At 62.6% G+C, this 57,307-nt stretch carries 48 protein-coding genes and 1 pseudogene (1 of these 49 cut by a window edge); 32 read left to right on the top strand and 17 right to left on the bottom strand.

All coding sequences use genetic code 11. From position 1 onward, the window contains the following. Window positions 1-175: 175 nt before the first annotated feature. From ACOZ9V_RS10780 to ACOZ9V_RS10765, 4 genes are all read left to right on the top strand, one after another. Window positions 176-1,171 (top strand): LacI family DNA-binding transcriptional regulator, encoded by a 996-nt coding sequence (locus ACOZ9V_RS10780; protein WP_181271691.1) that lies wholly within the window; start codon window positions 176-178, stop codon window positions 1,169-1,171. Window positions 1,172-1,794: 623 nt separating this feature from the next. Further along, the gene (locus ACOZ9V_RS10775; RefSeq protein WP_434589861.1) at window positions 1,795-3,372 is read left to right on the top strand and encodes an IS1634 family transposase; all 1,578 of its coding nucleotides are present in this window, start codon (window positions 1,795-1,797) and stop codon (window positions 3,370-3,372) included. A gap of 611 nt (window positions 3,373-3,983) precedes the next feature. Further along, window positions 3,984-5,270, top strand: a complete 1,287-nt coding sequence (locus tag ACOZ9V_RS10770; protein ID WP_181270620.1) for a hypothetical protein — start codon at window positions 3,984-3,986, stop codon at window positions 5,268-5,270. 98 nt (window positions 5,271-5,368) lie between these two features. Then, window positions 5,369-5,824: a hypothetical protein gene (locus ACOZ9V_RS10765; RefSeq protein WP_434589858.1), complete on the top strand. Its 456-nt coding sequence runs from the start codon at window positions 5,369-5,371 to the stop codon at window positions 5,822-5,824. Between the two features lie 258 nt (window positions 5,825-6,082). Here the strand turns inward: ACOZ9V_RS10765 and ACOZ9V_RS10760 are convergent, their stop codons facing one another. After that, on the bottom strand, window positions 6,083-6,736 hold the full coding sequence (locus tag ACOZ9V_RS10760; protein ID WP_434589855.1) for a haloacid dehalogenase-like hydrolase: 654 nt from the start codon (window positions 6,734-6,736) through the stop codon (window positions 6,083-6,085). Window positions 6,737-6,818: 82 nt separating this feature from the next. Between ACOZ9V_RS10760 and ACOZ9V_RS10755 the strand changes: the two genes are divergently transcribed. Next, the gene (locus tag ACOZ9V_RS10755) at window positions 6,819-7,445 is read left to right on the top strand and encodes a recombinase family protein (RefSeq protein ID WP_181270618.1); all 627 of its coding nucleotides are present in this window, start codon (window positions 6,819-6,821) and stop codon (window positions 7,443-7,445) included. Window positions 7,446-7,531: 86 nt separating this feature from the next. Here ACOZ9V_RS10755 and ACOZ9V_RS10750 read toward each other — a convergent pair whose 3' ends face one another. Continuing rightward, window positions 7,532-8,182 (bottom strand): hypothetical protein, encoded by a 651-nt coding sequence (locus ACOZ9V_RS10750; protein WP_181270617.1) that lies wholly within the window; start codon window positions 8,180-8,182, stop codon window positions 7,532-7,534. 642 nt (window positions 8,183-8,824) lie between these two features. Then, window positions 8,825-10,081, bottom strand: coding sequence for an IS30 family transposase (locus tag ACOZ9V_RS10745; RefSeq protein ID WP_434589852.1), 1,257 nt, complete (start codon window positions 10,079-10,081; stop codon window positions 8,825-8,827). A gap of 248 nt (window positions 10,082-10,329) precedes the next feature. Between ACOZ9V_RS10745 and ACOZ9V_RS10740 the strand changes: the two genes are divergently transcribed. The 4 genes from ACOZ9V_RS10740 (at window position 10,330) to ACOZ9V_RS10725 (ending at window position 13,780) form a co-directional block, all read left to right on the top strand. Beyond that, entirely contained in the window at window positions 10,330-10,677 is a 348-nt protein-coding gene (locus ACOZ9V_RS10740) for a lactococcin 972 family bacteriocin (RefSeq protein WP_181270616.1), read from the top strand. Window positions 10,678-10,771: 94 nt separating this feature from the next. Then, the gene (locus tag ACOZ9V_RS10735; protein ID WP_181270615.1) at window positions 10,772-12,067 is read left to right on the top strand and encodes a hypothetical protein; all 1,296 of its coding nucleotides are present in this window, start codon (window positions 10,772-10,774) and stop codon (window positions 12,065-12,067) included. A 1-nt stretch (window position 12,068) separates the two neighbouring features. Beyond that, on the top strand, window positions 12,069-12,782 hold the full coding sequence (locus tag ACOZ9V_RS10730; RefSeq protein ID WP_229663944.1) for an ABC transporter ATP-binding protein: 714 nt from the start codon (window positions 12,069-12,071) through the stop codon (window positions 12,780-12,782). After that, the gene (locus ACOZ9V_RS10725; RefSeq protein ID WP_181270614.1) at window positions 12,779-13,780 is read left to right on the top strand and encodes a hypothetical protein; all 1,002 of its coding nucleotides are present in this window, start codon (window positions 12,779-12,781) and stop codon (window positions 13,778-13,780) included. The genes ACOZ9V_RS10730 and ACOZ9V_RS10725 overlap by 4 nt, the downstream gene beginning before the upstream one ends. A 52-nt stretch (window positions 13,781-13,832) precedes the next feature. On the opposite strand, the gene ACOZ9V_RS10720 is transcribed toward ACOZ9V_RS10725, so the two are convergent. Continuing rightward, window positions 13,833-14,444: a recombinase family protein gene (locus ACOZ9V_RS10720; protein WP_181270613.1), complete on the bottom strand. Its 612-nt coding sequence runs from the start codon at window positions 14,442-14,444 to the stop codon at window positions 13,833-13,835. Between the two features lie 201 nt (window positions 14,445-14,645). On the opposite strand from ACOZ9V_RS10720, the gene ACOZ9V_RS10715 reads away from it, so the two are divergent. Beyond that, entirely contained in the window at window positions 14,646-14,990 is a 345-nt protein-coding gene (locus ACOZ9V_RS10715; RefSeq protein WP_181270655.1) for a transcriptional regulator, read from the top strand. A gap of 31 nt (window positions 14,991-15,021) precedes the next feature. Beyond that, on the top strand, window positions 15,022-15,651 hold the full coding sequence (locus ACOZ9V_RS10710; protein WP_181270612.1) for a hypothetical protein: 630 nt from the start codon (window positions 15,022-15,024) through the stop codon (window positions 15,649-15,651). Window positions 15,652-15,663: 12 nt separating this feature from the next. Here the strand turns inward: ACOZ9V_RS10710 and ACOZ9V_RS10705 are convergent, their stop codons facing one another. Continuing rightward, a complete protein-coding gene (locus ACOZ9V_RS10705) occupies window positions 15,664-16,500 on the bottom strand; it encodes a hypothetical protein (RefSeq protein ID WP_181270611.1) in 837 nt (278 codons plus the stop codon). A 441-nt stretch (window positions 16,501-16,941) separates the two neighbouring features. Between ACOZ9V_RS10705 and ACOZ9V_RS10700 the strand changes: the two genes are divergently transcribed. Then, complete coding sequence (locus tag ACOZ9V_RS10700) at window positions 16,942-18,252, top strand: ISL3 family transposase (protein WP_181270610.1); 1,311 nt, start codon at window positions 16,942-16,944, stop codon at window positions 18,250-18,252. 114 nt (window positions 18,253-18,366) lie between these two features. Here ACOZ9V_RS10700 and ACOZ9V_RS10695 read toward each other — a convergent pair whose 3' ends face one another. Continuing rightward, window positions 18,367-19,209: a helix-turn-helix transcriptional regulator gene (locus ACOZ9V_RS10695; protein WP_181270609.1), complete on the bottom strand. Its 843-nt coding sequence runs from the start codon at window positions 19,207-19,209 to the stop codon at window positions 18,367-18,369. Window positions 19,210-19,401: 192 nt separating this feature from the next. On the opposite strand from ACOZ9V_RS10695, the gene ACOZ9V_RS10690 reads away from it, so the two are divergent. From ACOZ9V_RS10690 to ACOZ9V_RS10675, 4 genes and pseudogenes are all read left to right on the top strand, one after another. Then, window positions 19,402-20,343, top strand: coding sequence for an SDR family oxidoreductase (locus ACOZ9V_RS10690; protein WP_181270608.1), 942 nt, complete (start codon window positions 19,402-19,404; stop codon window positions 20,341-20,343). Between the two features lie 71 nt (window positions 20,344-20,414). Next, window positions 20,415-21,167 (top strand): SDR family oxidoreductase, encoded by a 753-nt coding sequence (locus ACOZ9V_RS10685; RefSeq protein WP_434589843.1) that lies wholly within the window; start codon window positions 20,415-20,417, stop codon window positions 21,165-21,167. Further along, window positions 21,164-22,330 carry an oxygenase MpaB family protein gene (locus tag ACOZ9V_RS10680; protein ID WP_181270606.1) on the top strand — a complete coding sequence of 389 codons (1,167 nt, stop codon included), beginning with the start codon at window positions 21,164-21,166 and terminating at the stop codon, window positions 22,328-22,330. Before ACOZ9V_RS10685 ends, ACOZ9V_RS10680 begins: the two co-directional genes overlap by 4 nt. Before the next feature lie 80 nt (window positions 22,331-22,410). Continuing rightward, window positions 22,411-22,928 (top strand): annotated as a pseudogene (locus ACOZ9V_RS10675) (transposase); the annotation flags it as partial. Between the two features lie 32 nt (window positions 22,929-22,960). Here the strand turns inward: ACOZ9V_RS10675 and ACOZ9V_RS10670 are convergent. Further along, a protein-coding gene (locus ACOZ9V_RS10670; protein ID WP_434589840.1) for an IS3 family transposase occupies window positions 22,961-24,123 on the bottom strand; the annotation gives its coding sequence in 2 pieces (ribosomal slippage) (window positions 22,961-23,836 and window positions 23,839-24,123; 1,161 coding nt in all). 305 nt (window positions 24,124-24,428) lie between these two features. On the opposite strand from ACOZ9V_RS10670, the gene ACOZ9V_RS10665 reads away from it, so the two are divergent. The 3 genes from ACOZ9V_RS10665 (at window position 24,429) to dxs (ending at window position 30,915) form a co-directional block, all read left to right on the top strand. Beyond that, on the top strand, window positions 24,429-25,736 hold the full coding sequence (locus ACOZ9V_RS10665; RefSeq protein ID WP_434589837.1) for an ISL3 family transposase: 1,308 nt from the start codon (window positions 24,429-24,431) through the stop codon (window positions 25,734-25,736). 349 nt (window positions 25,737-26,085) lie between these two features. Next, complete coding sequence (locus ACOZ9V_RS10660; protein WP_181270602.1) at window positions 26,086-26,622, top strand: hypothetical protein; 537 nt, start codon at window positions 26,086-26,088, stop codon at window positions 26,620-26,622. A gap of 2,352 nt (window positions 26,623-28,974) precedes the next feature. Next, window positions 28,975-30,915 carry a 1-deoxy-D-xylulose-5-phosphate synthase gene (gene dxs / locus ACOZ9V_RS10655; RefSeq protein ID WP_434589833.1) on the top strand — a complete coding sequence of 647 codons (1,941 nt, stop codon included), beginning with the start codon at window positions 28,975-28,977 and terminating at the stop codon, window positions 30,913-30,915. 60 nt (window positions 30,916-30,975) lie between these two features. On the opposite strand, the gene ACOZ9V_RS10650 is transcribed toward dxs, so the two are convergent. Both ACOZ9V_RS10650 and ACOZ9V_RS10645 read right to left on the bottom strand, forming a co-directional pair. Further along, window positions 30,976-32,127 carry an HRDC domain-containing protein gene (locus ACOZ9V_RS10650; protein WP_434589830.1) on the bottom strand — a complete coding sequence of 384 codons (1,152 nt, stop codon included), beginning with the start codon at window positions 32,125-32,127 and terminating at the stop codon, window positions 30,976-30,978. Window positions 32,128-32,144: 17 nt separating this feature from the next. Then, entirely contained in the window at window positions 32,145-32,759 is a 615-nt protein-coding gene (locus ACOZ9V_RS10645) for a DUF3000 domain-containing protein (RefSeq protein WP_172169860.1), read from the bottom strand. Between the two features lie 168 nt (window positions 32,760-32,927). Between ACOZ9V_RS10645 and hemE the strand changes: the two genes are divergently transcribed. From hemE to hemQ, 3 genes are read left to right on the top strand one after another with little or no spacing between them, the layout of a single operon-like run. Next, window positions 32,928-33,974 carry a uroporphyrinogen decarboxylase gene (hemE, locus tag ACOZ9V_RS10640; protein WP_434589826.1) on the top strand — a complete coding sequence of 349 codons (1,047 nt, stop codon included), beginning with the start codon at window positions 32,928-32,930 and terminating at the stop codon, window positions 33,972-33,974. Window positions 33,975-33,978: 4 nt separating this feature from the next. Continuing rightward, window positions 33,979-35,394: a protoporphyrinogen oxidase gene (hemG, locus tag ACOZ9V_RS10635; protein WP_434589823.1), complete on the top strand. Its 1,416-nt coding sequence runs from the start codon at window positions 33,979-33,981 to the stop codon at window positions 35,392-35,394. A gap of 22 nt (window positions 35,395-35,416) precedes the next feature. Then, on the top strand, window positions 35,417-36,127 hold the full coding sequence (hemQ, locus tag ACOZ9V_RS10630) for a hydrogen peroxide-dependent heme synthase (RefSeq protein WP_139908180.1): 711 nt from the start codon (window positions 35,417-35,419) through the stop codon (window positions 36,125-36,127). Between the two features lie 130 nt (window positions 36,128-36,257). Here the strand turns inward: hemQ and ACOZ9V_RS10625 are convergent, their stop codons facing one another. Then, the gene (locus tag ACOZ9V_RS10625; RefSeq protein WP_376905918.1) at window positions 36,258-36,545 is read right to left on the bottom strand and encodes a hypothetical protein; all 288 of its coding nucleotides are present in this window, start codon (window positions 36,543-36,545) and stop codon (window positions 36,258-36,260) included. 143 nt (window positions 36,546-36,688) lie between these two features. Between ACOZ9V_RS10625 and ACOZ9V_RS10620 the strand changes: the two genes are divergently transcribed. Further along, window positions 36,689-37,165 carry a MarR family winged helix-turn-helix transcriptional regulator gene (locus ACOZ9V_RS10620; RefSeq protein ID WP_434589819.1) on the top strand — a complete coding sequence of 159 codons (477 nt, stop codon included), beginning with the start codon at window positions 36,689-36,691 and terminating at the stop codon, window positions 37,163-37,165. 4 nt (window positions 37,166-37,169) lie between these two features. Here ACOZ9V_RS10620 and ACOZ9V_RS10615 read toward each other — a convergent pair whose 3' ends face one another. Together ACOZ9V_RS10615 and msrB are read right to left on the bottom strand one after the other, a co-directional pair. Beyond that, window positions 37,170-37,703 (bottom strand): GNAT family N-acetyltransferase, encoded by a 534-nt coding sequence (locus ACOZ9V_RS10615; RefSeq protein WP_434589816.1) that lies wholly within the window; start codon window positions 37,701-37,703, stop codon window positions 37,170-37,172. Window position 37,704: 1 nt separating this feature from the next. Next, window positions 37,705-38,154 (bottom strand): peptide-methionine (R)-S-oxide reductase MsrB, encoded by a 450-nt coding sequence (gene msrB, locus ACOZ9V_RS10610; RefSeq protein WP_139908177.1) that lies wholly within the window; start codon window positions 38,152-38,154, stop codon window positions 37,705-37,707. 156 nt (window positions 38,155-38,310) lie between these two features. Here msrB and ACOZ9V_RS10605 point away from each other — a divergent pair, with 156 nt between their 5' ends. After that, window positions 38,311-39,510, top strand: a complete 1,200-nt coding sequence (locus ACOZ9V_RS10605; RefSeq protein ID WP_139469807.1) for an alpha/beta hydrolase family protein — start codon at window positions 38,311-38,313, stop codon at window positions 39,508-39,510. Between the two features lie 10 nt (window positions 39,511-39,520). Here ACOZ9V_RS10605 and ACOZ9V_RS10600 read toward each other — a convergent pair whose 3' ends face one another. After that, window positions 39,521-42,226: a penicillin acylase family protein gene (locus ACOZ9V_RS10600; protein WP_434589811.1), complete on the bottom strand. Its 2,706-nt coding sequence runs from the start codon at window positions 42,224-42,226 to the stop codon at window positions 39,521-39,523. A gap of 34 nt (window positions 42,227-42,260) precedes the next feature. Continuing rightward, complete coding sequence (locus ACOZ9V_RS10595; protein ID WP_181270594.1) at window positions 42,261-43,139, bottom strand: DUF817 domain-containing protein; 879 nt, start codon at window positions 43,137-43,139, stop codon at window positions 42,261-42,263. A 291-nt stretch (window positions 43,140-43,430) separates the two neighbouring features. Here ACOZ9V_RS10595 and ACOZ9V_RS10590 point away from each other — a divergent pair, with 291 nt between their 5' ends. Next, entirely contained in the window at window positions 43,431-45,215 is a 1,785-nt protein-coding gene (locus ACOZ9V_RS10590; protein ID WP_434589808.1) for an N-acetylmuramoyl-L-alanine amidase, read from the top strand. A gap of 28 nt (window positions 45,216-45,243) precedes the next feature. Further along, window positions 45,244-45,918 carry an NAD(P)-dependent oxidoreductase gene (locus ACOZ9V_RS10585; RefSeq protein WP_434589805.1) on the top strand — a complete coding sequence of 225 codons (675 nt, stop codon included), beginning with the start codon at window positions 45,244-45,246 and terminating at the stop codon, window positions 45,916-45,918. A 10-nt stretch (window positions 45,919-45,928) separates the two neighbouring features. Here the strand turns inward: ACOZ9V_RS10585 and ACOZ9V_RS10580 are convergent, their stop codons facing one another. Next, the gene (locus ACOZ9V_RS10580) at window positions 45,929-46,504 is read right to left on the bottom strand and encodes a hypothetical protein (RefSeq protein WP_434589802.1); all 576 of its coding nucleotides are present in this window, start codon (window positions 46,502-46,504) and stop codon (window positions 45,929-45,931) included. Between the two features lie 31 nt (window positions 46,505-46,535). Beyond that, window positions 46,536-47,378, bottom strand: a complete 843-nt coding sequence (locus ACOZ9V_RS10575) for a L,D-transpeptidase family protein (RefSeq protein ID WP_434589800.1) — start codon at window positions 47,376-47,378, stop codon at window positions 46,536-46,538. Between the two features lie 60 nt (window positions 47,379-47,438). Between ACOZ9V_RS10575 and ACOZ9V_RS10570 the strand changes: the two genes are divergently transcribed. The 4 genes from ACOZ9V_RS10570 to ACOZ9V_RS10555 all read left to right on the top strand — a co-directional run bounded on the left by ACOZ9V_RS10570 (window position 47,439) and on the right by ACOZ9V_RS10555 (window position 52,261). After that, window positions 47,439-48,725 (top strand): DUF6636 domain-containing protein, encoded by a 1,287-nt coding sequence (locus ACOZ9V_RS10570; protein WP_434589797.1) that lies wholly within the window; start codon window positions 47,439-47,441, stop codon window positions 48,723-48,725. A 192-nt stretch (window positions 48,726-48,917) separates the two neighbouring features. After that, a complete protein-coding gene (gene leuA, locus ACOZ9V_RS10565) occupies window positions 48,918-50,681 on the top strand; it encodes a 2-isopropylmalate synthase (RefSeq protein ID WP_434589794.1) in 1,764 nt (587 codons plus the stop codon). 78 nt (window positions 50,682-50,759) lie between these two features. Next, the gene (recO, locus tag ACOZ9V_RS10560) at window positions 50,760-51,488 is read left to right on the top strand and encodes a DNA repair protein RecO (protein ID WP_139469816.1); all 729 of its coding nucleotides are present in this window, start codon (window positions 50,760-50,762) and stop codon (window positions 51,486-51,488) included. Next, a complete protein-coding gene (locus ACOZ9V_RS10555) occupies window positions 51,485-52,261 on the top strand; it encodes an isoprenyl transferase (RefSeq protein WP_139469817.1) in 777 nt (258 codons plus the stop codon). Before recO ends, ACOZ9V_RS10555 begins: the two co-directional genes overlap by 4 nt. A gap of 185 nt (window positions 52,262-52,446) precedes the next feature. Here ACOZ9V_RS10555 and ACOZ9V_RS10550 read toward each other — a convergent pair whose 3' ends face one another. Continuing rightward, the gene (locus ACOZ9V_RS10550; RefSeq protein ID WP_434589789.1) at window positions 52,447-54,252 is read right to left on the bottom strand and encodes a DEAD/DEAH box helicase; all 1,806 of its coding nucleotides are present in this window, start codon (window positions 54,250-54,252) and stop codon (window positions 52,447-52,449) included. Between the two features lie 383 nt (window positions 54,253-54,635). On the opposite strand from ACOZ9V_RS10550, the gene ACOZ9V_RS10545 reads away from it, so the two are divergent. Continuing rightward, window positions 54,636-56,018 (top strand): glycine--tRNA ligase, encoded by a 1,383-nt coding sequence (locus ACOZ9V_RS10545; RefSeq protein ID WP_139469819.1) that lies wholly within the window; start codon window positions 54,636-54,638, stop codon window positions 56,016-56,018. A gap of 164 nt (window positions 56,019-56,182) precedes the next feature. Continuing rightward, window positions 56,183-57,307: the 5' portion of a YibE/F family protein gene (locus tag ACOZ9V_RS10540; RefSeq protein ID WP_434589786.1), read on the top strand. It continues 189 nt past the right edge of the window; the window shows 1,125 of its 1,314 coding nt (coding positions 1-1,125); the start codon lies at window positions 56,183-56,185; its stop codon lies off the right edge, out of view.

Raw genomic sequence — 57,307 nt, 5'->3', positions numbered from 1 at the left:
GACATGTGCATCAACCTTCGAAACGTTTGAATGCCATATGCCGGAACGTTCCGGCATTGATGTAGTGTAGTCATGCTCGTTAGCTCCGTGTCAAGAGCTCGGCCGCCAACGGCTGTCTGACTGACCGAAAGGCAAGCAGTCCGACGCTCGTCATCGGTGCTGATACTGTTCCCATATGACGCGCCCCTCGCCCACGCTGCATGATCTCGCCGCTCACGTCGGATTGTCCGTGACAACGGTGTCTGATGCGCTGCGTGGGCAAGGTCGAGTTGCCGAGGCCACGCGGTCCAAGATTCTCAAGGGCGCGGCCGAGTTGGGATACTCGCCAAATCGACCCGCGCAGTCTCTTCGTAGCGGGTCGAGCCTCAACGTCGGGATCTACATTCCCCGGCGGGTGCTCGGGATGGAGTTTTACATGGCGTTTGCGATGTCGGTCGCAGACGAGCTGGGACAGTATGGGTACGACCTGACGATCATTTCCGATGCGAAGGAACCGCGGCGGTGGACACAGTTCGCTGCGGTGGTGGTCGTAGACGCGTGCTTGGGCGACGGTCCTTTGCACGAGAATCTCGATAATGGGTCAACCGTATTTACCGCCGGTCGAATTGAGGGGTTGCCGGACAGTCGGTTAGCAGGTCTGATCGAGATTGACTATTGGAAGATGCTAACCGAGGCACTCGACGGGCTCGAACAGAAACGTGAAGTGACTTCGCCCTTCCTCATCGCGTTCGAGCCGTTGGACAAGTATTCGTGGTCTCAGATGCTCATCGACTCGTTCGAATATTGGTGCACCGTGCGGGGGTTGGAACCTGATGTGTTCACGGTCTCTCCAGACCCGAATTCGTGGTTGTTTTCTGACGATTTCTCACGACGAATCAGCGACGGGAAATCGTATGATCTGGTTGTTCACGGAGGGACGCTTCTGTCGATGGCCGCACGTTCCCAGAAGCTGTACACCGAGCTTATTGAACCGGAGTCAATACGCACGGCAGTTCTGACGACGAGTGAAATTGAAACCCGACTCATCGATTGCGACGTCGCTCTTAACATCCGCGCAAAGGAATTCGGAGCGGCAATGGCCCGTCTATGCCTGAAGCGGTTGCTCAATGGGACGGGAACCTTTACTCACGAATGGTTCGAGCACGAGGTAGTCATGACCGAAGCCTCCTAAGGAGGCGCTCCTTACCCTCTCGCCTCAGATCCGCCGGTCCAAGTCGATTTGCATAGTTCGGTGTTGCGAACACCACTTAAGTGAAACTTGGTGCATTCCCATGACACTGCGGGGCGAACAGACTGAGAAATCTGACTTCGCTCGATCCCTAGTGAGACCGATCCTCTTGGTTTGAATGCGGAGTGCATCCTGCATTTGATCAGTTCGGAGACACGACGTTGACATAGAGGCCATGGTTGTGACTTATGCACAATGGCGCAGGTCAAATGCTGTGAAAGTATTGTGGCATCTAGCGACCAGGCGGTGCATATTATGAGGAACATGCCAACGACTTTCAGTGCAACGCCGCCCGAATCTCTCCCACGCAACCACGTTTCAAAGCGGACGCAGGCAGTTTATTTACTCGTACAAAACGTTGCGGTCTCCGGGTTACCTCACTTGAACGATGAAACGCCACTAGTGGGCCTGATCGATCTCGACCTTGTCGACGTCCTCTTCAACGATCTTAAGGCACCTGACTTGCTTCACCTAGTCCGATTTTGGGGATAGGTTGGGCATTGTTACTGGTGAGACGGCTGCTTAGTGTAGAAACGGGACACTAAACGGGTCCGTAGAATGAGTGTATGAGCCTGCGACTGAGGAAAGTCCCGACCGCGTCCGGGGCAACCGCGGTCCAGATCGTGACGAAACGCCACGGCAAACTCACCGTTATTGAACACCTCGGTTCCGCACACACCCCGGCACAGTTGGCGGCTCTCGAAGAAGCCGGCCGCGAGAAGATCAACGAGTCCACCGGACAGTTGCCCCTGGACCTCGACACCGGAAGCAAGGTCTCTACAGCTTCGCGTCGACGTGTGAGGGGATCGGCATCGCGTCTGCTTATCGATACGATCCGCACCGCCTACGACAGGCTCGGCTTCCACGTCGTCGACGACGAAGCCTTCTTCCAGCTCGTCCTCGCTCGCATCGTCGAGCCCACATCGAAGTCCGACAGCATTCGAGTCCTTGACGAACTCGGTGCCGATACCAAACATCGCAGCACGTTCACCCGGTGCCTGCAGCGAGTCAATGCTGATGCGTACCGAGAAACCATCGCGGAGAAGTGCTTCGACTATTCGGTCGCGACGACAGGGATCTCTTTGATTCTCTACGACGTGACGACTCTCTATTTTGAGGCAGAGAAAGAAGACGAACTGCGCAAGGTCGGCTATTCCAAAGAACGTCGGGTCGACCCGCAGATCGGTGTCGGCCTCCTCGTCGATCGGACTGGGTTTCCGTTAGAGATCGGCTGTTTCGAAGGCAACAAGGCAGAGACGTTCACGATGATCCCGATCGTCAAGGGATTCCAGGACCGTCACGGGGTTACCGATATGGTCATCGTCGCTGATGCTGGAATGCTCTCAGCTGCGAACCTGAAGGCCATCGACGACGCAGGGCTGAGATTCATCGTGGGCTCACGGCAGACGAAGGCACCGAATGATCTGGCGACGTTCTTCACCTGGAATGGCACGAACACCGATGACGGGCAGTTCGTCGATACCCTGACCCCAAGGGCCACCGTCGCGTTGAATAAGAACCGGACGCTGACTCGTGCCGAACCCGTGTGGTCACCTGAAGACCATCCGCACGCTTGGCGGGCAGTGTGGCAATACCGGCGGAAACGAGCCGTGAGGGACCGGGAGACGCTGAATCTGCAACGCAACCGCGCGATGCGCATCATCGATGGGGAATCGAAACCGAAAGCAGCACGGTTCGTCAAGGCGAAGGGGTCGACAAAGGTCTTCGATGAGGCTGGTTATGACAAGGCTGTCGGGTTGGCAGGTTGGAAAGGCTACGTCACGAATATCGCAGCGAACGTGATGTCGGCCAACGACGTCGTTGGTTCCTATCATGACCTGTGGCATGTCGAGCAGTCTTTTAGGATGTCGAAGACCGACCTTCGAGCCCGCCCGATTTTCCATCGCACTCGTGACGCGATCGAGGCGCACCTGACGGTTGTGTTCACGGCGCTGGCTGTATCGAGGTTCATGCAGGAAGCGACGGGGATGTCCTTGAAGAAGATCGTGACCACGCTGCGGCCTCTTCGTGAGTTCGTGGGCGAGATCGATGGGCACGAGCTTGTGTTCCCTCCCGAACTTCCGCCATCGGCCGCGAAGTTGATCGAAAACGTGGAGAATTTCGGGCCCGTGCTGGGACACTAAAGTGAATCAACTCAGGTCGCAAAATCTCGCAGCTGCAGCGGCGTCTTTGGGCCTCGCAGACAGCTACGAGGACCTCGAAACCAAAGCGAAACGATGCGTCGCTCAACGGGTGACTGAAGTTGACAGTGCGGTGCTCAAGGAGAGTGCAAAGGAAAACATTGATGCTCTTCGCCTGCTGATCTGGCCCGGCAGCAAGGACCCTACTGTCTAACACTGCTGTACTTACCTCCCGCGGTCGACTTCTGTTAGACAATGTCATTCTGCTCCTCGCAAACGCAGTTCGCGATCGCACGGAGGTTGTCTAGACCGCGGTTGGCCGAGGCCGTCGTGGTTAGTGACAGCTCCCGGTTAGCCTCACTCCATAGCAAGTTCCGATACCAAGGCGTCTCATAACTTTCGTGTCTTGAAACCCATGCCTTCGAGTACAGTCCAGGTTGAGCTGAAGCGTCAACACTCAGCTCATACGAAGTGGCTCGACGCCGCGATGTTTCGCAGATTCCACCTTGCCCAGGCAAACAGATGCAACTTAACCCAGGAAACTACTAGGTGATTATGATGCTATGCTCAAATTCCAGGTCTGTTCCTGGATCCCCTCAAAAAACGGAGAATCTATGCGTAAGCGCATATCATTGCCTGCAATTGTTGCCTTGGCACTTGCATCGTCGATCGTTGCGATGCCCGCTTCAGCGACATCAAGCGAACCAAATATTGATTACAGCGATCACCTGGAGGTGACTGCCGGGTCCAGCAAACTGGAAGTCGCCAAGGAGGACGAAGGCACGACCTTCTACTCGCTTCCGGCAAAGAAGCTATCGGCGCGAAGCGCCTCAGCAGCCCCGCTGTCGGAAGTAGAAGCATACGAAGTGCGGAGTCCGTTTCAACTTGATAGTGAGATGGGTCCGGACGAAGTGACTGACTGGACCAAACCTGAGCAGTGGGACTCGTCCGAAGGTACTTCGGAGACCAAGGAGGTCACCGCGAAGCCACTGCCAACGATGAAGGCCACCGTGCCCCAGGTTTCCCGGATTGATACCAGCGATGGTTCAACAATTAAATGGCCTGAATCGGCAACTGGTGAAAAGACAGTGATTGTCAACGGAAACATTGTCGGGACAAGTGAGGGTAGCGAGATCGAGGTCGATTCTGAACTCCTCGACGAAGAGTCGACTGTGCAGGCGGCAAGCATCGACGAAAGCGGCCAGCCGGTCACGTACACGCTGCCGTCAGTCGAGGCAGCGAAGGCGAGTTCTAAGAAGGCCACTGTTTCCGCGGTTTCGCACAAGACTTTCATTCCGTACAAGTGGGTGCATCTCAAAGGTTTCAAGGGCCTGGGCTGCAGCGTCAACTCCGGTAAGCTCCCCAAAACTGACATCTACCATGCTGGTAATAACCGCAGTTACAAGTTACCGACAAGCTTGAGTACCGTGACGGCTGAGAAGAACTATAAAACCGCTATGCTGGCCCGGGTGGCCTGGGAAGGTCCAAACGGTGGAAAGAATATCCTCACCATGAAGGGCGTAGGGGCAACCAAGATGTATGACTTCAAGAAAAAGCATCTGGCCACTCGCACCGCCTCTTCGAAACACATGTATTTCAAAGACGCGACCAAAGGGTCAAGCCTCGCTCGCATCACCTTTGAAGTCGAGGTGGGGAATCCGTTCTGTGTGACTGGGGCGATCAAGCACCGGTCGAACTTCATCCTCCACCGATCGGGTGTCATTCAGGCCAGCGGCCAGGGCCGAGACGTACCAAATCACGAACTCGCAGGATTTGCTGCTTCGGGAAACAAATTCAAGTGGGGCTGGCTGAGCAAGTCGAAACTGAATAGTTTCGATTGCCTCATCTCTAACCGCAGTTGCAAACCGCAGAACTGGAACGGTAAGGTCACGCTCCCCTAACTCTAAGCGCTCTACGTTCCATTCAGGCACCGTCTCGCGCTGACGCAGTAAGTTTTATCGCAGCGCGGGGCGGCGCCACTAATACCGAAAGGACAGTTGTGCACAAGGAAAAGCACGCTCCGCTTCTTTACGTAGTAGCGACCTCAGCAATCGCGGCAATAATTCTATTCGCGACATCTTTCGCTTTTTTTAGCGAAGCGCCTGATTTTACTTCATCTCTGATATTCCTGATTTTGTTCGGACCGGTCGCGATTGTTTTTCTGATCGCGGAAGTGCTGATTTTCTCTCTCCCGGGCTTCAGCTTTGCTTGGCGGGTGAAGAAGAATGACTCGTTGATGACGTTTATTTGGTGTATTGGGGTTCCTGCGGTCGTCGCCTATGTACTGGGAACTGCCGGTGCTGGTCTGATGGATAGACGACGTGAGTACTTTTCGTATTTTGAGCTCTTTCAGTATTACAGCGCAATTCTTGCGTTGCCGACAATTGCTTTGTTCGTATCTGGAATAGTCTCGGTTCCTGTTCTTAGGCGTTCGAGGGCGCGCAAAGAGAAGTGACTCCCTTTCGTTGCTGAGGCGGGGGCGCCGGTGTGAAGCCGTATTCTGAGAGTTGTGCAAACGTCTTCTGAGATTGACATGCGGGGACGATCAGCGGCCCGAAAACGATCGTTTTCGCGACGTCCCATCTTCATCAGTGCATTCCTCAGCCTTTAGGCGGCTTCAATGTCGCACAAACGTGTACCAGAACCGGAAACGACCCTCGGACGGGAATTGACACAGCGTCTGTGAAATTGATTGCCCAACAGTGTTCTTGGTTCAAGACTCTTCGGTAATAGATATGCCCATTTCCCGGTAGCGTTCTCGAGTGCGTGCTGAAGCTCCGATAAGCACCACGCTTGAAGAGGCTTCTGCAGTGGGAAAGTCCGTCAAAGAATCGGTGATGAACTGTGCCTTTTCAATCGAAACACCAAGTTCGAGTAACGCAGCCAGTTTCCGTTCGCCCACACGATGGTCACGGACTGTCAGACCGTTCGCCCGCGAACTAAGGAGTGAAGCCGACAGCAAGTCGTAGGGGACTCTAGCGCCTTCGAGTAGTGCTTCAGCAAGACGTCTTTCAGAAGCCGTGGCGATGACAATCCGAGCGCCCTGGGCGTGTTGACGACGAATGCGGTGAACAGCTTCAGCGCGTATCCATTTCGGGTCACTGGCGAACTTTTGCCCCAGCTGCTCAGCCAGGGCGGTGTATTCCCCGTCTGTTATGCCATCCAGTGCGGTCTCAGCGATCCTGCGGGACAACGACGCCTTGCTCTCACCCGGCATTGTCAAGGCCGTCCAAACTGATCGAACTAGGCACAATGGGGAGCGGAAAAGTCGGTATGCGACAAGCGCGGTAAATGTGTCATTGCGAGTAATCACACCGTCGAGGTCATACACCACCAACTCAGGCCCATCAGATCGCGCGCTACTCATAGCCACCAACGCTATCAAGCTCGGTGATGACGATGGATCGATGCTATGACAAGTCGCTGTCGGCGTGTGGTAATTGTGGGGTATGAGTTCGTCTCGCACCAGTTCCCGCAGGCTTGGTTATGGTCGGGTCCCTACCGTCGGTCAGAATCTCGAACAGCAGCTCGACTCCCTCAAACAAGCCGGATGTTCACGGGTGTTTTCCTACACTGGATCGGGAGCAAGCTCGGACCGGCCCGGAATCAAAGCTCTGCGCGACCACGTGCGCCCCTGTGACACAGTGTTAGTCACATCTCTCGACCGCTTGGGGCGCTCGATGTCGGGCATCCTCGGTCTCATCCACGAATTCGCCGAAGAAGACGTCTCCGTTGAGACGCTGGACGGCTTATCCACCGACCCTCGCAAGCCAGGGGGCAAGATCCTTCTCGCCGTCACAGCAGCAATGGCAGAGGTGGAGCGAGACCTCATCCTCGAACGCACCAACGCTGGTTTGAAGTCCGCACGCGCCAGAGGACGAACCGGTGGCCGTAAGCCCAGACTGGCGCCGTCACAGGAACAGGCGTTACTTTCCATCGTCGACGCCGGGCAGCAAAGCCTGACAGCCATAGCCGATGACTTCAACATCTCTTGGTCAACGCTCTACAGGGTCCTCGAGCGGCATCGGGACAAGTCAGGCGCCGGTCCTACCGTAAGCAGGCCAGGGCCTGACTGAAACGAAGAGTCCCGTCGACCACAATGCGGTGGAGGGTGGCACTGGTTAGCACCACCCTCTACCGCGTGCAACTACTCGGTCTCAGATTACTGTCTCTTCAGACCGGTGACTGTCACCTTCTTCGTCAACTGCACCGCTCGGTTCTTCGGCGACCAGGTCTGCCACTTGCCGTTGTACTTCACAGTTCCTTGTTTGTTGCCGGTGTGATACCACCTGATGCTCTTCCACTTTCCCGTTTTAGTTCCGGTTCCTTTGAAACCGTAGTAGTTGGCGCCACGCATACAAAAGAATCCCGATGCGGCGCTACAGCCTGGGCCTACGATTGAGATCTTGTGCGCTGAGATACCTGATTCACCTTTAGCAGCGACGACTTTCCCGTCGTCAGGATCTACCACGACTGTGGCCGGGACCCCTGATTCATCAATCTTCTTAACTTGATCGGGATCGGTGGTGGCTCCAGGTACGAGCTCGAGGGGATCGACTTCTTCGCCGCTTTCCAACAATTCGTCGACACGGTTACTTTCGCTCACGGGAGACGACTCAGTTTGCTGAATGCCGTCATCCGACGCTGCTACCGCAGGGCCGGCAGATATTCCAGTACCAGCAACTAATGCTAGTCCGCCAATTATCGAGATAAGCTTCCGCATGATCTTCTGTTCTATCAGGGAAGCGCGAAGTCCGGTGCTTCCTTCCGACTCCGTATCTCCTTGTTGGGGATTGTCATTACTTTCGAGCATCTGGCAGTAGTGGGAAACTTGCCGCTGATCGCCACGCGACTAGCCGACGTGTATATCCCAACAGCTGTGAACGTCTGCTCACGACGAGTCTACGGGAAGCCTTCAGCGTTTGGTTAGATGCGCCACAGGGAATTATCACTTCACGCCCACTCAAGCTAGGCCAAATTCCCAACCACATTTGGCTTAAAGGCAGCAAGCAGGGGTCTTGGTAGTAATGGAACAGGGTTGAGCGCTAAGCCCTGCTGGGTTTCGTTTCGGTGAGGGTTTTATGGACGACGCCGACGGAGATGCCAAGGCCAACGGCGATGGTCCGGATGGACTCACTACGGGTTCGGCGCGCGTGGTTCGCGGCCCGTTTGTCATCATCAATGACAGTGGGTCGCCCTCCCGGCGGGCTGCCACCCAAAATCCCTCCGCTAGCGCTCCGTGATTTCGGCTGCCCTTAAACATCACCCTGTCGCCAGCCGGCCCGCGAGAACCATGGAGGCCAGAGGCGGATTTCCTGGTCAGATCATCTCCGAGGGCGGTTCGCGCTCCACTAGAGAAGTGGCTCAGGTCACTCCAGCTGCCGAGTGAAAAGGGGTTGGAATCTCATCCTTTTAGGGGGCCGTCTCAGGGTTCTAGTGCAACATTGGGCTGGTCTCAGGCTACCTGCTCATGCAACAGATCAGCCAGGACCTCGGCCGGGGTCGCGAACCCGAGGACCTTCCGCGGCCTGCGGTTGAGCTGGTCCTGCATCGACTGAATCTGATCGTCGGTGATCGACTCATCGAAGACTGTGCCTTTCTGGTAGTAGTCCCGGATGAGTCCGTTGGAGTTCTCATTCGTCGGCCGTTGCCAGGGTGAGTGCGGGTCGCAGAAGTACACCTGGCAGTCGGTGGCGACGGTGATACGCAGATGCTCGGCCATCTCCTGGCCCTGGTCCCACGTCAGCGTTGAGAACAACGCTTCGGGCAGGGACGCGATCATGTCCTGGACCAGCCCGGTGACCGTGGCTGATTCGCGGTTGTTCGGCAACTTCCGGATCAGCGAGAACCGGGATCGGCGTTCGAAGACGGTGACCAGGCCACCGGTGTGGGAATCGACGACGAGATCACCCTCCCAGTGGCCGGGAACGCTGCGATCAGCAGCCTGCGGGGGACGGTCGATCAACAGGGCACCATCGAGCCAGGGACGACTGGACCGACGCGGCAGCTTCGACTGTGGCTTCCTTCCCGTCTGTCCCGATCGGAGGGCTTTGACCACGGCCAGCTCGTGACGCAGGGATCCGCGTCCTTGGACGTAGAGAGCTTGGTAGACCGTTTCGTGGCTCACGTGCAGGTCCTTCCGGTCGGGGTAGTCACGCCGAAGCCTACCGGCGACCTGTTCGGGCGAGCACTTGTCGTTGAGTCCGTTGATCACGTGAGCCCGCAGCCACGGGTTATCGAGACGTGTGCGACGGTGTTTCTTGCGTGCCTGTCGGGCATAGGTGCGGCCGTGGGCGCCGGCAGCACTATAGACCGGGTGTGGGCTGGATTTGTCGTACTCGATGATGCGGTTGCGGCGGATCTCTCGGGAGACCGTTGACGGGGCGACACCGAGCTGGGTCGCGATGGTTCTCATCGACAAGGGTGGGGTTGATTGCAGGCCGGCTTGGATCGTCATCCGATCAGCGACCGTCAGGCGATGGTAAGCACGGTGGCGTGGTGCCGGGGCAGCAACGATGGTGGTCGGCATGGACAGTATTCTGCCGGTCCTGCCTTTGGGCAGGCCGAGTCGCCGCGCCCACCGGGTGACGGTGTTGAGGTTGATGCCGAGGTGGTCAGCGATCGCTGATCGTGGTCTGCCTTCGAGGAGGAGCCAGAAGAGTTCGTCGAGGACGTCGAAGGGCAATCGTGGACGTCTGTAGTGCGTGGTCATGGGGGTGTTCCTTCGTTCAGTGGAAACACCCGGTCTGATAGTGCTGGTCAGACCGGGTGTTGCACTAGAACTTAGAAACCGCCGGGGATGTGCTTTGCGAAAACTTCCGTTAGCGTGACTCAAAGGTCAATCCTGACCGTTCACTGAAGAATGATTGATAGAAACACGAGAGTGGAGTGAAGACTTCAAAGACGATAGCGACGGTTGTTCTCGCGCTTGCCCTGTCGGCAACTGGTGCGACTGGAGCAATGGCGAGTGACACCGCCTCCAGCAACGTCAGCGCCTCAAGCGAACAGGCAACCTCAGGTGAAGCCATTGTGCAAGATGAGGCAACCGGGGGAGGCTTCACTACCCAGGCGAAGAAGAGCCCGGGCGGCGGAACATGGAACTACGGTAGCGAGAAAGTGACGACGAAGGCCGGAAAGCAGAAGAAGTGCTACTCGCACTACTTCCACCGCACAAAGCGCCACTCTGGCACCGCAATCATCGGCTCCGTCAATGTGACGAAGACCGCGAGCAAGGGCAAATGGGCCAACGCAAACGCCTACGGCAAGAGGTCACAGACCTGCAAGACGAAGTGGAGCGCGAACGCGTAATCAAAGCCGTTCGAGTATTCTCACCCGAGCTGGGGTGAACCGAAGAGTCGGCTCACCCCAGCTCGGGTGATCTTCTGCTAATGATAGGAAACCTATGCGGATACCCTTCAAGGGTGGCATCAAGACTTTGGCGGCATTCGGGATAAAATCGTGTGCCGCGGGGGTGCTCATTGCCGTGACTGTCGGCCTCTTCAGCGCCTTCACGCTCGTTTCAGACGATGCTTCGGCGCTCAATGACTGGAGTGAAAGCACAGACTATGCCGTCTACTTCCCCCGAAGCAATGGAGACGACCTCCAAGCCATCAAGGACGGCACTGACGGGATCTCCAAAACCGTAGCCGAGCACATCTACCCCGAGCTTGACGATCGCGGAGGGATCTACGTCGAGGCAGCTGACATGGATGTTGTCGGAGACGACCCTGTGCTGCCCTATGTTCAGATGAGCGTGAACTCCAACTATCTTGAGAAGTATCCGATTCTCGATAGCTCGGGAAAACCCATCGTGGTTTCAAATGAGGAAACGGACTGGGTGATCGCTGTTCCTGAGTCTCTCAAGGACCGCGAGGATCTGATCCGGGACTATGTCCAGGAATCCCGCAATGGCCCATCCGACAGCGACGTCGAATACTCAGAAGCAAATGGCTACGAAGTCAGTGATGCAGTTCGCAAACAGAAAGTGCGCATCATCTGGACACAGACCGGCCAGGATCTGTTCACGTTTAACACCCAAATACGACCGGAAGAGGGCAACACGTTGCCTGATCCCATCGTCACGGTAATGACACGTTCGAACACCATCGCCAGCGACTGGGAGAACACGATCACCGGTGAAATCGACACTCCAATGAAGGTCAGAGTCGATGGAGACCCTGAGAAGGTCTACCAAGAGCTTCTGCCCCTGTTCGAGAAGTACGAACTCGATGACAACTTCACTGCACTCGTCTACCCTGCCGATGCAATCAACGAGCAGTTCTCCCTCTCATCTGAAGATGCACGTTGGTTGATCACTGCCGCAGTTGTGGCGGGAGCCCTGACCGTGGTCTTAAGCATCGTGGCTGTTGTAGTCGCCTATGAACGATGGCGTGTGTACTCAGCTATCCGCAGGCTCCACGGCTACTCCAGGCTTAAAAGCTTCGGGGAGGTCTTCGCAGGGCTCGCAATGTCCTGGTTGCTCCTCATCCCTGCCGCCCTGGTGGCAGCCACCAGTTTCTATGTTCTCGGAGGCCATGTGGCAATCCCAGAGTATTTCCATCCTCTGGTGCTTCTCGATGAATGGCCGACTCTGCTTGCTGTCACCGGCTCCGTTGTGCTCGTGGAAGCAGTCATAGCCATCACTGTTGTCACGGTCTTCGATCGCCGCCATCCCGCTCTCCGCCTCAAGGAAATCTGATATGCCCAGCCGTCAAGAAGTAGACCCTGTCGTTTTCGATAACGTCGAAAAGACCTACACCGGGCGGACTGTACTCAGTCACGCTAGTTTTTCTGTCAGCCCTGGGGAAATGGTCGCATTCACTGGGCCCAGCGGATCTGGGAAGTCGACAATCCTCAATCTCGCTGGACTCCTCGACTCTCCCGATGCGGGCGAAGTTCGACTTTTCGGCACCAAAGCACCACGGCCCCGCTCGCGAGATGCCACTCTGTTCTTGCGCCATCGCCTCGGGTACCTGTTCCAAAACTTCGCTCTCATTGACTCCGCAACGGTTCGCGAAAACCTGAAAGTCGCTTTGACCTACTCTTCCGACCGCAGCGATCACACAAAGCAGATCGCCCGCATTCTCGAGCGCGTGGGTCTGCCTGGATACGAGAATCGTCGCGTCTACTCTCTCTCCGGAGGGGAGCAGCAGAGAGTAGCCATCGCGCGTCTTTGGCTGAAACCATGCGAACTCGTCCTCGCCGACGAACCCACCGGATCACTCGATGAAAACAACCGCGATGAAATCGTCAAACTCCTGAGGGAAATGAGCGCCGACGGACGGACCATCCTCCTCGCAACGCATGACCTTCGGGTGGCTGAAATCTGTACTAGAACCGTAGAAGTCGCCTCCCTGAGTAAACCCAAACGAACATCAAACCAAGATGCAGGCCGCGAGGACGCACATTCGTGAGAAACTTCGTCGCGATCACCCTCTTCCTCACCTTCATCATCACAGCAGCTCTTGGACTGACCACCGAAATCAAGCGTGCGCAGGAAACCGCCACTGAGAATCTCACCCAGGACATGGCGGTCTTCATGTGGCCCCGCGATGTACCCGTCCAGGATCCCTCGGCGACAGAACGAATTCTCACTACCGCGGCGGATGAGAACAATGTCAATCTCGTAAGAAGAACCGTTCGCCAGGCAGATGGAAACGGCCTCGACCTCACCTACTACATTCGACTCAACCACTCAACGAAGATCTTTGACCGCGCAGGCCTCACAGGCGAAAACACGCTCACCAACTCCGAAACGCAGGCGACAGGGACAGTGCTGTCGACGAAACCCGGCGCTACGAAAGAGACTCCGCAGAGCCTCGCGAATAGCTACGACCTCACATTCCGCCCGTTAGAAGACATGTTCGCGAACCTCCCAGCAATTGGTGTCTACAAAGCCGAAACCGATAATCGCAGAGATTTCGAGGGCTTCCTTGGAGCGATCAGCCGGCAGGTGAATGAAGAGATCCTCGAAACAGATCCAGATGCAGCATTGACCACTCCTACCACGTTCGTTGAAGACACTGACGATGCAGTGGATGCCCAACCGTTGTCGACAACGCCCCTTCTAGCGCTTTCTGGAACCTTCGCCGCGCTGGTCATTGTGGCTACGATCGGTGCGCTAGCTCGCGACGCTGCAGCGCTGGGAGTGCAACGGTTGCACGGCTACTCCCTCATGCGAGCATGGTGGTCACGGCTAGGACTGAGAGGGGTGCTCAGCACTGGCACGGCCGCACTATTGTGCATCGCAGCGCTGCCATGGATACCTGGAATGGATATCGCAATCGCGGCGCGAGTTCTTGCAGTCCCATTCATCAGCACAACCGTGCTCACCGCAGCAGCTTCGCTGTCCGGGGTGCTGATCATCAACCGGGTCCGCGTCAGCGATCTTGTCAAAAAACGCTTCGCATAAAATCGACTGTCGTCACCTCGTTTGCTATTAAAGGATTGAGACGCTTAGTTCCTCAGGGATCGGGAGAATAGGCCCCGGCTCCTTTGAGTGCGTTGTAGAGAGTCTGCCGAGAGACCTCGTATCGACGGGCGACTTCGGCCACGGAGATCCCCATGTCGATCATCGCTCGGCAGGCTTGCACGTCCTCGTCGGTGAGCTTGCGCTGATAGACGCCTTGAGCTTTGGCCAGCTCGATCCCTTCACGCTGGCGCTCGAGGATCCGCGCACGCTCAAACTGTGCCATCCCCGATAGGAATGTCAGGAAGAGTTCCTGCATGGGGGAGCTGCCATCTTTGGACACAGTGATGTTCTCCGAGACGAAGGTGACGGTGCAGCCCTTCCCGGTGAGCGTGTCGACAAGCGAATAGAGATCTCGGGTGTCTCGCCCGAGTCGATCCAGCGAGGCGACACGAATATGGTCGCCCTCTCGTGCATAGTCGATGAGCTTGTTCAGGCCGGTCCGGTTGGCGCGGGACTTCCCGCTGAGCTTGTCCTCGAAGGTCTTATCGCACCAGCCGATGATCTCGTATTGCCGGCCAGGATTCTGATCGGCGCTGCTGACGCGCACGTAGCCAAGCGTCTGCCCGAAGAGAGCATCTGAGGGGTTCTCGGAGTCGGTAGGCATGTCTGTCCAATCGGTGAAATCAGGACCCGTTTGACAGCATTCTTCCGGCCGGGATCTCGGATGTCAAAGGGGTATACCCATTAGGCAGTCTTCCGGCGAGATGGCTTGCGCTCCTCAGGCGACGAGAGTTTCTAATCGGTCTTCTTGGGCCTGAATCCTGGTGACTTGCCACATTGGCATGCGGCGACTACTGTTGCCAACATGGCAAGTGGATCTTCTGACCATGAGCGCGACGAAAGGCGAGTGTTCGACGAGGTGATTCACTCGCCCATCCGGTTGCAGGTGTGCGCTGTGCTGGCGGCCTCGGCAGATCCTGTTCGATTCTCAGAGGTTCAAACAGCTCTCGGCATCACCGACTCGCATCTGTCGAAGAACGTGCGGGTATTGCTCGACGCCGGGTACGTCGACCAGTCGAGCCGCTCTGCCCAAGCCGGGGCTCGTTCGCGCTCGGTCACCATGCTTGCCCTTACCGGTGAGGGGCGGGCAGCCTATCGAGGTCACGCCGCCTGGCTGGAGCACCTCACCCGCGCTCCTGCGCAGTCATAGAAGCACGCCGCAATCAGGTTGAGGAGAGATCATGCCTACACTGGAAGAAGCGCTGAACGAGACATTGTCGGCGGAAGCTGTGGAAGCGTCGTTCGTCCACGCGGTCGCCGGTATCCGAACAACTGAGAATGCCTATGTGAGCCCCCGCGAAGGTGTCGCCCACTCACGCACTCGGTTCGAGATGCCTGACGCGGACGGTCCTGGTGCTGACAACCGTGGCGAGAGCATTGCCATTCATGACGTGCTGCACACCCGCGCTGCGGGCAGTGATGACTGGATGACGGTCGATCTTCCTCGACCTGCGCTCGGGCCTTTGGCGCTTCTGACGCTTCTCTACGGCGCGGAGCTCGAGCAGCCCATGGACCTCGACTCCGGGTTTCTCGAAGTTGAGGTCGAGGCCTCTCGCGCGCTGATGCGCGTCCCGGACAGCCTTCGCAGCACGCTTGACGATATAGTCTCCGCGCGACCGGAGGCTGGGGTCGCGGCCTTTCCAGAGGCGAGCACCGCCCGTGTGTCTGTCGGTGGCGGGCCGCTTCATATCTCGGAGATGGCGATGACCGTGTATCGCGGCGGGGAGGCGGAGACCTTTGCGCTGGAGGTTCATCCCGTATCAGCGAGGACGGTGAGTATCCCCCGGGGGATATCGCCAAGGCTCGCCTGAATGACAGCCCCTTCAATTCACCTGCCCGACGAGGCCAAACGTCGGGACGACGAGTTCACTACGGCCACGAACTCCTTTCCGACCCCTCCGAATTTGGGTGAGTTTGGGTTTAGCCGTGGTCAGCGATCCATGATCCAGGCAATCCGCGGCGCGGCCTGCCGGGGATATGGTCTCAAAGACCAGAACCACGGCACTAGATGTGTCAGATGGGGCGAAACATACCTGCCCCTCGGTCTTCTCCTGTGTTTCCAGAGTGGCGTTAGGCATACCACCCTCTCGGGTCATCGGTACAGTCGCGCCGAAACGGTCAGCACTGTTGTCCACGGTCTGAAGAGTGAAATCATGTCTCTGCGCGTTTCGCGGCTCGGTCGCGTCGTTAATGTAGACAGCATCCAAGCAAAGCAGGTCCCGATTGTCGTCACGGTCGGCATACAGGTCGCTGACTGTGACCGTGACATCACCCTCGCATTGGGTTGCCTGGTAGACCCCGCCGAGGATGTCATCGGGCATCTGACCATCGAACTTGGCTTCGTCGTCAGGGAGTGGAATCGAGTTCGCCCGCTCCTCCTCTAAAGCGGCTGCTTCCGCGTCGGGGCTCGAATCCGCCGCCTCACTACTCGTACCTTCGGCTCGGTCGCTGGAGATCTGGTTAATGAGGTTTCTTCCGACGATAGAGGAGACGATCGCGAGGATCACCGCAAGACGTGCAGCAATGAGTCCGACGAGCGCTGAGCTCCGATTCGTCGCAACACTGCGACGGACCCGACGTATCCCGATTATGCCGAACACTGCGGCGACGATGGCAGCCGGGATCGCGGTGAAAATCGAAACGAAAGGGATGAGCGCCAAAGCGACGGCAACGATCCCGAGGATCAGCGCGTGAGCCCGAACCCGTTCTGTTGGAGTTGTGGCGGGTAAGGGAGTCTCGTCGGTTCGAAGCCTGAGGGGAGCAATGGGTCACTCCGTTGGGAAATGGGTCCCTTCCACGAGAATCATGGGTGGGCGTAACGAGACGGGACCTGACCACTTTAAGACACTCTGAAATGAAAGTATTTCCTTGTCTCATGAGTGGTGAGCCCTACCGCCAGTCCCTGACCGAGCCTGGGTGGGCGAGATTCTTGTCGGGCAATTGTTCGTTGCTTTTGTGGGCATTGGGATTCGGAAGTCATTCCGGCTCTTCGCAAATGAGGGGGTAGCAGCGGGGCGTGGGGTGGGCGCGTTGGTGCCGGGATAGACGTCGAGGTCTCCCGATGATGGAAGTTCTACGCTCGCCATCAGGAAGACCTCGACGTGCCCAACGCTACCTTCGACAGCCCCGACCTGACGACCTTCGCCCGCCTCGGCGAGCTCGGTCTGGTGGTGGTAGGTCAACGGCTCACGCCCCGGCGGGCGGTGCTGGAGTGCCGGCTCGCCGAGGAGGATCCGTGGTGCCGCGCCTGCGGAGCCCGAGCGACCTCGCGAGGATCCATCTCCCGGTCCTTCGCCCACGAGCCGTTCGGTCACCGACCCACCACGTTGCTGGTGCGGATCCGCCGCTACCGGTGTGATCACTGCGGTGACCACTGGCGCGAAGACACCACCGCTGCGGCGGCTGAACGGGCGAAGCTCTCCCGGGGCGGGATGCGATGGGCGTTGGAGGCCCTGGTCATCGACCACCTCTCGATCGCGCGGGTCGCTGCCGGGCTGGGCGTGGCCTGGCACACCGCGAACGACGCCGTTCTGGCCGAGGGGAAACGCCTGCTGATCGATGATCCGGCCCGCTTCGACGGAGTCCGCGTGATCGGCGTCGACGAGCACGTCTGGCGGCACACGCGCCGCGGCGACAAGTACGTCACCGTGATCATCGACCTCACCCCCACCAGGAACAAGACTGGGTCGGCAAGGCTGCTGGACATGGTCGAAGGACGCTCCAAGGCAGCGTTCAAGGCCTGGCTCGAAGCGCGCCCCAAGAGCTGGAAGGACCGCATCGAGGTGGTCGCGATGGACGGATTCACGGGGTTCAAGACCGCGACAAGCGAGACCCTGCCCGGCGCGGTCGCGGTCATGGATCCCTTCCATGTCGTCCGCCTGGCCGGGGATGCTCTGGACGACGGCCGCCGACGCGTCCAACAGAAGCTCCACAAGCGCCGAGGTCGGAAAGACGACCCTCTCTACAAGGCCCGCCGCACCCTCCACACCGGGATCAAGCTGTTGACCGAGCGCCAACGCGACCGCCTCAGCGCCCTGTTCGCCCACCATCCGCACGCTGCGGTCGAGGCGACCTGGGAGATCTACCAGGCCATGATCACCGCCTACCGAGAACCCGACCGGACCAGAGCCAGAACGAGGATGGAGAAGGTCATCGCGGCCCTCAGCGGGAAAGTCCCAGACACACTCGTCGAGCTCGAGAAGCTCGGCCGGACGCTGACCAAGCGCGCCGACGACATCCTGGCGTTCTTCGACCGCCCCGGCACCAGCAACGGCCCCACCGAAGCAATCAACGGCCGCCTCGAGCACCTCCGCGGTTCTGCCCTCGGCTTCCGGAAACTCACGAACTACGTCGCCCGCAGTCTCCTCGAATCAGGCGGCTTCAGAAACCAGCTACACCCTCAGATGCGATGAGGCAGTAATGCGCCCGCGCTCCCCCGAGGGCGCCTTCCCGCTTCGACTGCGCGACGTCATCTCCAGGAGCGAGGCCAACGAGAGAAGGAGCGCGATCTCCGGTGCGTAGAAAGGTCAGCCCAGTTCACTGCCAATGACGGACAGGAGCTGCAGCTTCTCGTGGGCCTCGCTTCCCGGCGCCGCGGTGTAGACCAGCAGCAGGTGAGCCTGTTCGGGTTCGACAAGGGTCTGGCAGTCCAGCTCCAAGAGGCCGACCTCGGGATGGATGAATCGTTTCCCCGTTCCCGGGCGAAAGCCCACCTCATGACGCTCCCAGAGGGTGCGGAACTCCTGGCTCTCCTCGAGGAGGCCTTCAGCCAACGCCGCAGCGTGAGATTGCGGTCCGCGCCTGCCGATGACCTCGCGCAGGCGGGAGACAAAGACACGGGAGAGATGGTCGTGCTCACCGCTGGCATAGCGGGCGCGAGCGGACGGGTCCGTGAACCATCGGTACCCGATGCTCCGTGCAGGCCCTTGGTAGACAGTGAGATCACCGGTCAGCGCGATGCCCAGGCGCGTCTGGCGGAGGGTCTCGCCGAGCTCGGTGACGATCTCCGCCGGTGTGTCTTGGAGGCGGTCGAGGATCCTCAGTAGTCCCGGAGCGATGTGCTGCTCGCTCGCCCCACTCCTGCTCGGAGATGTACGACCGGCGAGGTGGAACAGGTGGTCGCGCTCGGCATGGTTCAGATGCAGTCCTTGTGCGATCGAGGCGATCATCTGCTCTGAGGGTCGCGGTCCGCTGGCGCGTTCGAGGCGGGCGTAGTAGTCCGGGGACATGTGGCACAGTGCCGCGATCTCCTCCCGGCGCAGCCCAACCGTGCGGCGGCGCACTCCGCGAGGGAGCCCGACATCCTCGGGCTGCAGTGCTTCGCGTCGGTGCCGCAGGAACTCCGCCAGTCCGTCTCGGTCGATGTCCATGTACGTCCTCTCGTCCCCCCCATTCTGACGCGAGGGAACCGGGTGGATCCAGGTCCTCCCGATCCACCCCTCCCCACGGTCGACCACCGTGATGGATCTGCTCAGCCACTGATCGGGAGGTCCTGGATCCGCCTCCGGCAATGCGCCAGGCTCGCTAGAGACCGAGGAACTTCCTGAGAGAGCGCAGAATTCATGACCCGGAGCCCCATCGACATCACCCTTCCCGATCTGACCGGCAAGCGCGTCCTGCTCACCGGCGGCAGTGACGGTATGGGGCTCGTCATCGCCGCGCGCCTCGCCGCCGCCGGAGCCGACCTCGTCCTCCCCGTCCGTAACCAGTCCAAGGGAGAGGCGGCGATCGCGACGATCCGGGAGCGAGCACCGAAGGCGAGCGTGTCCCTGCGTTCCCTCGACCTGTCCTCCCTGGACTCGGTCGCAGCCCTCGGCGAGACCCTGAACTACGAGGGTGATCCGATCCACATGTTCATCGGCAACGCCGGCATCATGCATCCGCCCGAGCGGCAGACCACCAAGGACGGTTTCGAGCTGCAGTTCGGCACCAACCACCTCGGCCACGCCGCCCTCATCGGGCATCTCCTGCCTCTCCTGCAGGCGGGAGGCGCCCGGGTGACGCTGCAGATCAGCATCGCCGCGAACCAGGGGGCCGTGAACTGGGAGGATCCCAACTGGGAGCGCTCCTACGATTCCATGGACGCCTACTCCCACTCCAAGATCGCCTACGGCCTGTTCGGACTCGAACTCGACCGACGCAGCAGAGTCGCGGGATGGGGCATCACCGCGAACCTCTCCCACCCCGGCGTCGCACCCACCAGCTTGCTCGACGTCCGCCCCGAGATCGGACGCACCCACGCGGTGCGCTCTCGAGGACTGATCACGCTGCTGTCCCGGATCGGGATCATGGGCACCGTCGCCAGCGCTGGCTTGCCAGCGCTGATGGCCGCCACGACGCCCGGCGACCAGGGCGGAAAGTTCTTCGGTCCCAGCGGCATCCGCGGGCTCGGCGGCCGCCCTGCCGAGCAGAAGCTCTACTCCCGCCTGCGCAGCCCTGACGACGCCACCCGCATGTGGGACCTCACCCAGAAGCTCACCCAGGTCCGGTTCCCGAGCCGCTGACTACACCCTCGTCGTCTGTCAACCACGATCATCTCCCCGGCCACGAGGCCGCTGGACAAAGGAGCACCATCATGACTGACCTCACCGGAAAAGTCGCCCTCGTCACCGGGTCCGCCCGTGGCGTCGGCGCGGAGATCGCCTCTCGGTACGCATCTCTCGGAGCGAAGGTGATTCTCAACTACGCCTCCGACGCGACCGGCGCTCGTCGTACCCTCGAAACTATCCAGGACGCCGGTGGCGAGGTGATCGCCGTCCAGGCGGACCTGCGAGACCTCATGCAGATCGACGCATTGTTCGAGGCCGCGATCGCCGAGTTCGGAAAGATCGACATCGTCGTCGCCAACGCGGGCGTGGAGATCATCGACCAGCCAGTGCTTGATGCCACCGAAGAGGACCACGACCGCCTCTACGCGATCAACACCAAAGGCACATTTTTCACCCTCCAACGCGCCGCGCGTCATATCGCCGACAACGGCAGGATCCTCCCGATCGGCTCGAGCACCACCTGCGGCCCCTTCCCCGGGGTGGGACTCTACGGGTCCTCGAAGATGTCCGCCCGCTACCTCGTCCGCGTTCTCGCGATGGAGATCGGACACCGCGGAGTCACCGTTAACACGATCCTCCCCACCGTGATCGAAGGAGCAGGCGTGTTCACCGAGATCGCCGCCGACGACCCCTTCAAGCTGCAGAACCAGGCTCGGCCCATCGGCGGACGTATGGGACGACCCGACGATGTCGCCGACGCCGCCGAGTACTTCGCCGGCGACCTCGCCGCATGGGTGAGCGGCCAGGACCTGCTCGTCAGCGGGGGAGCAGCACAATGACCTCGAACGGTTCAACCCCGCGATGGCCGACCGGGCGAGGTATCCGCAGCGGCATCGTCCTGCAGTTCGGCGCCGACCGCGCCGACATCCTCGCCCGCGCACTGACCACCGGCGACCCCCTCGCAGATGCCGTCGTCGACGTGGAACACACTGGTGACGGCAAGGAGGTCCGCAGTCAGCTGCGTCAGGGCGTCACCCAGGGTCTCGCATCCATCTCTGATCCCCATCCGGCCATCGCGGCGCTCCTCGCCGACGCCGAGACGCTTCCCGACTACGCCAGCGACGAGGTCCTCGACACCGGATCGCTGCCGTTCTTCACGATGCCGTCCGCCGCACACATCGTGTCCCTCAGCGCCGGTGCCCTCATCCGCGTCTACCAATCACCGTCGATCGCGGAGGTGCTCACCACCACCGGCAGGCTCATCGACGGCGCTGACCGCCGCATCCGCGAGACCGGGACCTGGGTCAGCACAGCGATGCTCCCAGGGTCCCTCCGCCCAGGAGAAGCCGGATACGTCGCGACGCTGCAGGTGCGCATGCTGCATGCCAGAATGCGGCACCTGGCTCTCACCCGGGGATACGACGAGAATGTCCATGGGGCACCTATCAACCAGGTCGACCTCGCCCGGACCTGGATCGACTTCACACTGACCTCCCTCGAGGCAGAAGCACAGATGGGCCTCGGGCTGACCACCCCGGAGACCGAATCGCTCTACCGCTACTGGTGGGTCCTCGCGCACCTGCTCGGCATCAGGCCAGAACTCGTCGAAGGAATCCAGAGCAACGCCCAGGCCCAACGCCTGGACGACATGCTCCAAGCCGTCACCGGCCCCCTCATCCCCGAAGCGCAAGCCCTTGCCACGGCAACGCTCAAGTCCGTCTCCGAACTCGTGAACGACTTCTTCAACGTGCCCACCGCACTGGGAACCCCAGTCCTGCACGCACTGGCACGGCGCTTCCATCGATCCAACATCAGCGACGAGATGGGACTGCGACACAACGCAACCGCCGACCGCGCCCTGAACATCGCCATCACACGAATCCGCCGCCACCGCACCAAGCTCCGGAGCGACCCAGTCCGCTGGCAGCAAGAGCAGGACAGACAGCTCGAAGCCAGTCGAGCTCAGCTATCCACAGACCCGGGTCTGCTGTATGCGCAGTAAGTTTCGACAAGCCGTGTTCCTCGGAGTGAATCGGCCTAGGTCTGATGCCGCTGCTGTTTGAGTCCGAGAGGATGGACAGCGTGCCGAAGAAGATCGATCCCCAGCTGCGCGCGAGGTGCGTGCGGCTCGTCAGGGAGCACCTCCAGGAGTACCCCACCCTGACTACCGCCGTCACCGCAGTGGCTCGGCAGGAGGGCGTCTCGCGGGAGTCTGTGCGGCGCTGGCTGGCCCAGGCCGAGGTCGACGACGGGACCCGTCCCGGCGTCACGACCGAGGAGTCTGCCGAGGTCAAGAGGCTGAAGGCGGAGAACAAGCGGCTTCGCGAGGACAATGAGATCCTTCGTCGGGCGTCGATTATCTTCGCGGGGGAGCTCGACCCCCGAAACCGATGATCTGCGCGTTCATCGACGAGATGCGCACCCAGGGCTATGCAGTCGAGCCGATCCTCCGCGTCCTGCGCCAGCAGGGCCTGACGATCGCTGCACGCACCTACCGGTCCTGGAAGAGGCCGGCCCGCATCGCTGCCCGCACCGTCACAGACGCCCTGGTCGAGGACAAGATCCGCCACCTCGCCTGGACGACCCACCCCGTCACCGGGGACTGCCGCGCGGATAGGTGACAGTTGGGGTGTCAGGCCGCGAGGGCGACCGGGTTCATGATGGTCTCGTGTTCGATGGGGGTCAATCGGCCCAGGCGGGCCTGCCGGCGTCGTCGGTGGTAGGTCCTCTCGATCCAGGTGATGATCGCGATCCGGAGCGCTTCTCGGGTCCGCCACCGCTTGCGGTCCAGGACGTTCTTCTGGAGCAGCGCGAAGAACGATTCCATCGCGGCGTTATCACCGGCAGCACCGACTTTCCCCATCGATCCGATGAGGTGATGGCGGTTCAGCGCGTGCACGAACTTCCGTGACCTGAACTGAGATCCTCTATCCGAACGCACGATGCAACCGACAGCGTCACGGCGCCTGGATATCGCGTTGTCCAGCGCGTTCACTGCGAGGCGGGCCTTCATCCGGTCGCTGATGGAGTAGCCCACTATCCGTCCGGAGAACACGTCCTTGATCGCGCAGAGGTAGAGCTTGCCCTCGTCGGTCCAGTGCTCGGTGATGTCGGTCAGCCACAGCTCGTTGACGTCATCGGCGGTGAAGTCGCGCTTGACGAGGTCATCGTGGACCGGCGGGCCCGGGCGCTTCCCGTTCTTGCCGCGCTTCTTCCCGAACGCGGACCACCACTGGTTGTCCCGGCAGATCTTCCACGCCGTCCGCTCGCACATCACCTCGCCGGCCTCGGCGGCTTCACTGACGAGGAACCGGTAGCCGTACTCGGGGTCGTCGCGATGGGCGTCCACCAAGGCGTTGGCTCGATAGGCCTGAACCAGTTCGGACTCGGTGACCTGGTGTTTAAGCCAGCGGTAGTAGGGTTGGCGGGAGAGCTTCAGGACCCGCAGGGACACCGCGACGGGGACCCCGCCCGCGGCGAGCTCGCTCACGAGCGGGTAGAACCTTTTCCCGGCAGGTTCGCCTGGGACAGGTAGGCGGCAGCACGGCGCAGGACCTCGTTCTCCTGCTCGAGCAACCGGATCCGCTTGCGGGCATCGCGCAGCTCGGTGGAATCCTCCCGTGTCTTGCCGGGACGGTTGCCGTCGTCGATATCTGCTTGGCGGATCCACTTATGGAGCGTCATCTCGTGGACGCCGAAGTCCTTCGCGATCTGCGCGATCGTGACGCCGTCCTCGCGGGACCGGGCCACTCGCACGACATCTTCGCGGAACTCTCGGGGGTAGGCAGCGGGCATGATGCACATCCTTCCAGGCCGCCCAGCGGGCAAGCCAGATCAGATGTCACCTATCCGCGCGGCAGTCCCCCGGACAGGTGCAGATCACGCCAGAGAGCCTGTACGGGCGTCGGAAGTGATGCGGACCCTGGGCCTGGAGGGCATACGCCGGATGAAGAAGGGCCTCATCGCATCTGAGGGTGTAGCTGGTTTCTGGGCTCTTCGCAGATGAGGGTGTAGGAGCTGTCGGCGTGGCGGTGTCGGGGTAGACGTCGAGGTCTCCCGATGATGGAAGTTCCTACGCTCGCCATCAGGAAGACCTCGACGTGCTCAACGCTACCTTCACCGCGCCCGATCTCGATACCTTCTGCCAGCTCGACCGCCTGGGCCTGACCGTGACGGGGCAGCTGATCGAGCCGCATCGATCGGTGTTGGAGTGTCGCGTGCTCGAACCGGACAACTGGTGCCATGGTTGCGGCCAGCAGGGCGTCTCCCGGGGCACCGTGGTCCGGCATCTCGCCCACGTCCCGCTGGGCTGGAGACCCACAGTGCTGCAGGTCAGAGTGCGTCGATACCGTTGCCCGGACTGCTGCAGCGTGTGGCGGCAGGACACCACTGCCGCGGCCGAGCCCCGGGCCGTGCTCTCCCGGCACGCCGCTCTCTGGGCACTAAAGGGGGTGGTCATCGATCGCTTGTCCGTCGCCCGGATCGCCGCCGGGCTCGCAGTCGCCTGGAACACCGCCAACGATGCGATCCTGGCCACCGGCCAGGACCTGCTGATCAACGATCCCACCCGCCTTGACGGGGTCCGCGTCATCGGCGTGGACGAGTACGTGTGGTCCCACACTCGCCGGGGCAGCAAGTACGTCACCGTCATCATCGACCTGACCCCGATCCGCGACGGCAACGGCCCGTCCAGACTGCTGGACATGGTCCCGGGGCGCTCGAAGAAAGTGTTCAAGACCTGGCTCGAGGGCCAGACCATAGCGTTCCGGGACGGGGTCGAGGTCGTCGCGATGGACGGGTTCTCCGGCTTCAAGACCGCGACCGCCGAGGAGCTGCCCGAGGCGACCGCGGTGATGGACCCTTTCCACGTCGTCGCCCTGGCCGGCGAGAAGACCGATCAGTGCCGCCAACGCGTCCAACAGACCACCCTCGGCCATCGGGGCCGATCTGGGGATCCGCTCTACGGGATCCGGCGCGTGCTGCACACCGGCGCTGACCTGCTCACCGACAAGCAGGTCATCCGGCTGAAGGCCGTGTTCGCCAGCGACGCGCATGTCGAGGTCGAGGCGACCTGGGGCATCTACCAGCGCATCGTCGCCGCCTACCGCCACCCCGACCCGGCGACCGGGAAGAAGGCTCTGTACGCCGTGATCGACGATCTCTCCGAAGGAGTGCCCACGCAGCTCACCGAGCTGATCACCCTCGGCCGGACATTGAAACGGCGGGCCCTGGACGTGCTGGCCTACTTCGACCACCCCGGCACCAGCAACGGCCCCTCCGAAGCGATCAACGGCCGACTCGAACACCTCCGCGGCACCGCCCTCGGCTTCCGCAACCTCGCCCACTACGTCATCCGATCGCTACTGGACACCGGAGGATTCAGAACCGAACTACACCGCCATCTGTGAAGAGCCTCTTTAGGTGACTTGCTGGGTGCGGTTCGAGGCTTGGGAAGTTGATTTCGACGGCGGTTGGAAGGGGCGCGATTCGTTTGTGGATATCGGCCGTGCTCGAGGTGGTAGGTGCCTATCTCGGTGATCGTGGCATCCCACTTTCCGTTGCTCTTGCTGACCTTGATGAGTTTTCGGTCTCTGAGTGCACCGGCGCTCATCTTGAACGTATCGTTCGGTGGATTGTCTATGTCCGCGCCATCGGCCACCCAGCGAAGAACTCTGAGTTGCATATCGTTGACAGGTCGGTTCATATGGGTAGTTTCTCACTGGAACCTCGCGACTAGTGCCATGCCATACTATTCAGATGAGCCAGGAACTATTCGACGAGCTGAGCCACGAATTCTTGACGTCCTCCAGTACGATGGTTTTTACTCAGCTTGGTCTGTCTAGGTTTGCTGATTCGGCCAATATTCGACCTACCGCCAGCAATCCTGATCCACTCATGACGATCAGCCAAGACGCGCCCACCACACCGGGTGCTCGAATAGATGCTCGATGGCGACTCAGCGATCTTAATGGCGCAATCGACACGAACGGCTGGTTGCGCGAATGGCTCACTCATGCATGGATCACGCTCATCTTCGCTCGGTGGGAGAATTATTATCGGCCAGAGTTCGCGAGGCTTGAGGGAGTCGAACTCAATAAAATTTCGTCAGATGTCATGGGTGATTTGCGGCACTTGAGGCACGATATTGCCCATCACAATGGGGTCGTTTCTAAAGATCATGGCGTCAAGTGCAAAACGGTGACGCGGTTCAACGTGGGTGACAAAATTATCCTCAGTCCAGACGAAATTCGTTTGCTCCGAGACAGTCTCGAAGTGGTCGTCGATCGGGAGTAGTCGGTTCGCTGGCTAGCACATAGACGACTGCGGTCGGCGAGCTATATCGGATGGTTCGGTTGCACATTCCTTATCGACTATTCGCCCCGTCGGGCAGGCGAAGTGGAGTTTCATGTCAGACCTACCTGCCAATATGTACGTATGACAGGGGACTCGCCGAATCAGGAAGACCTCGATCGGCTGCGGACTGACCAATCTGGCAAATGCTGGTGGTGCGGTGGAGCTGCTGACAGTCGAGAGCACAAACACAAAGCAAGTCTTCTTCGCCAAATGTGGGGAGAAGAGGGACTTTATCTTGGTCGGGACGGGCAAGAACTTTGGTCTGTGCCGAGTGTGAAGAGCAGCGCCGTCAAGTTTGGAAAGACGTTGTGTCGCGAGTGCAATAACGCCCGAAGCCAACCATTCGATGAGGCATACGACAAATATGCGAAGTACGTTTGGGAGCATGCGCGAAGTCTCAGCCGCGCAAAACAAATTGACTGGGCCGATGTCTATGGGCCGGATTGGCAAGAGTCAGTGCGCGATCTCGGGAAGTACTTCATAAAGGCCACCGGGTGCTGGATGGCGGACGGTGGCTTTTCTCCCCCTGCTGTATTTGTACAGTTCCTCGAAGGCGGGCCTCTGGTTGACGCGGCAGTCATGCCCATGAGGCAACAGTCGGCGACTCTGGCATATCGGGCAATGCGGCTCGGGGGAGAGCTCGATTTCGACCGGGGGATTGGTTTTCTGGATGGAAAGGCATGGCTCAATTCAGAGCGTACAGACCTGGCCGGATTCGATCAGATCTCTTACATCAGTGACATTTGTGTGCGAGTTGCATGGCACGATCAAGGCGGACCCGGGCCTGTATTTTGGGACACCCGGGTCCCGCCCTTGACGGTTATGCCAGCAATGTTCTCGCAACGGGTGCTGGCTATGAGGATTGGCATCAGGTCACTTCGGGAGCGGATGGTTGGAATTCTCCGCCGTCGTGACACGGCCGGGGCAGAACGAGGTCAGAGCGATAGAGAGTAGGCTAGGTTACCCGGCCTACCTTGGAGGATCTAGCTTTCAGCTCAGATGTGCGATCCTCGGCCCGACAAGGAACAGGCGGGCGTTGAGGGTTTCGACTCCGCGTGTGTGTTTCACCCAGCCCAGCGTTGCACATCCCCAATCGTTTGTTCGCCCCGGCTAGTAGGGGAAGGCTGCACATAATTGTTGATTAATGCTTCGGGATACTTGTGCGGCTGGGTCATCGCTACCCTTACTAAAGGTCGAATGGTGGAGTCGGTGTGGACTAGCTGAGGTCGAGGACGATCCTTTTGGTCCAAGTTGTCCGTCAGCTGAGGCAGGAGTCGTCGACGATTTCAGGTGGAATGGACCGTTTTCGGCATTGGTTACGAAGGACTCTTGTCATTCGGCTCGTGCTGGAGAATGCGAGTGAACCGCTGGTTTCTGTATAACTGTCGCTACCGCAGGACGTCGACGTAGGTGCTTCACCAACTGAGCGGAAGCGATATTTGAACGGCCGATAAGCCCCTGACCTGCACTTTTGTAAAATAGGCATTCCAATTTCGGCAAGCTTGGTCATCGAAGCATGTCTCAGTACGTTCTGCGTCAGCTCGCAGAAGCCTGATCGCAGGAGACGAGGCCTGAGCGGCGACTTCGCCGCACCAGGCTGCGCTGTGAGTCTGCGACTCGCGGCAGTCGGTTCGCGCTGAGGCGCTGAGCCGGAACACAACGAAGGCCGGTGGGATTTGTTCCCACCGGCCTTCGTCGTGCCCGGGCGCGTGTGACGGTGCCGTTGATCGAGCATCCCTCACCGTTCGCGTCACGTCCTCCACGCAGTTCGGCATCCGTCACCGTTCGTGACTAAACACACCGCTGCCAAGGAATCCGTCACCGTTCGTGGCAGATCGCCTCGTTGCAGCGGTGCGCTGTGCGGCGAAGGGTGAGGGACGGTCGCTGTCGCGCGGGATTGTCGGGAAGCGTGAGCGCGTCCGCGGGAATCCGTGCGCTGGCGGTCGGCCACCTCGGCGTGGGTGGGGGTGGGCGCAAATGCGACCATCACTCATCGGCAGTCGCTCAACACCGTGCTGCAACGGGTTGGTGTGCCATGAACGGTGAGGGGTGCGCTCGCAATGGTGCGAATTGCCGGCGCCGAGGCGGTGTGACCAGAAGGCTGAGGGGTGGTGTGCCGCGGGGAGGTGCAGCGGGAAAGCTGAGGGATACTGCGCCGAGGCGGTGCAGCGAGAAGGCTGCGGGGTACTGCAGCGCGGAGATATGTCGCGAAGGGTGAGGGACGCATCTGTGAGCGATAGGATGGGGCGGATGGAATCTGTCCGCCAACGATGTCGTCAGAACTGAGGCCGCATGACCTTTCTCGAATCCCTCGGCTCGCCTGCCGATCTGCGTCGACTCTCGGCTGGCGAATGCGAAGTGCTGGCCAAAGAGATCCGCGACTACCTCATCACGACCGTGTCCGGCACGGGCGGACATCTGGGCCCCAACCTCGGAGTCGTCGAACTGACCATTGGCCTCCACCGCACCTTCGACTCGCCGCGCGACACGATCATCTTCGACGTCGGCCACCAGACATATGTGCACAAACTGCTCACCGGCCGCCGCGAGGAGTTCCCCACCCTGCGGCAGCGCGACGGCCTCTCCGGCTACCCGAGCCGGCAAGAGAGCGAGCACGACGTCGTTGAGAACTCACACGCCTCGGCCTCCCTGTCCTGGGCCGACGGCATCGCCAAGGCCCGCCAGCTCACCGGTGAGCGAGACCGCCACGTCGTCGCCGTCATCGGCGACGGAGCCCTGACCGGGGGAATGGCCTGGGAAGCGCTCAACACCATCGCAGCCGACACCTCCACCCCGCCGAGGCGGCTGGTCATCGTCGTCAACGACAATGGCCGCTCCTACGCCCCGACCGTCGGCGGATTCGCCGCCCATCTCGACGAACTGCGCACCACCTCGAGCTACGAGAGGCTGCTCACCTGGGGCAAGGAGACGCTCCGCCAATCCGGCCGACCCGGCCGCGCCGCCTACAGCGCCATCCACGGCGTCAAACGCGGACTCAAAGACATGGTCAGCCCACCCGAGACCGGAATGTTCGACGAACTCGGCATCAAATACTTGGGCCCTGTCGACGGACACGACCTGCCCTCGGTCGACAAGGCCCTCCAACTGGCCAAACAGTTCGACGGCGGCCCCATCATCGTCCACATGATCACGCAGAAAGGGCACGGATTCGACCCGGCCGTCAACGACGACGCCGACCAGTTCCACTCCGTCGGCGTCATCGACCCCGTCACCGGGAGATCGACACCGTCGAAATCGACGTCATGGACCTCCGTGTTCGGCACCGAGATCTGCGCACTCGCCGAGGAACGCGAAGACATCGTCGCCATCACCGCCGCCATGCTCCTGCCCGTGGGGCTGGCGAAATTCGCCGAGGAGTTCCCCGACCGCGTCTTCGACGTCGGCATCGCCGAACAGCATGCGGTCGCCTCGGCGGCGGGCCTGTCCTACGGCGGACTCCACCCCGTCGTGTGCATCTACTCCACGTTCCTCTCCCGTGCTTTCGACCAAGTGCTCATGGACGTCGCCCTCCACCGGCAGGGTGTGACCTTCGTCCTCGACCGTGCCGGCATCACCGGCCCCGACGGAGCCAGCCACCACGGAATCTGGGACATCGCGATGCTGCGCGTCGTCCCCGGACTGCGCCTCGCCGCACCCCGCGACGCCGCAAGGCTGACCGAAGAGCTGCGCGAAGCCGTCACCGTCTCGGACGCCCCGACCGTGGTGAGATTCCCCCGCGGCAGCGTCGGAGCCGATATCCCGGCGCTGAGGAGGCTCGACGACGGCGTCGACATCCTCCGGGAATCGTCCGCAGAGGCCACCGCCGATGTGCTCATCGTCTCCGTCGGACCGTTCGCCAGGTTGGCCGGGCAAGTCGCTGACGTGCTGGAAGGCCGCGGGATCACCTCCACAATCGTCGATCCCCGCTGGGTGCTGCCTGTACCCGAATCCGTCGTCGCTCTCGCCGCCGAGCACAGTCTCGCCGCGGTCATCGAAGACGGAGTGAAGATCGGCGGTGTGGGTTCACAGGTCCGCTCCGACCTGCGCGAAGCCGATTCGCGGATCGGGGTGCTCGAACTCGGCGTGCCCGATGAGTTCCTGCCGCAGGGGACACGTGAAGAGATCCTCGCCGAAGTGGGCCTCGACGTCGACACGATCGTGTCCGAAATCCTCAAGGCCCTGCCCGCCGAGGTGGCCGACCGTGCCGCTCAGAGTTCCCGCCGCGCGGTGTGAGTCCATGCGCCCAGAGGCGACGGAGGACCGACGCTCGAACCGCAGGACTTGAGCGTGAGTTCAGGCCTGGGGGAGTCCGGCCAGGGTCTTCTTCAGCGCGGGGGCACTGAGCTCGATCTGCCAGGGTCGGGCTCCCGCCTCGCCGAGGTAGCCCTCGACGTCGACGCTCGACTCCGCGGCCAGGGACTTCACGATTGCCGGCTGGAGGAGTACATCGTGGGGGATCGTCAGCTCTTCGGAGAGCTCCGACATCGCGGTCTTGAGCGCCGCCACCCGCTCTTTGAGCTCCGCCGGGTTGAATTCGCTGCGTTTCGACCGTCCGCGCTCGGACCGTCCCGGCAGCTCTTCGGCGCCCAAACGGGAGGCCTTGCGGTAGGCACGGAAGAGTCGGGCCGCCTCGGCGCGGGAGAGTCTGCGCCACTGAGCCAAGATATCGTCGCTGGACTTCACACCGGATTGGGCGAGGGCGACGAGCTCACGATCGCGCAGGATCTTCGTGGGAGCCAGATCGGCTTCTCGGGCCATGGAGTCACGGGTCTGCCAGAGCTCACGGACTCGTGCGATGTCGCGGCGGGACCTGATCTTCGACAGTCCATGCGTGCGTCGCCACGGCTCATCGAAGTGCTTCGGGGTGAAATCGAGCAGGTGCGTGAACTCCTGCTGCGCAAACTCCCACCGGTCCGAGTCGAGAAGCTGCTGGTGGAGGATGTCGCGGATCGGCAGGAGCACTTCGACGTCGAGGGCGGCATAGTTCAACCACTCCTTCGGCAGCGGACGCGTCGACCAATCGGCGGCCGAATGCTCCTTCGCCAGCCGCACCCCCAGGGTGCGTTCGGCGACCGCGGCCAGCCCGAACTTCTCCCATCCGAGCAGCCTGGCGGCCAGCTCGGTGTCGAACAGGGCCGCCGGGCGCATTCCGCGCTCCTGCAGGCACGGCAGATCCTGTGTCACCGAATGGATGACCCACTCGTCGGAGCCGAGAACCGGGTTGAGGTCGCTGAGGTCACCGAGCGTCTCGGAATCGAGGAGGAAGGTGCCCGCGCCTTCACGTCGCAGCTGGACGAGGAAGGCGCGCTGTCCGTATCTGATGCCGGAAGCGCGTTCGGCATCGACGGCGATCGGACCGTTGGCGGCGGCCAGATCGGCAATCGAGGAGGAGAAATCCTCCGGGGTATCGACGACGTCGGGGATGCCGTTCGCGGGTGTTTCCAAAAGCGGTAGTTCAGATGTCATCGACGGCGCCCGGGCAGGGCTGTGACTCCTTCAGGAAGTGGTGGCAGTCCGGCGACTGTGCTGAGCAGATCGATCCAGGCCTCGAAGTGATTGCCGATCAGATCCGGCTCGTCAATCACGGGTGTCCACGAGGCGCGCAGCTCCAAGTCTATCGTGGCCGGGCGATCGGCCAAGGTGCCGAAGCTCTCGGACAGCACCCGAGTGGTCGTCCCGCCGGCGGCGAGCACCTGGCAGTCGTTGGCATCGAGGGCATCTTCGAGCCAGCTCCATGCCACATGCCCGAGCATCGTCTCATTGCCGAGTTCGTGTTCGAGTTCGGCGCGGATATAGGAGACGACCCGGAAGGAGCCTTCCCACTCCTCCGGGGCGGCGGGATCGAAGAGGACGACGATACGGCCGGTGGCGAGTTCGTCGATGGTCTCGCCGCTGGCCCGCAGGAACGTCTCATCGGCGCTGACCTCGGCGCCGAGAGCATAGGAGTACGGGGCCAGCTTGGCCGGGGCCGGAATCTCGGAAATCGACACGTTGTTCGTGCTGCGCGCCTGACGCAGCACCGACGTCACGGCGGAGAACTCCGCCGGAATGCGATTGAGAGGTGAGGTGTTGACCACAGTTGCCACGATAGAGCAGCCGCGGGGACAGAGGAATCATCCACGCCGAGGCGGCCCCGGACAATCCGTCGGATCGTGTCCTCGGCCGAATGCTGAGACGGCAAGACGGCCCGTCTTGAAACCGACATCGAGTGGGCATGAGCGATCGAAGGATGGGAAGATGGCCCCATGACATCACCCCTGTTGGCTGCCCTGCGTTCGGAGCCGGTTTCACACACTCCCGTCTGGTTCATGCGGCAGGCCGGCCGCTCCCTGCCTGAGTACCGCAAGCTGCGCGAAGGCACTCAGATGCTCGATGCCTGCCGCGACCCCGAGATGGTCTCCGAAATCACCCTCCAGCCGGTCCGCCGCCACGGCGTCGACGCAGCCATCTTCTTCTCCGATATCGTCGTCCCGCTCCAGGCCGCCGGAGTCGATGTGGAGATCGTTCCCGGCGTCGGCCCGGTCATCGCCTCCCCGGTGCGTTCCCGCGCCGATATCGACGCCCTGCCCGATCTCGACGCCGCCGATATCCCGGACATCACGGAATCGATCCAGCGGGTGACCGCCGAACTCGGCGAAGCCACCCCGCTCATCGGTTTCGCCGGTGCCCCGTTCACCCTGGCCAGCTACCTCATCGAAGGCGGTCCGAGCAAGAACCACGAGAAGACGAAGTCACTCATGGTCTCCGACCCAGAGGCGTTCTCGGCCCTGCTGAGCAAACTCGCGCAGATGTCGGCGACATTCATCGACGTGCAGCTGAACGCCGGCGCCAAGGCCTTCCAGCTCTTCGACTCCTGGGCCGGCTACCTCGCTCGGGAGGACTACGAGAACCACGTCCTCGAACACTCCACCGCAGTCTTCGACGCACTGTCCGGACACGATGTGCCCAGCATCCATTTCGGCGTGCAGACCGGTGAGCTGCTCGGCTCCATGGCACAGGCCGGATCGACGACCGTCGGCGTCGACTTCCGCGTCGACCTGGCCGATGCCGCCACTCGCGTCAATCCCGGTCAGGCACTCCAGGGCAACCTGGACCCGGCACTGCTCTTCGCCCCGTGGGAGGCGCTGTCCGCCCGCGTCGAGGCGATCGTGCGCAAGGGGCTCGAACTCGACCGCGGCTTCGTCTTCAACCTCGGCCACGGCGTCCTGCCCGACACCGACCCCGAGGTGCCCGGTCGCGTCGTCGACCTCGTCCACCGCGTCTCGGCCGAGATCCTCGGCGGCCGCGGCTGATCGAATGACTCGGATCACCGTCGTCGGAGGAGGGATCTCCGGACTCGTCGCCGCCTATCGTCTCTCCGCCGACCACCAAGTCACAGTGCTGGAATCAGGCGACCGCCTCGGCGGCTGCCTGAAAGCGACCACGCTCGATGGAGCCGTGCCCGTAGGAATCGACTCGGGAGCCGAAGCGAGCCTCAACCGGCGTCCGGAGACGAAGAGCCTGGCCGCCGAACTCGGCCTCGACTCGGTGTTCCCCTCGACCCGGCACAGCTCGCAGGTGCTCAGCAGGGGAGACCTGCACGCGATTCCCAAACGGACGATCATGGGGGTGCCCGCCGAAGCGGCCGAGGTCGAATCCCTCATCGGCGCCGAGGCGGCCGCTCGCTTGGCGGCCGAACGGATCACCCCGCCGATCGAAGGTGATGACGTTTCGCTGGGGGACTTCCTGTCCGAGCGCCTCGGCGGCGCCATCGTCGACGAACTCGTCGATCCGCTGCTCGGCGGCGTCTACGCCGGCCGCTGCCGGGACCTGTCCCTGGCCGAAACGGTGCCCGCGCTGCTGCCTGCCGCAGTCGAAGGCACCTCGGTGCTCGACCTCGTCGCACAGCTCCTCGCCGCCCGCGACGCCCAGACCGCGTCGGCAGGGAACCCGGAACCGGTGTTCATGAGCTTCGAAGGCGGAATCAACAGCCTCATCCCCGCCCTGCACGCGGCGATCGTGCGGGGCGGCGGGACGGTCCGCCTCGGTGCCGGTGTCACCGGGATCGACCGGGACGGCGAGAGATGGATCGTCCGCGGCGAGGGGGACGACATCGAATCCGATGGACTCGTCCTCGCCACGCCCGCTCATGTGACTGCCGGACTCCTGACGTCGGTGGCCCCGGAATCGGCGAGCCGCCTCGGCGAGATTCCCTATGCCTCCACCGCCTTGGTCGCCGCCCTCGTCGACCTCGGGGGAGTCGAGCTGAAGGGTTCGGGGTTCCTCGTCCCCGCGACCGAGGGCACGTTCATCAAGGCCTCGACTTTCGTGTCGAACAAATGGCCGTGGACGGCCGACCATATCCCCGCGGGGGCGGCCCTGGTGCGGATGAGCATCGGACGCTTCGGCGACGGACCCGAGGTCTGGAGCAGGTTCTCTGATGAGGAGATCGTCGAACGAGCCTTCGCCGATTGGCAGACGATCACCTCCCGTCCTGAATCGCAGCTGCTGGGCTCGGAGGTCCAGCGCTGGAACTCCGCACTGCCGCAGTACCTGCCAGGCCACGCCGGACGCATCGCCGCCATCGACGCAGAGATCGCGTCGCTGTCCGGCCTCGAACTCGCCGGATCCGCCTATGGGGGAGTCGGCATACCCGCCTGCATCGCCCGCGCGGACGCCGCGGCCCAGAGACTGAACCGACCCGCAGACGACCACCGTGACACTTCAGAATGAAGAGAAGACAGAAGGAGCAGATATGAGCGAATACACTCAGCCCACCGACGCCCAGATCGAAGAAGCGAACGAGCAGACGCGGTATATCGCCTACTCCGTCTTCGCCTCTGCCGGAGAACTCGGCGATGCCGACCGTAAGGAACTCGCCGATGAGCTGCATGCGGCTCTCGAGCCCCTGAAGGAACGCGGTCTGATCGTGCGCGGAATCTACGACGTCTCCGCCCTGCGCGCCGATGCCGACGTCATGTTCTGGTACCACGCCCCCGAAATCGAGGTCGTCCAGGCCGCGTACTCGGCGATCCGCCGCAGCCTGATCGGCGGAGTGCTCGAACCCGTTTGGTCCGTCGTCGGAATCCACCGCCCGGCGGAGTTCAACAAGGCGCACCTGCCCGCTCTGCTGACCGATCCCGAGCCCGGCGATTACATCTGCGTGTACCCGTTCGTGCGGTCCTACGACTGGTACCTCCTCGACCCCGCCGAACGGGCGAAGATGCTGCGCGACCACGGTATGGCCGCCGCCGGGTACAAGGACATCAAGGCGAACACGATCGCCTCCTTCGCCCTCGGCGACTACGAATGGCTGCTGGCCTTCGAGGCCGCCGAGCTCCACCGCATCGTCGACCTGATGCGGGATCTGCGCAACACCGAGGCGCGCCTGCATGTGCGCGAAGAGGTTCCGTTCTACACCGGACCGCGTCGCGAACTCGTCGACATCATCTCCGACTGGCGCTGACCGAACGTCATAGACCCGGCCGGGACTGAGGCAGAGAGCAGGTCGCCCGGCCGGGTCCGAGACAGCGGGAAAGGGCCGCCGCACCGATTCGGTGCGGCGGCCCTGTGCATGGTCGGGGAGCGACCGGCGGCTACCTGCTGCCCTTCTTCACCACATAGGAATGGCCGTTGGCGTCGGTGCGCATCTCCAGCCCCATGGCATCGAGCTGCTGGTGCCGCAGCGTCTCGTCCTCGAAGTATCCGCCCGGGCGCGTGTTGTCGACCTGCGCCGGCCCGACGATCTTGCGGAAGAAGTTGTTGAGCCAGCCCACTCCGCGCTGGGACTCCGGATGCTGGTTCTTCTTCCGTGCCGAATTCTTCTGCATCTTGACCTGCTTCCGGTTCGAACCATCGGGGGAAGGCTGCGAGGCGGACGACATAGCGAGGATCCTATCGACGAGGTGCCGCTTGGGCGGGGATTGGGCAGGTTTCACCTTTAGTGTACACTAATCATTAGCGCACTAAGTAATCTTCGAAGAGTATGCACGCCCTGATTGCCGACACGGAGGATCGACGACACACGATGCTGGATTCCGAAGCTTCGACGGAGCCGTTGGACAACCCGCTGGCGCTGGAAAGCCAGATCTGCTTCGCTCTGGCGGTGGCGTCCCGCGGGGTGATCGGCGCGTATCGCTCCGTGCTCGAACCGATCAGTCTGACGCATCCGCAGTATCTGGTCATGCTTGCGCTGTGGCAGCACGAGAAGCTGCCGATGCGCGAGATCGCTCGACTGCTGCGACTCGAACCCGCGACTGTGTCCCCGTTGGTCAAACGCCTCGAAGCGCTGGCCTATGTCACGAAGACGCGCAGCGACAGCGACGAGCGGATCGTCGAGGTCACCCTCACCGACACCGGCCGTGAACTGCGCAAGACCGCCGAGGCGATTCCCGGAACGATGATGGCCAAGCTCGGCATGGACGTCGACGGAGTGCGTGAACTGCACGCTGTGATGCAGAAGATCATCGCCTCCGTCGACGCCGCTGCCGAGGTCGAGGGCTGATCGGTCAGCCGGCCGGGCGCTCCATCGGGGTGTGCTCGATCCCGTCCTCGTCGAAGCGCGGACCGTTCGGGGCGAAGCCGAGGGACGAGTACAGCCCCTCGAGGTGCGACTGCGCATTGAGCGTCAGCGGGGCAGTCGACCAGGCGTGGACGATGTCGCTGAGCAGTCGGCGGCCCCAACCCTGCCCGCGGGCGTCGGGGTGGGTGGCGACACGACTGATGCTGCGTGCTCCCGGCCTGGCCGCCGGTCCGTCGGGCAACTCTGCCGGCAGCAGACGGGCATAGGCCCATGGCGAGAGGTCGCGTCCATGCTCGGCGCCGTGAGTGTCCGACATCGCCGTGGCCGGTCGAGGGTAGAAGAAATGCAGAGTCTCCGGCAGTGAGTCCACCCCATCGGGGTCGAGGAACACGCACTCCTGTTCGACGACGAAGACCCGTGAGCGCAGCTGCAGAATTCCGTAGAGCTCCGTGGGCCGGAGCTCGTCGAAGTTCTTCACGACGAGCTCGGTCGCCTCGGTGCGCTGAGTGTCCGTCGCCACCTCAGCTGTCCGCAGCGTCGGTGTTGAGCTTCAACGAGATCGAGTTGATGCAGTAGCGCTGATCGGTGGGAGTGCCGTAGCCCTCGCCCGAGAAGACATGGCCCATATGCGAGTCGCAGTTCGCGCAGCGGACCTCGACGCGTTCCATGCCCATCGAGGTGTCGCGGATGTAGCGGACCCGGTCCTCGGCCAGAGGCGCGTAGAACGACGGCCATCCGCAGTGCGAGGCGAACTTCGTATCGGAGGGGAACAGGTCGGCTCCGCAGGCCCGACACTGGTACATCCCGGCTGCCGTCTCATCGTTGTACTCGCCGGTGAAGGGGCGTTCGGTCGCGCCCTGGCGGAGCACCGCGAACTCCTCGGGAGTGAGCACGTCCTGCCAACGGATCTCCTCAGCCGCGGCCCCCTCGTTCGTCGAAGTTCCAGCGTTGATATCTGATGACTGAGTCATCGTGACCTCCGGTCTCTGTCAGTGACGGTGATTGCGGCGAGGAGGAGAAGATCTCCGCCCCTGGTGAGCGCAACAGCGAGTGACACTCGCTCATTCCGCACAACAGCGTTTGGTGCCTGATCATTCCGTAGGCAACAATGAACACAGGAGGTTTTCATGGTCCGCGACACGAAGTTCCCCGCCCGCCTGCTCGCCGCCGGTATCGGCGTCGGCGCCGGACTCGGTGCCCTGATCTCTGTGGCGTCGTCGGGTCTGGCCGCCTACTTCGCCCGCAAGATCATCGTTCCGGAGAATGCCCCGGAAGAACTCGACATCCTGCACATCGACGGTTTTCCGCCGAATATGCGCATTCAGCTGCCCGCCGATGAGGAGACCACGGTGCCCGGCACCTATGGTCTCTACTTCAACCAGGGTTCGGGGCATGCCGTCGTCGGCGATATCGTCGAGTACGATCCCCGCTCGCGCACCGTCTCCCGAGAGATCCTGTCCGTCACCCGCGGCGATATCCGACGGGCCTGGCGGGGACGGTGGACCGGAGTCGTCTATCCTGATCCGATCGCTGCCGGAGTGAATTTCGACGACATCGAGATCCGCTCCGACGCCGGTGACCTGCCCGCGTGGCTGCTGCCAACTGACCATCCGGAACCCCACGACACTTGGGCGATCCTCATCCACGGCCGAGCCAGCACCCGCGCCGAGGGACTGCGCGCCGCTCCCGTGCTCAACACCCTCGGGGTGCCCTCGATCGCGATGTCGTACCGCAACGACGCCGAGGTGCGGGTGGAGACCACATCTCGCTACGGGCTCGGCGACACCGAATGGATCGATGTCGACGCCGCCATCGACTTCGCGGTCGAACACGGAGCGAAGAACGTCGTGCTCTTCGGCTGGTCGATGGGCGGAGCCATCGCCCTGCAGGCGGCCTCCCGCGGACGCAACCGCAGGTTCGTCACCTCACTGGTCCTCGACGGACCCGTCGTCGACTGGGTGAACGTGCTCGACGGGCAGGCGAAGAAGAACCTACTGCCGACACCGATCGCCAAACTCACGCTCGAGATGATCACGCAGCCATGGGCGCGGCCGATCACCGGGCTCGAGACCCCGCTCGATCTCGATCGCATGGATTGGGTGACCCGTGCCGCCGAACTCGATGTGCCGGTTCTGCTCATCCACTCCGATGACGACGAATTCGTTCCCTCCGGCCCCTCCCATGCGCTGGCCGGGGTCAGACGGGATCTGGTCACGATGCCGTCATACGGCAAGGCCCATCACACGAAGGAATGGAACATCGATCCGGTGCGCTGGGAAGACGATGTCGCGAACTTCCTCGAAGCGAAGATCCTGCCCAAGGACTGAAAGCCCGTCCTCACGGCTCGAGAGTGAGTGTGTCCTCTGCCGCCGCAGCCACGGCCTCCTTCGAGTACGGCCATGGTCGATTGACATTGGCGGCCCAATCGTTCGTCTGATCGTCGTAATGCGGGTGGAAGGCATGCCCCGACGCGCCCGTGAGGTTGATCCAGTTCGAGGCGTCGAAGTTCGCCAGATCGACCGTCTGGCGCATCGACGGCACCCAGTTCGTCTCATAGCCGACCGAGGCATCCCACCCGGTGGCATGGACGACGCCCGAACCGCCGGAGACCTCATAGGGGCCGCGGTTGAACAGCTTCTCCACCGGTGTGATCCCGGATTCGCCGAGGCTGGCGTTGCGGATCGTCAGGCGGTGCAGGATTCCCCACCGCCACGTCACGGGCTCCGGTCCCAGCAGGTCCTCCGTCTCCGCCCACGCCGTCTTCATGGCCTTGCGCAGAGCCTCGTCCCGACCTTCGACGCCCTTGCCCGACCACCACTGGGAATCCGGGTCTTCGAGCAGTTCCGAGAGCACGAGGTACCACCGTGAACCGCCGGCGGGGGACACCCCGTCGGGAAGCTTCGAGCTGATGGTCTGCTCGAGCAGCGTCTTCGTGAGCACATTGAAGTAGGCGGCGCCCGCGCTGTTCGCGGAGTCGAAGCCGTTCCAGCTCTTCAGCAGCTTCTTCGCCTCGAGGATGTCCTCGTCACCATGGGAGTGGATCTTCACCGCTTCGGGTACGAGCTTCGCGGCGAACGGATTCTGGTCGTCGTTCTGGATCTCCGCCATGTCCATCGGCCGCAGCTTCCGGCCCTCGTCGACCGCGTCCTTGATGCGTTTCGTGATGCGGCGGGCGCGATCCCCGTAGTCGAAGTCCTCACCCAGCTGCACTGTCTCACCGGGGACGGCGACCGGGTTGTTCGCGGTGACGATCCATCCGCGTTCGGGGTTGTACAGGTGTGGGAGATCCTCGAAATCGACCCAGCCCTGCCAATCCTCGTCGGATTTCCACCCGCGTCGGGGCACGGTGCCGTCGGCCTTGCCTCGGCGTGGGATCATTCCGGGGGCCTGATAGCCGATGTTCCCGGCGACATCGGCGTAGACGAGGTTCTGGGAGGGCACGTCGAACAGGGACGCCGCGTGCCGGAACTCCTGCCAATTCGTGGCCTTGTTGATGGCGAACACCGCCGAGGCGGTCGTACCCGGACGCAGAGCCGTCCAATCGAGGGCGAGACCGTAGTGCTCCTCGGCCGGTCCTGACTTAGGGTCGTGCGAATCCGCCCCGGTCGTCGCATCGAGTGCTTTGCGATACGTGCCGTCGAGCTTCGACACGAGTGGGCCGTTGCGGGTGGAGCGGATGGTGATCTCGCGTGGGTCCTCGCCCGCGACCTCGATCGTCTCCTTGCGCACCTGCAGCGGTTCGTCTCCGTCGTCGTGGATGACCTTCCCGTCGCGGATCTTCTCCACGACGAGGTCGGTGACATCTGCGCCGAGGTTCGTCAGTCCCCAGGCGATCGACTGGTTGTGGCCGATGACGACTCCCGGCAGTCCGGAGAAGGAGAAACCGGTGACGTCGAAGGGGCAGGCATCGGTGACCTTCTTGCATCGCAGTCCCACCTGGTACCAGACCGAGGGCATCGCCGGGGCGAGGTGCGGGTCGTTGGACAGCAGCGGTCGACCGGTGTTCGTGTGGTCCCCGGAGATCACCCACGAGTTCGACCCGATATCGTCGCTGTTCTGTCCCAGCGTCGGCGGCAGCGATGTGAGCGTATTCCGCAGTTCGAGGAGATCATCGGTGGGGACGGCCGCCTCGGTGTCGGTGTTCCCTGTTCGGGGTGCCTCGGTGACGGTGCCTCCGGCATGTGCCTCATCGTCCTCCCGTGCACGGTCGTCGACTCGCGGCTTCTGCTCGACGTCGTCGCCGCTGCGGTCCTTCGGTGCCTTGTCGCCGGCTCTGCCGCCGAGGATCGTCGGACGCGTGGCATATGGGTAATCCGGATAGAGGTCGCTCATCTGCTCGTCGGTGAGCTCCGTGCCGAGGATCGACCGGTCGATCTCGTCTTCGAGGTTCGATCGCAGATCCCATGCCATGGCCTTGAGCCAGGCGACGCTGTCGACCGGAGTCCATTTCTCGACCTCGGTGCTGCCGGTCTCGAGGCCGAGGACGGCGTATTCGAGGGACAGCTCGGTGGGGGATTTGTCCTTGAGATAGGCGTTGACGCCGTCCGCGTAGGCCTCGTAGTAGCCCAGACTCGTCTTGTCGAGCTTCTTCACCTCCTGCTCGGCGACCTTCCGCCAGCCGAGCGTGCGGATGAAGGTGTCGGTGCCCAGCTGGGATTTGCCGAAGAGTTCGGAGAGTCGTCCCGAGGTGACGTGTCGGCGGAAGTCCATCTCCCAGAACCGGTCCTGAGCGTGGACGAACCCCTGAGCCAGGAACAGGTCGTGGGCGGTTTCGGCCTCGATGGTGGGAACACCCGATTCGTCACGGTGGACGGTGACCGGCGCGTCGAGCCCCGGCAGCGAGATCTCGCCGTCGGTGGTCGGGAAGGAGCGACGGACGAGGAACAGTCCGACGAGGGCGAGGATGAGGGCGAGGACGAGGACTCCGGCGATGACGCGCAGCAGCACACGAGCACTGACCGACAGGTTGGGACCGCTGGTTGGGCGGAGCACCTTGAGCAATGCGCTCGATTCCTTCTCATTCTGCGCATCGGGTGCCGCCATGAGTCTCCTTCGGCCGTCCTGGAAGTTTCGGTTCTCAGCAAGTATAGGTGTCAGGAGGCTCGGGTCTGTGGACCTCAGGCGGCCTGGGTCTGTGGACGAAGGTCACGAGGACGACGGAGATCATCATGAGCAGGAACCAGGCCACCAGCTTCGTCAGCGGCACCAGGTGCCAGCCGTCGTCCTGACTCGGATACAGCCAGGCACCGGCCGCGGTCCCGATGTTCTCGGCCACCCAGATGAAGAAGGCGACGAGGAGGAAGGCCAGCAGCACGGGCATCGTCAGTGTCCTGCGATGGATATGGAAGTACATGCGGCAGCGGAAGAAGACGACGACGGTGGCCAAGACGAGGAGCAGTCGGAGGTCGACGATGAAGTGGTGGGTGAAGAAGTTGAGGTAGATGGCGGCGGCGATGATCACGGTCAGCCACCTCGGCGGGTAATGGCTGAACCGCAAGTCGAAGAGACGGTACACGCGGACGATATAGGAGCCGACGGCGGCGTACATGAACCCGGTGAACAGCGGTACTGCGCCGATGTGGAGGACCCCGCCGGGGGCGTAGTTCCATGAACCCACGGCGGTCTTGAAGATCTCCATTCCGGTGCCGACGATGTGGAAGACGATGATGACGATGAGCTCGCGACCGGTCTCGAGTCGAGCGACGAGCATGCCGATCTGGATGAGTACGGCGAGGATGACGAGGAAGTCGTTGCGGGCGATGGCCGCGTCATCGGGGTAGAGCCAAGCGGTGAGGATGATCGCTAAGAGCATGAGAGCACCGAAGAGACACGCCCACGCCTGTTTGATTCCGAAGGCGAGGAACTCCCGCATCCCGGCGGGGACGCGGGGGAGAACGCGGTCGGCGAAGGCGTCGAGGACTGCCTCGAGTCGAGTGAGTTCGCGGCGATCAGCCATATGGGTCCTTCGACGACGGGGACGCGGGGAATGTGGAGTGCCAGCGTATCGCGCGAGTGGGCCGGGCAGTCGGAGCGGGCAGTGTGACATCGCCGTGTCCGAAGGAGGTGAAATTCTGAATAGAACTTGCGAGTCACCTTCACAGAAACTGGCAATGCCGTTAATCTGTGCATCAGTGTCGCAGGAGTGCTGCGACGCAGCGGCGCCGACAAGGCAGTGTCGACGGCGACGCGAACCCATTGGCGTCCGTGATAACCAGAAGGCGGACAGACTGCAGAGGAAGCAGCCCCGATGAAACCGATCCGACTTGTCACCCCCGCACTGGCTGCGGTGCTCACCGTGTCGATGATGACCGGTGGTCCCGCGCTCGCCGCCGAAGCGCCATCGCTCGGCGACAGCGGCTCACCGTCACTCGACGGCGGGGGCCAGCCGCAGCCCGCGCCGACTAACGCGCCGACGAAGGAATCATCCGATTCGGATACACCGACGGAGCCTGCAGCGACCAAGGCAGCGGACTCCGCGGACGCTCCCCAGGTGAGCCGGAACGCAGGATCGACGACGAAGACGTATTCGGCCACTCCGGCAAAGGTCACAGCACTCAAACTCAAAGACTCCGAAGTCAATGTCATCGGAGCCAAGTGGACGGGAGACGACCCACGTCTCGAACTTCGCTACCGCGACTCCGGCGGCTGGTCCTCGTGGGAGACCCTGCCGGCCGACGACGGTGCCGGCCCTGACCGTTCCTCGGCTGAGGGCAAACAGGTCCCCGCAGCGGCTCAGGAAGGACGGACAGAAGCCGTGCCCGTGGTCGACTCCACCTCGGTGGAGATCCGTGCGACAGCGAAGCACGCCGACACGAATGACCTCGCAGTGACCAACGTCGCAAGCCCCGTCACCGGCGCCGACGCGGCCGCAGTGAAGAAGTCCGCCTCGGTCACCGCACAGAAGGCGACAACGCAGGTGTCCCACCACGAACTGAGGGCGAACATCGTCACCCGCCGCGAATGGGGCGCCGACGAGAAGCTCGTCCGCTGCACCACCGACAAGACGTCGACTTCGAAGGGCGTCTTCATCCACCACACCGCCGGATCGAACTCCTATACGAAGGCACAGGCCCCGGGCATCATCCGCGGCTACCTCGCGTACCACACGAAAGAACGAGGCTGGTGCGACCTCGGGTACAACTTCCTCGTCGACAAATACGGAACCATCTACGAGGGCCGTGCCGACAGCATCGATCTGTCTGTGACCGGAGCCCACGCCTCCGGATTCAACTCGTACACGATCGGCATCAGCGTGCTGGGCACCTACACAGGGTCCGCGCCGAGCACGGCAGCCCAGAATTCGGTCAAGCGGCTCATCGCGTGGAAGGCCAACCAGTACGCCTTCAACCCGACGGGAAAGATGACGCTCACCTCCGGCGGAGGAAGCACGAGCCGGTATCCCGAAGGCAGGAAGGTCAGCCTCAATGTGGTCTCCGGCCACCGGGACACGAGCTACACCGCCTGCCCGGGAAATGCCTTCTACTCCCGACTCGGATCGATCCGGTCCGGTGCGAAGTCGATGCAGTCCGATGTCGGTGGTTATCCGGTGAAGGGAGCCATCGGCACGTACTACCGGTCGCACTCCGCGCAGACGGGCGAGGCCCGCAGCCTCGAAGGGAAGCTGTCCAATCCGAACGGCGCCTATCAGCGCTTCGCCAAGGGCACCGTGTACTGGTCGTCGAAGACAGGGGCGCACCTGAACAAGGGCGGAATCCGCAACGGGTACAAGCGCGCCGGATACACCAAGGGCTTCCTCGGCTACCCCAGCAGCGATGAGAAGACCTTCAAATACCGCAAGAGCGCCTACTACCAGAACTACGAGAACGGGATGATCACGTGGTCGTCGGCGACGAAGGGACAGCCGATGCGCGGCGAGATGCTCAAGAAGTGGAAGTCCCTCGGCTGGGAACGCAGCAAGCTCGGACTGCCGAAGACGGACCAGTTCTCCTCGGCGGGCAAGATCCGTCAGAACTTCGAGCACGGGTACATGACCTACACGAAGAGTCAGGGCGTCAAGGTCTATCTCACCTGACCGAACGCAGGGGACATAGACTCGCCTCATGCACATCCTCCTCTTCGGCGCCTCCGGTCACGTCGGCACCGGGCTCGCCCAGCAGCTCAGTCCGCAGCACAGAATCACCGGCATCGTCCGCCGCACTCCGGACACGGAGACGGCGTACGAACCGGTGACTGTGCCGGACTGGGTGGACGAGCCGGAGGCGGTCACCTCGGCGCTCGCCTCCAGAGACCTGCCGCCGGTCGATGCCGTCATCGCCGCCATCGGCGGGTGGTACATCGACGAACCGGTGCTCGACCGAGGTCTGGAGAAGTTCGATGCGGACTATGACTCATACCTGCGCGGGCACTTCACAGCCTGTGCGATCTCGCAGTCCCTGGCCACCGACCGGACGAGCGCGATCCGGGGAATCGTCCACCTGGCGCTCAACGGCGTCGCCAGCGTCGAAGCGCTGGCCGGGTCAGGGGCGATCAGCGTCTTCGGCGCCGCGCAGAAGATGCTCATCGAAGTCGCCGCAGCGGAATCGACGAGTGTGGCCTTCCGCGAGCTGCGGATCATGGCTCCGATCGGCGGCGATGATCGCAATGATCTGTCCGGGGGAGTCGAAACCGTCCAACTCACCGAGGTGGCCGACGGTATCACCGCGATCCTTGACTCACCCGATCGCTTCGAGGTGAGCACCGAGATCCACGCGAACGCTGGGACCTCTGCCGGCTGACTGCTTCGACTCAGGCGCGGGTGTAGCGGAGGAAGACCTGGTCGTCCTCGGTGCGCACATCGATGAGGCGCAGATCGATCTCGGCCTCGAGCCCGGAGAAGTGGCTGCCGGGAGTGCGGATATAGCAAGGACTCACGCTCAGATGCAGTTCCGCGCCCGGATAATGCTCGAGCAGCCGGAAAGCGAGGTTCGGACCCGACTCGCACAGCAGCACCGTCTCATCGGTCGGTGCCGATTCGGGGGAGGGGGCCGTCGGCAGCGAGGCAGCCACCTCGGTGATCGTTTCTGCTGTGAAGTGCTGGGCACGATAGTCGAGGCCGCGGGCGTCGAGCTCGCTCTGCAGTGCCGTCCGATCGGACTCGGTGAGCACATGCACGGGGGTGTGCTGCAGCGTTTTGCCTGCGGCGTTGATGACGGGCAGCTGCGGATTCAGCGCGGTGCGGCGGTCGACGATGATCGCATTCGCGCTGCGTCGCAGGGCGAGGAAGCGCCGGAAGTCGGGGTCCGTGGACACCCCGGTCGACCAGCCGTTCTCGGCGAAGGATCCGTTGATCGACTGGACGAGGGAGAGGATGAGACGGCGCACGGGTTCCTGCTCTTCTGCTTCTTCGGCTCTGCTATTTCTTGACTTCGGGTGCCGGACCCATGGCGATGCGCGGGTGAGCGTCCGGATCGATGGTGCGCATGATCCACTTGAGGTCCGCCTCGTCGAGGGTGACGCAGCCGTTCGTGCCGGAATCGTGGTCGAGGTGCAGCCAGATTCCGCCGCCCTTGTCCCAGCCCAGCGGTCGGGTCTTGTCCGTCGGGGGAGTGCCGGGTCTGCGGTTGTAGTCGATGGCGATGATGTAATCGAAGACCGATTCGTAGTCCGCCCCATAGGCCACCGTCGCTGAGGAGGGCAGACGATTGTCCTGGGTGTACGGCAGGTCGGTGCCCGGGTTCGCCTTGAAACCGCCCGCGTCGCTGAGCGTGAACACTCCGATCGGCGTGGTCTTATCGCCCTCGCGGCGATCCTTCAGCCATCCTTTGGAGCCGTTGTGGGTGTCGAAGGTCTTGAGCTTCTTCCACTTCCTGTCCGTGAACTCATAGAAGCTCAGGCTCGACTTCTCCGAAGCGGCTGTCGGCGAGGTCGCGACGAGGACCTGCGAGGTCTCTGCCGGGATCTGGTCGGTGAACTCCTTCGCCAGACCGGGGACAGGGACGGGGTGGACCGGTCCGGTCGCCTCGGTGCCGGGCTGATCGGATGCAGTCGAATCCGAGTCGGCGCCGGTGGGGGAGTCCTGGGCCGGGGCTGCGAAATCACCGAAGCTCGTCTGCTGTGCCGGAGCGGCGAAACCGGCGGACTCGGCCGCCGAGGAATCGTCCGTGCCGTCGTCGGCATCGGCGCTGCAGGCGGTCACCAGCAGAGCGCAGGCGAGAAGCGCGGGCACTCCCGCGCGCCGGAGGACTCCATCGGACATGAGGTCATCATCTCACGAAGCATGAGAACTCGCCGGTAGCGACTATGCGAAAATGACACCATGAGCATTCCACCTGTGCCGAACCATCCTCCGCGCCCCGGGCGTCGGAAGCCGGCCGAGGAGTCTCCGGAGTCGATCACAACCCAGTTGTTCATCGGCGAGGATGAGTCCGCGGCCGCTGATGGCTCCACCCAAGCACTCACTCCCGCAGAACTGCAGAGGCTGCGGTCGATGGTCGAATCCGACGGCACCGATGCCACCGAGGTGCTCAGCCTCGAAGAGCTGCGCGGACTGGCCGCCGCCGATGGATATCAGACGGGAGGGCTGCCGGCCGCGCCGCGCAAGGTGAACTCTGATGATATCGCCGCTGCCGAGGCTCCCTCGGCTCCGAAACAGTGGAACCCGCTGCCCGGCTCGCAGCCGGCGCCTGCGGACGCGCACCGGGCCGAGCCGCATTCGCAGCAGCCCGAATCACACCCGCAGCAGGGAGGTCCTCACCCGCATCAGGGGCAGTGGGGCGGAGAGTTCGGTGCCGTCGGTCAGGCCGCAGCCTCTCAGCCGCAGGCTGCCGGGCCGGTGCAGTCGCCGGCGGGACCCGATCACGCTCAGCCCGGCACCGGTCGCCCCACGGGGCCCGGACACGGGCAGGCGGGCCACGCTCCCGCCTACAGCGGTGCCTATGCCGCCGGCTATGCGCCGGGCGGACCTGCCGGTCCCGGAGGACCCGGCGGACCAGGAGGGCCGGGAGGACCCGGCGGACCGGGGAATCCCGGCGGCCCGCACGGCCCCTATGGTCGGCGAAATGATACGAAGAAGGTCCCCGCGTGGCTGTGGGTGCTCGCTGCCATCGCGCTCATCCTTGCCCTCGGCATCGTCAGCTATATCGTCTGGGACTCCACCCAGGGTGACGAAACCACCACCGTCGGACCCACGGACGAACCGTCGATCGGTCAGACCGATGATCCCGAGCCGTCCGATTCGGGCAGCTCGAAGGCTCCCGTCGCCGAAGAGACCTTCACATCCCCGTCGGGGAATATCGCCTGCACCATCGACTCCGAACGAGCGCGCTGCGTGATCAAGGACTATGAATACTCACCACCGGAGAAGCCCGACGACTGCAAGCTCGACGACTGGGGCTCCATCGTCGTGGCGAACAAGGAAGGCTCAGGCTTCTCCTGCGTCGAGGCTCCCGAGAGCAACGGCCCGGCACGTGTCCTCGGCTACGGGGATTCGATCTCCGCGGCGGGGATGACCTGCACCTCCAGCGAAGAGGGCATGACCTGCAAATCCGACGACACCGGAGTCGGATTCAACGTCCGCCGCGCCTCGGTCGACTTCCTCAAGTAGGAGCCGGGAGCCGCCTCGGCGATCTTAGGATGTGGACGGGATTCGGACGGATCGCGGAAGGGGGACTACGGTGATCGTGTGGCTCATAGGTTCCTCCTCCTTCCTTGCCGCGACGAGTCCTGAACGGACAGCACGCTCGTCGCGGAGTCCTCGTATGCTGGTCAAGCGCTGAGAAACTGAGATAGAGGAACAATGAAACTGCAGAAGCCTTCTCCCATGCCGTTCGGCAAGTATAAGTCGTTCCAGGACCGCATCGCGCTGGATATGCGCGATCGCACCTGGCCCGACCAGATCATCAGCAAGGCGCCTCGCTGGCTGAGCACCGACCTGCGCGACGGCAACCAAGCGCTCATCGATCCGATGACCCCGGACCGCAAACGCAAGATGTTCGATCTGCTTGTCAAGCTCGGCTTCAAGGAGATCGAGGTCGGATTCCCGGCCGCCAGCCAGGTCGACTTTGACTTCGTCCGCGAGATCATCGAACAGGACGCGATTCCCGATGACGTCCGGATCTCCGTGCTCACGCAGGCTCGTGAGGACCTCATCGAACGCACTGTCGAATCCCTCGTCGGCGCGAAGATGCCCACCGTGCACCTCTACAACGCAACCGCGCCGGTCTTCCGCAAGGTCGTCTTCGGCTTCGACGGAGACGGCTTCGACCAGACTCGCGATATCGCATTGCAGGGCACCCAGGCCGTGATGAAGCACGCCGAGACTCTGCTGTCCGACGCGGACTTCGGCTACCAGTATTCGCCGGAGATCTTCGTCGACACCGAACCCGAGTTCGCCCTCGACATCGTCGGCAGCGTCCTCGACATGTGGCAGCCGGCAGCCGGCCGCGAGACCGTCGTCAACCTGCCGGCCACGGTCGAACGCGGCACACCGAACACCTACGCGGACCAGATCGAATGGTTCTGCCGCAATATGCCCTACCGCGACGAAGTGGCCGTGTCCCTGCACCCGCACAACGACCGGGGCACCGGCGTGGCCGCTGCGGAGATGGGAATGATGGCCGGCGCCGACCGCATCGAAGGCTGCCTGTTCGGCAACGGTGAGCGCACCGGCAATCTCGATCTCGTCACCGTCGCTCTCAACCTGTACACGCAGGGCATCGACCCGGAGCTCGACTTCTCCGATATCGACGAGGTCATCCACACCGTCACCGAGTGCAACCAGATCGGTGTCCACGAACGTCACCCCTACGGCGGCGACCTCGTCTTCACCTCGTTCTCGGGCTCGCACCAGGACGCGATCAACAAGGCCTTCGCCGACCGTGAGAAGAAGGCGAACGCCCAGGGCACCCCCGTCGACCTCATGGAATGGGACATGCCCTACCTGCCGGTCGACCCGAAGGACCTCGGCCGCAGCTACGAGGCGATCATCCGCGTGAACTCGCAGTCCGGCAAGGGCGGAGTGACCTACCTGCTCAAGAGCGAGTACGGACTCGACCTGCCGCGTCGGATGCAGGTCGAATTCTCCCGCGCCGTGCAGCAGCACACCGAAGCCGGCGGCGAGGTCTCCGCCGAGGAGATCCGCCGCATCTTCAACTACGAATACCTGCCCGCCGAAGACCCAGAGAAAGCATGGGGCCGCTTCCAGATCGTCGGTCTGCGCACCGAATCGGGCAATGTCGACGGTGGCGGCTCATCGGCGGAGCGCATCGAGGTCGACCTCATCGTCGACGGTCAGGAACGCACCTACGAAGGACGCGGCAACGGACCGATCGACGCGCTGGTGAAGATCCTCATCGACCAGTTCGACGTCGACGTGCGACTCCAGGACTACTCCGAGCACGCCATCGGCTCCGGCGCTGACACCAACGCCGCAGCCTATGTCGAACTCGCCGTCGAAGACCGCGTCGTCTGGGGCGCCGGTCTGCACCCGAACATCACGAAGGCCTCGCTCAAGGCCGTCGTCTCAGCCGTCAACCGTGCGGCTCGCGACCGCCAGAGCTGAGGCTGCGCGGTCGATCTCACAGCAGTCGCTTAAGCGCGGCGGGGTGATTCCCCGCCGCGCTTAAGCGATAATGGGCGGGTGCACAACTATCGTGATGAAGGCATCGTGCTCCAGGGGCACAAACTCGGCGAAGCCGACCGCATCGTCACCGTGCTCACTCGCAGCCATGGCCTCGTCCGCGCCGTCGCGAAGGGGGTACGCCGGACGAAATCGCGGTTCGGCTCCCGCCTCGAACCCTTTATGCTCGTCGACCTGCAATGCCATGTCGGGCGCAGCCTCGACATCGTCACCCAGGTCGAACTCGTCGAACCCTTCGCCCGCGGAATCGCCACGGACTTCGATGTCTATTCGGCCGCCTCGGTGATGGCCGAAACGGCGCGCAGCATCACCGAAGCCGAGCCCCAATCCCGCACGCATTTCCTCCTCCTCGTCTCTGCGATCCGCTCGCTGTGCAACCGCGAACACCCGCCGAGGCTGTCCCTCGATGCGTACCTGCTGCGCGCGATGTCCGTGGCCGGGTGGGCACCGAGCCTGCTCGACTGCGCCCAGTGCGGGAATCCCGGACCCCACCGCGCGTTCTCCGCAGCCTTGGGCGGGGCCGTGTGCACGAACTGTCGCCCCTCCGGTGCGGCACTGCCCGACACCGATGCGCTCGAGCATATGGCCGCGCTCCTGTCCGGCGACTGGGAGCGTGCCGAGGCCTCCGACCTGCACGATCAGATCGACGGGTCGAAGCTGGTCTCGGACTGGGTGTCCTGGCACCTCGAGCGCAATATCCGATCACTGAGAATTCTGGAGAGCACATGAGCTACCCCGCACCACCGGCCCACCCCAGCGGAGCGAGACCTCCGCGCATCGACGCGAAGTTCGTGCCCCGGCACGTCGCGATCGTCATGGACGGCAACGGTCGGTGGGCGAATCAGCGGGGGCTGCCGCGCACGGAAGGGCACAGAGCCGGGGAAGCTTCGCTGCTCGACGTCATCCACGGTGCGATCGAGGTCGGCGTGGATTATCTGTCGGCGTATGCGTTCTCGACGGAGAACTGGAAGCGCTCACCCGAAGAGGTGCGCTTCCTCATGGGGTTCAACCGTGACGTCATCCGCCGCCGTCGCGATGAGCTCAACGCCCTGGGCGTGCGGATCGTGTGGTCCGGCCGGCGCGGACGGCTGTGGCGTTCGGTCATCGACGAACTCGAGACCGCCGCGGAGATGACGAAGAACAATACTGGTCTCGTGCTCCAGTTCTGCGTGAACTACGGTGGACGCTCCGAGATCGTCGACGCGATCAATGAGATCACCGCCGAGGTGGCCGCCGGGAAGCTCAAACCCGGCAAGGTCTCGGAGAAGACCGTCCGCTCCCGCCTCTACGCACCCATCGTGCCCGACGTCGACCTGTTCATGCGGTCCTCGGGGGAGCAGCGGACCTCGAACTTCCTGCTCTGGCAGTCAGCCTATGCCGAGATGGTCTTCCAGGATGTGCTGTGGCCCGACGTCGACAGGCGCACCCTGTGGGCGGCGATCGAAGAGTACGCCCGCCGCGACCGTCGCTTCGGCGGAGCCGTGGACACGCCTACGGCCTGACGCGAAGGCTGAGGACTGAGTCGCAGCTTCCACGGGCTTCTGAGGCTCGGCCGGCACGTTCCACTCTGCTGACGACGAGGGCCCCGCAGCATCTTGCTGCGGGGCCCTCGTCATGGTTTCTCGGCCGGATCGGCGCTTCACCGTTCTCACGACTCCGGGGGAGTCACGGTCATGACGCGATCGGTTCAGTAGTGGTCGCGGGAGCGGTCGCCTCGTCCGCCGAACTTCTTGCCGCCGCCTCGGCGATCACCGCGGAAGTTGCGGCCGTCACCGGGCTGCTTGTCGAAGTTGCGCTTCTTGAACGGGCGTCCCGGGCGACCGGAATCCGGACGGATGTCGATGGGACGGCCCTGGATCTCGGTGTGGGAGAGCTTGCGCAGCACCGACGGGTCGAGGTCCTTGGGCAGGTCGACGAGTGTGTGGTTCGAACGGATGTCGATATGGCCGATCTGCTTCGAGGTGATTCCACCTTCGTTCGCGATCGCACCGACGACGGCGCCCGGCTGCAGGCGCTCGTTTCGTCCCAGGGCCAGACGGTAGGTCGTCATGTTCTCATCACGGGCACGTCCGCCACGGCCCGGACGGCAGCCGTCACGACCGCCGTCGCGGTCACGGTCACGTCCCTGACGACGTGCCGGTTCGGGCATCGGCTCGGCCTTGAGCGTGTTCGACTCGAGGACGAGGGACGCCAGCGCGGCGGCGATGTTCGAGGCCGGCACATCACGGGAGAGCGAGTACGCCTCGATGACGTCGGTGAGTTCGGACAGTTCGGTCTGCGCGAGCACATCGTCGATGCGCTTCGTGAACTTGTCGACGCGAGTGTTCGTCAGCTCTTCGACGCTGGGCAGGGTCAGCGGTTCGACCTTCTGCTTCGTGGCGCGCTCGATGGAGCCGAGCATGCGCTGCTCGCGCGGAGTGACGAAGAGGATCGCCTCACCGGAGCGTCCGGCACGACCGGTGCGGCCGATGCGGTGGACGTAGGATTCGGTGTCGTGCGGGATGTCGTAGTTGACGACGAGCGTGATGCGCTCGACGTCGAGACCGCGGGCGGCCACATCGGTGGCGACGAGGATGTCGATCTTCGCCTCACGCAGCATGTCGATCGTGCGCTCACGAGCCTGCTGCGGGATGTCGCCGTTGATCGCGGCGGTCTTGAACCCGCGGGCACGCAGCTTCTCGGCCAGCTCCTCGGTGGCCTGCTTGGTACGCACGAACATGATGATGCCCTCGTACTCCTCGACCTCGAGGATCCGGGTCAGCGCATCGAGCTTGTGCGAGTGCTGAACCATGAAGTAGCGCTGGCGGATGTTCGCACCGGTCTGCGACTTCGCGGCGATCCGGACTTCCTTCGGGTCGTCCAGGTACTTGCCGGTGATCCGGTGGATCGAGGACGGCATGGTGGCCGAGAACAGTGCGACCTGACGGTCGGGACCGACCTGGCTGAAGATCTCTTCGATGTCTTCGGCGAAGCCCATCTTGAGCATCTCGTCGGCCTCATCGAGGATGAGGTGCTTGAGGCTGCCGAGTTTGAGCGAACCCTTCTTGAGGTGATCGATGACACGACCGGGGGTGCCGACGACGACCTGCGCACCACGGCGCAGACCGGCCAGCTGCGGGCCATAGGCCTGACCGCCGTAGATCGGGAGCACGGAGAAGTCGGACAGCTCCGTGGCGTAGGAGGTGAACGCCTCGGCGACCTGGATCGCGAGTTCGCGGGTGGGGGTGAGTACGAGAGCGAACGGGCCGTCGTCGGCGCGCCCCGCCTCGGCGAGGTCGGACAGGGCCGGCAGGGCGAAAGCCGCGGTCTTGCCGGTTCCGGTCTGGGCCAGACCGATGACGTCACGGCCCGACAGGAGGGTCGGGATCGTCTCGGCCTGGATGGGGGTGGGGATCTCGTAGCCCTGCGCCTCTACGGCCTTGAGCACGAGCGGGTGGAGTCCCAGTTCGGAGAATCTCGGAGTGGTTTCGTCGTTTGCGGACACATCGGTCATGAGTGATCTCTCTCACGTCGGCACACACTTGATCGCAGATGACTGTAGTGGCGATCTACCCTGCGGCCGCTTGTGCAATCATCGTGAGCAATCCGGGCCGAAACCGTAGAGATCCAAGAACTCGCTTGGACAGACGTGAAGACGTCGGTACGGAGAAAGGTTTGGGTGTACCCCAAGTCTACATGCCACATCCTCGCCGAGGCGGTCCCGGAGTGGGAATCCGAGTGTGAGATCAGTCGCCTCCGGTGGTCTCCTGCCGTTGCCGAGGTCGGGCGTCAGGGAGGGCCGGGTCGGCGTTGAGGAAGCGAAGGCGTGACCAGTTAGGCTGGTACCTGCGAGCCACGGCAGCCGGCCGTCGGCGAACTGAAACAAGGAGAGAACTAGTGGCACAGTCCAAGTTGGATGCCGTCATCGCCCTGGCCAAGCGCAGAGGATTCGTCTTCCAAGCAGGAGAGATCTACGGCGGTTCCCGCTCGGCATGGGACTACGGGCCCTTGGGCGTGGAGCTCAAGGACAATATCAAGGCCCAGTGGTGGCAGCAGTTCGTGCGCGGTCGCGAAGACGTCGTCGGCCTCGACTCCTCGATCATCCTGCCCAAGCGCGTCTGGGAAGCCTCCGGCCACGTCGCTACCTTCGTCGATCCTCTCGTCGAGTGCCTCAACTGCCACAAGCGCCACCGCGAGGACCACCTCGTCGAGGCGTATGAGGCGAAGAACAAGAAGGCTCCGGAGAACGGCATGGCCGATATCGTCTGCCCCGACTGCGGAACCCGCGGTCAGTGGACCGAGCCGCAGGAGTTCTCCGGTCTGGTCAAGACCTTCCTCGGACCCGTCGACTCCGAAGCCGGACTCCACTACCTGCGTCCGGAGACCGCGCAGGGCATCTTCGTGAACTTCAACAATGTGCTCACCGCTGCCCGGAAGAAGCCGCCGTTCGGCATCGGCCAGATCGGCAAGGCCTTCCGCAACGAGATCACCCCCGGCAACTTCATCTTCCGCACCCGTGAGTTCGAGCAGATGGAGATCGAGTACTTCGTCCACCCGGACGAGGCCGATGACTACTACAAGCAGTGGGTCGAAGACTGCTGGTCCTGGTTCCTCGATCTCGGCATCTCCGAAGACAACGTTCGCCGCCTCGACGTTCCCGCCGAGGACCGTGCGCACTATTCGGCGGGCACCATCGACATCGAATACCGCTTCGGCTTCCAAGGGTCCGAGTGGGGCGAGCTGATGGGTGTGGCCAACCGCACCGACTACGACCTCGGCACTCACACGGAGGTCTCGGGGGCGAAGCTGCAGTACTTCGACCAGGCCAGCGGAGACCGCTACACCCCATATGTCATCGAACCCTCCTTCGGCCTGACCCGGTCGATGATGGCCTTCCTCGTCGAGGCCTACAGCGAGGACGAGGCGCCGAACACGAAGGGCGGCGTCGACAAGCGCGTCGTGCTCAAGCTTGATCCGCGTCTGGCCCCGGTCAAGGCTGCGGTGCTGCCGTTGAGCCGCAACGAGAAGCTGACACCGGCGGCGAAGGATCTCGCTGCGACGCTGCGTCGACGCTGGAACATCGACTTCGATGATGCCGGTGCCATCGGCCGTCGCTACCGTCGCCAGGACGAGATCGGAACGCCGCTGTGTATCACCGTCGACTTCGACACCCTCGATGATCAGGCAGTGACGATTCGCAAGCGTGATGACATGAGCCAGGAGCGCGTGAGCATCGATCAGGTGGAGAACTACCTGGCCGACCACCTCGCCGGAGCCTGACCCCAATTACTACCTGACGGCGGCCCAGCAACCTGGCGCCAGGTTGCTGGGCCGCCGTCAGGTAGTTCTGGGCTGGCTGCCTCGGTGAGCACCAGCCGCCATTCCGCCCTGGTCGACCGCCCCGCATCTGTCCGGTCAGCCGTCCCTGAAGGATCGCCATGCATATGACGTCCACACACGAACCGAAGGCCTCGCCGAAGGTTCGTCTGATCATGCTCGCCTGCCTCATCCCGCTCATTGTCGTCACGATCGCCGGACTCTTCGTACTGTGGCCGTCGGGACCCGACAAGGATCTGCCCGGTGGCGGGCCGACGACGAACACTGCCGAGGGGACCACCGACACGAAGGTCACCGTCACCGCCGTCGACGCTTCGGACTGCGACCCGGGGGAGACGGACCCGATGGTCCGCGCCGACTGCACGACATACACCGTGGAGGCGGACGGGCAGGAAGGCAGCCTCTACGTCACCCCCGACGCGGTCAAGGCCGGCGTCGATGTCGGAGACACGATCAAGGTCCTCGACTTCACGAAGTCACCGGACCGGGCGGAGATGGGCACCGACTACGTGTTCATCGATTTCGACCGGAACGTGCCGATGCTCGCCCTGGCGATCATCTACGGGATCGTCGTCCTCCTCGTCGCCGGTCTGCGGGGACTGCGCGCACTCATCGGACTCGGCTTCGCCGGTGCCGTGCTGTTCGTCTTCATGCTTCCGGCGATGCTCGACGGCAAACCGCCGGTGCTGGTGGCGATGGTCTCGGCGAGCCTGATCATGGTCATCGCGCTCTACCTGGCACACGGAATCTCGACGCGGACGTCGACGGCGCTGTTCGGAACGGTGCTCGGCATCGTCATCACGGGCATCCTCGGTGCGTGGATGACGTCCTGGGCGAATCTGGGCATCGCCTATTCGGAGGACGGGTATCTGCTGGTCGATACGACCGATCTGGCGATGACAGACATCATCGTGTGCGCGATCCTCATCACCGGACTCGGAGTGCTCAACGACGTCACGATCACACAGGCTTCGGCGGTGTGGGAGCTGGCAGCCGCGGCCCCGGAGATGAAGCCCGGTCAGCTGTTCTCCCGGGCGATGCGCATCGGGCGTGACCATATCGCCTCGACCGTCTATACGATCACGTTCGCGTATGTGGGCTCGGCGCTGATGACGCTCATCATCGTCTCCGCGCACGATCAGCCGCTGTTCGACACGTTCACACTCGGAGACATGTCGGTCGAGGTGGTGAGCATCCTCGTGTGCTCCATCGGTCTGGTCATCGCGATCCCG

Source organism: Brevibacterium sp. 1718, assembly GCF_051131255.1.
Classification (GTDB): Bacteria; Actinomycetota; Actinomycetes; order Actinomycetales; family Brevibacteriaceae; genus Brevibacterium; species Brevibacterium sediminis.
This window is presented reverse-complemented; position numbering and strand designations above follow the sequence as displayed.

What these genes read in the sequence shown, in the direction of transcription:
- ACOZ9V_RS10780 (WP_181271691.1), top strand. Translation starts at nt 176, where the DNA reads ATGACGCGCCCCTCGCCCACGCTGCATGATCTCGCCGCTCACGTCGGA.
- ACOZ9V_RS10770 (WP_181270620.1), top strand. Translation starts at nt 3,984, where the DNA reads ATGCGTAAGCGCATATCATTGCCTGCAATTGTTGCCTTGGCACTTGCA.
- ACOZ9V_RS10595 (WP_181270594.1), bottom strand. Translation starts at nt 43,139, where the DNA reads ATGGCTGATCGCCGCGAACTCACTCGACTCGAGGCAGTCCTCGACGCC.
- ACOZ9V_RS10730 (WP_229663944.1), top strand. Translation starts at nt 12,069, where the DNA reads ATGCCCAGCCGTCAAGAAGTAGACCCTGTCGTTTTCGATAACGTCGAA.
- ACOZ9V_RS10550 (WP_434589789.1), bottom strand. Translation starts at nt 54,252, where the DNA reads ATGACCGATGTGTCCGCAAACGACGAAACCACTCCGAGATTCTCCGAA.
- ACOZ9V_RS10570 (WP_434589797.1), top strand. Translation starts at nt 47,439, where the DNA reads ATGAGCATTCCACCTGTGCCGAACCATCCTCCGCGCCCCGGGCGTCGG.
- leuA (WP_434589794.1), top strand. Translation starts at nt 48,918, where the DNA reads ATGAAACTGCAGAAGCCTTCTCCCATGCCGTTCGGCAAGTATAAGTCG.
- ACOZ9V_RS10620 (WP_434589819.1), top strand. Translation starts at nt 36,689, where the DNA reads ATGCTGGATTCCGAAGCTTCGACGGAGCCGTTGGACAACCCGCTGGCG.
- ACOZ9V_RS10735 (WP_181270615.1), top strand. Translation starts at nt 10,772, where the DNA reads ATGCGGATACCCTTCAAGGGTGGCATCAAGACTTTGGCGGCATTCGGG.
- ACOZ9V_RS10605 (WP_139469807.1), top strand. Translation starts at nt 38,311, where the DNA reads ATGGTCCGCGACACGAAGTTCCCCGCCCGCCTGCTCGCCGCCGGTATC.
- ACOZ9V_RS10660 (WP_181270602.1), top strand. Translation starts at nt 26,086, where the DNA reads ATGAGCCAGGAACTATTCGACGAGCTGAGCCACGAATTCTTGACGTCC.
- ACOZ9V_RS10755 (WP_181270618.1), top strand. Translation starts at nt 6,819, where the DNA reads ATGAGTTCGTCTCGCACCAGTTCCCGCAGGCTTGGTTATGGTCGGGTC.
- ACOZ9V_RS10760 (WP_434589855.1), bottom strand. Translation starts at nt 6,736, where the DNA reads ATGAGTAGCGCGCGATCTGATGGGCCTGAGTTGGTGGTGTATGACCTC.
- ACOZ9V_RS10695 (WP_181270609.1), bottom strand. Translation starts at nt 19,209, where the DNA reads ATGGACATCGACCGAGACGGACTGGCGGAGTTCCTGCGGCACCGACGC.
- ACOZ9V_RS10585 (WP_434589805.1), top strand. Translation starts at nt 45,244, where the DNA reads ATGCACATCCTCCTCTTCGGCGCCTCCGGTCACGTCGGCACCGGGCTC.
- hemQ (WP_139908180.1), top strand. Translation starts at nt 35,417, where the DNA reads ATGAGCGAATACACTCAGCCCACCGACGCCCAGATCGAAGAAGCGAAC.
- hemE (WP_434589826.1), top strand. Translation starts at nt 32,928, where the DNA reads ATGACATCACCCCTGTTGGCTGCCCTGCGTTCGGAGCCGGTTTCACAC.
- ACOZ9V_RS10720 (WP_181270613.1), bottom strand. Translation starts at nt 14,444, where the DNA reads ATGCCTACCGACTCCGAGAACCCCTCAGATGCTCTCTTCGGGCAGACG.
- ACOZ9V_RS10750 (WP_181270617.1), bottom strand. Translation starts at nt 8,182, where the DNA reads ATGCTCGAAAGTAATGACAATCCCCAACAAGGAGATACGGAGTCGGAA.
- ACOZ9V_RS10680 (WP_181270606.1), top strand. Translation starts at nt 21,164, where the DNA reads ATGACCTCGAACGGTTCAACCCCGCGATGGCCGACCGGGCGAGGTATC.
- ACOZ9V_RS10745 (WP_434589852.1), bottom strand. Translation starts at nt 10,081, where the DNA reads ATGACCACGCACTACAGACGTCCACGATTGCCCTTCGACGTCCTCGAC.
- msrB (WP_139908177.1), bottom strand. Translation starts at nt 38,154, where the DNA reads ATGACTCAGTCATCAGATATCAACGCTGGAACTTCGACGAACGAGGGG.
- ACOZ9V_RS10740 (WP_181270616.1), top strand. Translation starts at nt 10,330, where the DNA reads ATGGCGAGTGACACCGCCTCCAGCAACGTCAGCGCCTCAAGCGAACAG.
- ACOZ9V_RS10555 (WP_139469817.1), top strand. Translation starts at nt 51,485, where the DNA reads ATGAGCTACCCCGCACCACCGGCCCACCCCAGCGGAGCGAGACCTCCG.
- ACOZ9V_RS10625 (WP_376905918.1), bottom strand. Translation starts at nt 36,545, where the DNA reads ATGTCGTCCGCCTCGCAGCCTTCCCCCGATGGTTCGAACCGGAAGCAG.
- ACOZ9V_RS10600 (WP_434589811.1), bottom strand. Translation starts at nt 42,226, where the DNA reads ATGGCGGCACCCGATGCGCAGAATGAGAAGGAATCGAGCGCATTGCTC.
- ACOZ9V_RS10710 (WP_181270612.1), top strand. Translation starts at nt 15,022, where the DNA reads ATGCCTACACTGGAAGAAGCGCTGAACGAGACATTGTCGGCGGAAGCT.
- ACOZ9V_RS10690 (WP_181270608.1), top strand. Translation starts at nt 19,402, where the DNA reads ATGACCCGGAGCCCCATCGACATCACCCTTCCCGATCTGACCGGCAAG.
- ACOZ9V_RS10715 (WP_181270655.1), top strand. Translation starts at nt 14,646, where the DNA reads ATGGCAAGTGGATCTTCTGACCATGAGCGCGACGAAAGGCGAGTGTTC.
- ACOZ9V_RS10590 (WP_434589808.1), top strand. Translation starts at nt 43,431, where the DNA reads ATGAAACCGATCCGACTTGTCACCCCCGCACTGGCTGCGGTGCTCACC.
- ACOZ9V_RS10685 (WP_434589843.1), top strand. Translation starts at nt 20,415, where the DNA reads ATGACTGACCTCACCGGAAAAGTCGCCCTCGTCACCGGGTCCGCCCGT.
- ACOZ9V_RS10575 (WP_434589800.1), bottom strand. Translation starts at nt 47,378, where the DNA reads ATGTCCGATGGAGTCCTCCGGCGCGCGGGAGTGCCCGCGCTTCTCGCC.
- hemG (WP_434589823.1), top strand. Translation starts at nt 33,979, where the DNA reads ATGACTCGGATCACCGTCGTCGGAGGAGGGATCTCCGGACTCGTCGCC.
- ACOZ9V_RS10775 (WP_434589861.1), top strand. Translation starts at nt 1,795, where the DNA reads ATGAGCCTGCGACTGAGGAAAGTCCCGACCGCGTCCGGGGCAACCGCG.
- dxs (WP_434589833.1), top strand. Translation starts at nt 28,975, where the DNA reads ATGACCTTTCTCGAATCCCTCGGCTCGCCTGCCGATCTGCGTCGACTC.